General features: G+C 43.8%; 51 protein-coding genes and 2 pseudogenes. 25 read left to right on the top strand and 28 right to left on the bottom strand.

The annotated features are described in order from the left end of the window. Positions 1-405: 405 nt before the first annotated feature. Positions 406-831: a hypothetical protein gene (locus ACED28_RS15950; protein WP_012600813.1), complete on the top strand. Its 426-nt coding sequence runs from the start codon at positions 406-408 to the stop codon at positions 829-831. A gap of 167 nt (positions 832-998) precedes the next feature. On the opposite strand, the pseudogene ACED28_RS15945 reads toward ACED28_RS15950, so the two are convergent. Then, positions 999-1,148: pseudogene (locus ACED28_RS15945) on the bottom strand (IS110 family transposase); the annotation flags it as partial. A 93-nt stretch (positions 1,149-1,241) separates the two neighbouring features. On the opposite strand from ACED28_RS15945, the gene ACED28_RS15940 reads away from it, so the two are divergent. The 3 genes from ACED28_RS15940 (at position 1,242) to ACED28_RS15930 (ending at position 3,522) form a co-directional block, all read left to right on the top strand. Continuing rightward, positions 1,242-1,679, top strand: a complete 438-nt coding sequence (locus ACED28_RS15940) for a hypothetical protein (protein ID WP_102248955.1) — start codon at positions 1,242-1,244, stop codon at positions 1,677-1,679. Positions 1,680-2,106: 427 nt separating this feature from the next. Next, positions 2,107-2,484: a hypothetical protein gene (locus ACED28_RS15935; protein WP_135382010.1), complete on the top strand. Its 378-nt coding sequence runs from the start codon at positions 2,107-2,109 to the stop codon at positions 2,482-2,484. Positions 2,485-2,646: 162 nt separating this feature from the next. Then, positions 2,647-3,522: a prohibitin family protein gene (locus ACED28_RS15930; RefSeq protein WP_371710228.1), complete on the top strand. Its 876-nt coding sequence runs from the start codon at positions 2,647-2,649 to the stop codon at positions 3,520-3,522. A 79-nt stretch (positions 3,523-3,601) separates the two neighbouring features. On the opposite strand, the gene ACED28_RS15925 is transcribed toward ACED28_RS15930, so the two are convergent. Next, the gene (locus ACED28_RS15925; protein WP_371710229.1) at positions 3,602-5,167 is read right to left on the bottom strand and encodes a cyclic diguanylate phosphodiesterase; all 1,566 of its coding nucleotides are present in this window, start codon (positions 5,165-5,167) and stop codon (positions 3,602-3,604) included. 297 nt (positions 5,168-5,464) lie between these two features. On the opposite strand from ACED28_RS15925, the gene ACED28_RS15920 reads away from it, so the two are divergent. After that, positions 5,465-6,115, top strand: a complete 651-nt coding sequence (locus tag ACED28_RS15920) for a hypothetical protein (RefSeq protein WP_371706956.1) — start codon at positions 5,465-5,467, stop codon at positions 6,113-6,115. A gap of 161 nt (positions 6,116-6,276) precedes the next feature. Here ACED28_RS15920 and ACED28_RS15915 read toward each other — a convergent pair whose 3' ends face one another. From ACED28_RS15915 to ACED28_RS15885, 7 genes are all read right to left on the bottom strand, one after another. Further along, positions 6,277-7,278: a substrate-binding domain-containing protein gene (locus ACED28_RS15915; protein ID WP_371710227.1), complete on the bottom strand. Its 1,002-nt coding sequence runs from the start codon at positions 7,276-7,278 to the stop codon at positions 6,277-6,279. A 152-nt stretch (positions 7,279-7,430) separates the two neighbouring features. After that, positions 7,431-8,357 carry a ribokinase gene (rbsK, locus tag ACED28_RS15910; RefSeq protein WP_371710226.1) on the bottom strand — a complete coding sequence of 309 codons (927 nt, stop codon included), beginning with the start codon at positions 8,355-8,357 and terminating at the stop codon, positions 7,431-7,433. 217 nt (positions 8,358-8,574) lie between these two features. Further along, a complete protein-coding gene (gene rbsB, locus ACED28_RS15905; protein WP_371710225.1) occupies positions 8,575-9,453 on the bottom strand; it encodes a ribose ABC transporter substrate-binding protein RbsB in 879 nt (292 codons plus the stop codon). 173 nt (positions 9,454-9,626) lie between these two features. Further along, on the bottom strand, positions 9,627-10,619 hold the full coding sequence (gene rbsC, locus ACED28_RS15900) for a ribose ABC transporter permease (RefSeq protein ID WP_102363311.1): 993 nt from the start codon (positions 10,617-10,619) through the stop codon (positions 9,627-9,629). After that, positions 10,616-12,121, bottom strand: a complete 1,506-nt coding sequence (gene rbsA / locus ACED28_RS15895; protein ID WP_371710224.1) for a ribose ABC transporter ATP-binding protein RbsA — start codon at positions 12,119-12,121, stop codon at positions 10,616-10,618. Before rbsA ends, rbsC begins: the two co-directional genes overlap by 4 nt. Before the next feature lie 97 nt (positions 12,122-12,218). Next, complete coding sequence (gene rbsD, locus ACED28_RS15890; RefSeq protein WP_029222844.1) at positions 12,219-12,638, bottom strand: D-ribose pyranase; 420 nt, start codon at positions 12,636-12,638, stop codon at positions 12,219-12,221. Positions 12,639-12,917: 279 nt separating this feature from the next. Beyond that, positions 12,918-13,232 (bottom strand): winged helix-turn-helix domain-containing protein, encoded by a 315-nt coding sequence (locus tag ACED28_RS15885; RefSeq protein WP_009844908.1) that lies wholly within the window; start codon positions 13,230-13,232, stop codon positions 12,918-12,920. Positions 13,233-13,624: 392 nt separating this feature from the next. Between ACED28_RS15885 and ACED28_RS15880 the strand changes: the two genes are divergently transcribed. Next, a complete protein-coding gene (locus ACED28_RS15880) occupies positions 13,625-14,260 on the top strand; it encodes a porin family protein (protein ID WP_009844909.1) in 636 nt (211 codons plus the stop codon). Between the two features lie 150 nt (positions 14,261-14,410). On the opposite strand, the gene ACED28_RS15875 is transcribed toward ACED28_RS15880, so the two are convergent. Continuing rightward, entirely contained in the window at positions 14,411-15,454 is a 1,044-nt protein-coding gene (locus ACED28_RS15875) for an endonuclease/exonuclease/phosphatase family protein (RefSeq protein WP_371710223.1), read from the bottom strand. Positions 15,455-15,848: 394 nt separating this feature from the next. Here ACED28_RS15875 and ACED28_RS15870 point away from each other — a divergent pair, with 394 nt between their 5' ends. The 5 genes from ACED28_RS15870 to ACED28_RS15850 all read left to right on the top strand — a co-directional run bounded on the left by ACED28_RS15870 (position 15,849) and on the right by ACED28_RS15850 (position 22,226). Beyond that, positions 15,849-17,744: an extracellular solute-binding protein gene (locus ACED28_RS15870; RefSeq protein ID WP_371710222.1), complete on the top strand. Its 1,896-nt coding sequence runs from the start codon at positions 15,849-15,851 to the stop codon at positions 17,742-17,744. Positions 17,745-17,756: 12 nt separating this feature from the next. After that, positions 17,757-18,845, top strand: a complete 1,089-nt coding sequence (locus tag ACED28_RS15865) for a microcin C ABC transporter permease YejB (RefSeq protein ID WP_371710221.1) — start codon at positions 17,757-17,759, stop codon at positions 18,843-18,845. A 31-nt stretch (positions 18,846-18,876) separates the two neighbouring features. Beyond that, positions 18,877-19,899, top strand: a complete 1,023-nt coding sequence (locus tag ACED28_RS15860) for an ABC transporter permease (RefSeq protein WP_004730360.1) — start codon at positions 18,877-18,879, stop codon at positions 19,897-19,899. 9 nt (positions 19,900-19,908) lie between these two features. Further along, positions 19,909-21,561, top strand: coding sequence for a microcin C ABC transporter ATP-binding protein YejF (yejF, locus tag ACED28_RS15855; RefSeq protein ID WP_371710220.1), 1,653 nt, complete (start codon positions 19,909-19,911; stop codon positions 21,559-21,561). 116 nt (positions 21,562-21,677) lie between these two features. Further along, complete coding sequence (locus ACED28_RS15850) at positions 21,678-22,226, top strand: RNA-binding S4 domain-containing protein (protein WP_371693112.1); 549 nt, start codon at positions 21,678-21,680, stop codon at positions 22,224-22,226. Positions 22,227-22,410: 184 nt separating this feature from the next. On the opposite strand, the gene ACED28_RS15845 is transcribed toward ACED28_RS15850, so the two are convergent. The 10 genes from ACED28_RS15845 to ACED28_RS15800 all read right to left on the bottom strand — a co-directional run bounded on the left by ACED28_RS15845 (position 22,411) and on the right by ACED28_RS15800 (position 31,003). Then, positions 22,411-22,854, bottom strand: coding sequence for a F0F1 ATP synthase subunit epsilon (locus ACED28_RS15845; RefSeq protein ID WP_004730391.1), 444 nt, complete (start codon positions 22,852-22,854; stop codon positions 22,411-22,413). A gap of 14 nt (positions 22,855-22,868) precedes the next feature. Further along, positions 22,869-24,254, bottom strand: a complete 1,386-nt coding sequence (atpD, locus tag ACED28_RS15840) for a F0F1 ATP synthase subunit beta (RefSeq protein ID WP_371710219.1) — start codon at positions 24,252-24,254, stop codon at positions 22,869-22,871. 44 nt (positions 24,255-24,298) lie between these two features. Further along, positions 24,299-25,168, bottom strand: coding sequence for a F0F1 ATP synthase subunit gamma (gene atpG / locus ACED28_RS15835; protein WP_012600781.1), 870 nt, complete (start codon positions 25,166-25,168; stop codon positions 24,299-24,301). Positions 25,169-25,215: 47 nt separating this feature from the next. After that, entirely contained in the window at positions 25,216-26,757 is a 1,542-nt protein-coding gene (gene atpA, locus ACED28_RS15830; RefSeq protein WP_016794807.1) for a F0F1 ATP synthase subunit alpha, read from the bottom strand. 9 nt (positions 26,758-26,766) lie between these two features. Then, positions 26,767-27,318, bottom strand: a complete 552-nt coding sequence (locus tag ACED28_RS15825; RefSeq protein WP_371710218.1) for a F0F1 ATP synthase subunit delta — start codon at positions 27,316-27,318, stop codon at positions 26,767-26,769. Between the two features lie 11 nt (positions 27,319-27,329). Further along, on the bottom strand, positions 27,330-27,800 hold the full coding sequence (locus tag ACED28_RS15820; protein ID WP_004730401.1) for a F0F1 ATP synthase subunit B: 471 nt from the start codon (positions 27,798-27,800) through the stop codon (positions 27,330-27,332). Between the two features lie 54 nt (positions 27,801-27,854). Continuing rightward, a complete protein-coding gene (atpE, locus tag ACED28_RS15815; RefSeq protein ID WP_004730405.1) occupies positions 27,855-28,091 on the bottom strand; it encodes a F0F1 ATP synthase subunit C in 237 nt (78 codons plus the stop codon). 45 nt (positions 28,092-28,136) lie between these two features. Then, positions 28,137-28,907, bottom strand: coding sequence for a F0F1 ATP synthase subunit A (gene atpB / locus ACED28_RS15810; RefSeq protein ID WP_009844934.1), 771 nt, complete (start codon positions 28,905-28,907; stop codon positions 28,137-28,139). A gap of 1 nt (position 28,908) precedes the next feature. Next, on the bottom strand, positions 28,909-29,310 hold the full coding sequence (locus ACED28_RS15805) for an ATP synthase subunit I (protein WP_371710217.1): 402 nt from the start codon (positions 29,308-29,310) through the stop codon (positions 28,909-28,911). Between the two features lie 808 nt (positions 29,311-30,118). Beyond that, positions 30,119-31,003: a LysR substrate-binding domain-containing protein gene (locus tag ACED28_RS15800; RefSeq protein ID WP_371710216.1), complete on the bottom strand. Its 885-nt coding sequence runs from the start codon at positions 31,001-31,003 to the stop codon at positions 30,119-30,121. 157 nt (positions 31,004-31,160) lie between these two features. Here ACED28_RS15800 and ACED28_RS15795 point away from each other — a divergent pair, with 157 nt between their 5' ends. The 7 genes from ACED28_RS15795 to ACED28_RS15765 all read left to right on the top strand — a co-directional run bounded on the left by ACED28_RS15795 (position 31,161) and on the right by ACED28_RS15765 (position 40,741). Next, positions 31,161-31,559, top strand: a complete 399-nt coding sequence (locus ACED28_RS15795; RefSeq protein ID WP_029224053.1) for a RidA family protein — start codon at positions 31,161-31,163, stop codon at positions 31,557-31,559. Between the two features lie 189 nt (positions 31,560-31,748). Continuing rightward, complete coding sequence (locus ACED28_RS15790; protein ID WP_004730413.1) at positions 31,749-33,209, top strand: aldehyde dehydrogenase family protein; 1,461 nt, start codon at positions 31,749-31,751, stop codon at positions 33,207-33,209. A 210-nt stretch (positions 33,210-33,419) separates the two neighbouring features. Then, entirely contained in the window at positions 33,420-34,415 is a 996-nt protein-coding gene (locus tag ACED28_RS15785) for a membrane dipeptidase (protein ID WP_029222845.1), read from the top strand. A gap of 231 nt (positions 34,416-34,646) precedes the next feature. Further along, positions 34,647-36,254 (top strand): BCCT family transporter, encoded by a 1,608-nt coding sequence (locus ACED28_RS15780; RefSeq protein ID WP_017098973.1) that lies wholly within the window; start codon positions 34,647-34,649, stop codon positions 36,252-36,254. A 272-nt stretch (positions 36,255-36,526) separates the two neighbouring features. After that, on the top strand, positions 36,527-38,329 hold the full coding sequence (locus ACED28_RS15775; protein ID WP_371710215.1) for a hypothetical protein: 1,803 nt from the start codon (positions 36,527-36,529) through the stop codon (positions 38,327-38,329). After that, positions 38,326-39,063 (top strand): DUF3726 domain-containing protein, encoded by a 738-nt coding sequence (locus ACED28_RS15770; RefSeq protein WP_371694503.1) that lies wholly within the window; start codon positions 38,326-38,328, stop codon positions 39,061-39,063. The genes ACED28_RS15775 and ACED28_RS15770 overlap by 4 nt, the downstream gene beginning before the upstream one ends. A 385-nt stretch (positions 39,064-39,448) precedes the next feature. Further along, positions 39,449-40,741, top strand: a complete 1,293-nt coding sequence (locus tag ACED28_RS15765) for an alpha/beta fold hydrolase (protein ID WP_371710214.1) — start codon at positions 39,449-39,451, stop codon at positions 40,739-40,741. A gap of 210 nt (positions 40,742-40,951) precedes the next feature. On the opposite strand, the gene ACED28_RS15760 is transcribed toward ACED28_RS15765, so the two are convergent. The 6 genes from ACED28_RS15760 to ACED28_RS15735 form a co-directional block, all read right to left on the bottom strand. Continuing rightward, on the bottom strand, positions 40,952-41,134 hold the full coding sequence (locus tag ACED28_RS15760) for a hypothetical protein (RefSeq protein WP_017102586.1): 183 nt from the start codon (positions 41,132-41,134) through the stop codon (positions 40,952-40,954). 244 nt (positions 41,135-41,378) lie between these two features. Next, a complete protein-coding gene (locus ACED28_RS15755; protein WP_004730426.1) occupies positions 41,379-41,606 on the bottom strand; it encodes a PAS factor family protein in 228 nt (75 codons plus the stop codon). Positions 41,607-41,868: 262 nt separating this feature from the next. Beyond that, entirely contained in the window at positions 41,869-44,025 is a 2,157-nt protein-coding gene (locus ACED28_RS15750) for a c-type cytochrome (RefSeq protein WP_371710213.1), read from the bottom strand. Beyond that, on the bottom strand, positions 44,022-44,636 hold the full coding sequence (locus tag ACED28_RS15745) for a cbb3-type cytochrome c oxidase subunit II (RefSeq protein ID WP_065679411.1): 615 nt from the start codon (positions 44,634-44,636) through the stop codon (positions 44,022-44,024). Before ACED28_RS15745 ends, ACED28_RS15750 begins: the two co-directional genes overlap by 4 nt. After that, positions 44,637-46,061: a cytochrome-c oxidase, cbb3-type subunit I gene (gene ccoN, locus ACED28_RS15740; RefSeq protein WP_371710212.1), complete on the bottom strand. Its 1,425-nt coding sequence runs from the start codon at positions 46,059-46,061 to the stop codon at positions 44,637-44,639. It abuts the gene before it with no gap. 15 nt (positions 46,062-46,076) lie between these two features. Beyond that, positions 46,077-46,472, bottom strand: coding sequence for a cytochrome c (locus ACED28_RS15735; RefSeq protein ID WP_371710211.1), 396 nt, complete (start codon positions 46,470-46,472; stop codon positions 46,077-46,079). A 366-nt stretch (positions 46,473-46,838) separates the two neighbouring features. Between ACED28_RS15735 and ACED28_RS15730 the strand changes: the two genes are divergently transcribed. Further along, entirely contained in the window at positions 46,839-47,306 is a 468-nt protein-coding gene (locus ACED28_RS15730) for a hypothetical protein (RefSeq protein ID WP_012600765.1), read from the top strand. Positions 47,307-47,315: 9 nt separating this feature from the next. Further along, positions 47,316-48,341, top strand: a complete 1,026-nt coding sequence (locus ACED28_RS15725) for a diguanylate cyclase domain-containing protein (RefSeq protein ID WP_004730440.1) — start codon at positions 47,316-47,318, stop codon at positions 48,339-48,341. A gap of 53 nt (positions 48,342-48,394) precedes the next feature. Here the strand turns inward: ACED28_RS15725 and ACED28_RS15720 are convergent, their stop codons facing one another. Both ACED28_RS15720 and ACED28_RS15715 read right to left on the bottom strand, forming a co-directional pair. Further along, entirely contained in the window at positions 48,395-50,827 is a 2,433-nt protein-coding gene (locus ACED28_RS15720) for a putative bifunctional diguanylate cyclase/phosphodiesterase (protein ID WP_371710210.1), read from the bottom strand. Positions 50,828-50,830: 3 nt separating this feature from the next. Beyond that, positions 50,831-51,862: a PotD/PotF family extracellular solute-binding protein gene (locus ACED28_RS15715; RefSeq protein ID WP_135381852.1), complete on the bottom strand. Its 1,032-nt coding sequence runs from the start codon at positions 51,860-51,862 to the stop codon at positions 50,831-50,833. Positions 51,863-52,232: 370 nt separating this feature from the next. On the opposite strand from ACED28_RS15715, the gene ACED28_RS15710 reads away from it, so the two are divergent. From ACED28_RS15710 to ACED28_RS15690, 5 genes and pseudogenes are all read left to right on the top strand, one after another. Then, positions 52,233-52,883 (top strand): LysE family translocator, encoded by a 651-nt coding sequence (locus ACED28_RS15710; RefSeq protein WP_017098962.1) that lies wholly within the window; start codon positions 52,233-52,235, stop codon positions 52,881-52,883. Between the two features lie 285 nt (positions 52,884-53,168). Then, entirely contained in the window at positions 53,169-53,969 is an 801-nt protein-coding gene (locus tag ACED28_RS15705) for a PhzF family phenazine biosynthesis protein (protein ID WP_371710209.1), read from the top strand. A gap of 91 nt (positions 53,970-54,060) precedes the next feature. Continuing rightward, positions 54,061-54,564 (top strand): YgjV family protein, encoded by a 504-nt coding sequence (locus ACED28_RS15700; protein WP_009844950.1) that lies wholly within the window; start codon positions 54,061-54,063, stop codon positions 54,562-54,564. 114 nt (positions 54,565-54,678) lie between these two features. Then, entirely contained in the window at positions 54,679-54,993 is a 315-nt protein-coding gene (locus tag ACED28_RS15695; protein WP_371710208.1) for a cupin domain-containing protein, read from the top strand. A 53-nt stretch (positions 54,994-55,046) separates the two neighbouring features. Beyond that, positions 55,047-55,265, top strand: a pseudogene (locus ACED28_RS15690) (GNAT family N-acetyltransferase); the annotation flags it as partial. Positions 55,266-55,320 lie beyond the last annotated feature (55 nt).

Here is a 55,320-nt window from a genome sequence, read left to right as displayed (position 1 = left end):
ATCAAAGCATCGACTGGCTGGTGGAGTGCCTAACCCGAGAAGCCGATGAAGAGTTCGAAGCCGAGTTTTTGAGTGCTATGGCGAAGTAGGGGGATACAGAGTGACCTAGTTGCTTGATTATAATGCATAAAACTATCGCTGTGTTATGGCGAGAGAGAGGCATTGTTCGCTTTTAAAAAAATTATGCAACGGGTATAGTCTCTGTAGACAAATTGGTAGCTAGAAGTGGAAGGTGAACGGCTTGCAGTTTTCCTCTGCTAGCTATAAAAATCGAACGTAGGTACGCTTTAAAGCAAATTTCATAGATAGAAGCGGCCAAGTCCAACAGGTATTTATCTATTGTGCTACGACAGCGGATAAATACTTAAGCGTTATGCGTTACTCCAACTTGAGAAGGCGGTACAAGTGGAAATAAGAGTTAAAAAATCAGTTCGGTATCTTGCCTTGGGTATTCTTATATATCCGTTTCTTTACATGCTACTCAATTTTATTATTCCGATTCTAATGACGGTTTTGGGCGAAGGTGGTAGCTCGTTGATTGAAATTCTTGAGTATTTCACCTGGTTTATAATGCCTTTATTTTCGGTGCTCTATTTGTTAGCTTTCCACCATTTTTCTCCAGTGTTAGGTAAATGGCATCAACGCATTGGGTATACTTTGGTTTTAGCCGCTGTGCTAATCGAAATAGTGATGCCTTGGATGGAATCTGGTCTGGTGTTTAAGACAGCATCTTTTCTATGTCGGCTTTTCGAGATCGGTATTTTAGTTAGTTGTATGTTCGTTTTTAGCAGTAAGTTGGGTCAAAATTCTGAACTTGGAAGAAAGGCATAACAAATAAGGATTAAGGTGTTGCGCAGACAACACTAAATTCCGAGTGTTGAACAAGCCCGAAGCCTCTTTATTAAGTAAATTGTACAATTACATTTGAAGGGCACATCGCTTTGGGGTTTTATTAAGGCGAACGAGGCCAAGATAAGATTGTGTCATCATGTGGATCTACGCATCAGTGGCATATTTTCTATTTTAGTCAGTAGTTTAGAGCGAGTTGCCGACTTATGAAGTATGACCTTACCATTTTGGTCTACGGCATGAGGACTAAAGTGGTTTTTAGCTAGGTCGATTCCGCAGAAATAAGAATAATCAGACATGGTGCCTCCGGTGCAATTAAGTACCACATAAGTGTGGCAGATCCTAGGAAGGGGGAATCCATGTCATTCGTTAGGGAACTTTAGGGGTACCTTGTGAGTAATATAGTAATTAGACTATTGAAAGAGATAGATAAAAACGGTGAAGTATCACTGTTTGAATTATCGAAATTGATTACTAAAAAACATAATGATCATCGAGATTTTTATCCTATTGCATTTCTGGTAGCTAATGATTTATTAGATGATGAGTATTTTGAAAAAAGAGAGCAAGTTCAACTGAAAGAACAATTACTTGCTCGAGAATTTTATGCTTGCCATAGCGCCGAGAAGAAAGCCTCTGATGGCGACAGGGAGTTTACCGCAATGGGCAGTGGACAAAAGTTAAGCGAACAGAAGTTTGCTTTATCAGCAAAAGGTTGTATGTATTTAGCTAACTATCGAACTCGTAGAAATGACAGGTTGACTGCATTAGCTACTGGTATTGTTGTAGGTGTTGTTACCGCCATAATAACAACGTATTTAGCTGCGTAGACATGAAGTCAGTTCCCTAACAAATAATGATTAAGGTGTTGCTTAGCCAACACTAAATCCTGAGTGTTGAATAAGCCCGAAGCCTCTTTATTAAGTAAATTGTACGATTGCATTTGAAAGGCACATCGCTTTGACGTTCTCTCAAGGCGAGTGAGGCCTAAACAAGGTAGCGATAACAATCTTATTAATCATTTAGCCATTTTCCTGCTTCTTTCATCGTCACATCCCCTCTGATTTAGAAAGTGCCATTCTCTTTATTTTCGATGCCTTTCGGCTAGGTTAAAGTCACCATCAAATTATGAATCGACATTAATTATGATAATGAGAATTAATCGCGATAACTATTTACCTTGCAAATTTTGACTGGTAAGGTGTTGTTAAAGATAGGTTTATCGTATTTTAAGTTGGTTGGCTTTATGGAGGAGTAATGGGAAGTGGCAAAAAGAATATTTGGCTTGAGTCTGATTCGATTGTAACAAGGAAGAGCCCAAAGCCTCTTAAGCTTAATACGTTAGAAAATATCTACGTTAAAGAGCATGACATTAAAAGTAAAATCACAAGGTCGTTCTTTATTGCGGTTGTGTTTAGTTTACCTATTTTCCTTTATCGTCCACTTGCTGGTATTGGTGTGTTTTCCATAATTGGTATCGTTGGATACCTTTTAACCAAAAAATATGAGTTACGTGTCGGTGTTTTCAATAACGATGACGTTGGTGTTGTAGAGTCTGGGTTATATTCGTCAAACGAACGCGAGGAACTCGATGGAATAGTAAGACTCGTGATGGAATATAAAGCAGGCAAGTAATAAAAAATAAGGATTAATATGATGCGTTACGCTCGGCGGTTACGCTCGGTGGTTACAGTAAGAGTACCGTGTACTTGGTTAGTTCTGTGGGGCTCACCTTCTTACGGGCGTTAGGATTGATATTAATTATTGACACATATAATAAGTTGGTTGGTCAAAAACATGAAACAAGCTGTAGACATGAAGAAATTTAACTTACCTATTAAAAAGGTAGGTGCCGGAATTACTGTTGCTTTTGTTCTCTTTAGTTCAGTTTATACTGTTAATGAGGGGCACATTGGTATTGTTAAGCGCTTTAGTGAAGCTAAAACACAGGTAAGCCCAGGCTTACACTTCAAAGTCCCGTTTATCGACAGCGTTGAAGAAATTGAAGTTCGAACACGCAAGAATGAAGAGAAAATGGGCTCTAGTACAAAGGAGCAGATGCCAGTTACTGTCGTCGTATCCGTTAACTGGACGGTAGATAAATCTGCAGCGTTAGATCTTTTTAGACAGTATGGCGGTCTTCCGCAGTTTGAAGCTCGTATTCTTGACCCTAGATTTAGGTCGGCAACTAAGGATGTTATTCCTAAGTATGATGCAGAGCAGTTAATTCAAGATAGAGCGAGTGCTATTCAGGCGATTGAATCCAATTTAATTGAAGAAATGGCCGCGTTTCCAGTAAGCGTAGATAATATACAGATTGAAAATATAGCCCTACCAAAAAAATACCTTACCTCAATCGAAACAAAGCAGACTGAGAAAAACTTAGCAGCTGCCGAGAAACATAAACTGGCTAGGCAAAACTTAGAAGCTCAAAGAGCCGTAAATACGGCAAAAGCCGAAGCTGATGGTATTGAGCTTATCGCTATAGCTGAAGCAAAGGCGATTAAATTAAAAGGTTTTGCTGAAGCAGAAGCGATTAATGCAAAGGCCAAAGCTCTAGGAGATAACCCATTAATCATTAAACTGACCGAAGCTCAAAACTGGGACGGAAAGCTGCCAGCAACAATGTTGGGTGGTGAAAATATGCCTATTTTAGACATGAGAGCTAAGTAGGATTAAGGAAACTAAAAGTTGTTCCCAACACAGACTTCATGTCGGTGTTGGTTTGTGCTTTATACCAATCTATACCAAATCACACTTCAGCGTTGAGGTACAGTTCCTCAACGTTATCTGATTCAAAATCTTGCTGTTTGATCAAGCTAATGGCGAGGCTTATTGGCATAGGTTTATAGAAGTAGAAGCCTTGGATGTAGTCGACGCCTAGTTTCGACAAGATCTTCAGTTGTGACTCGTACTCAACGCCTTCAACTATGACTTGCATGCCTAAGGTGCGTGATAGCTGAAGCATGGATTCTAATAGTGGGATACCAAAACTGGATTCGTCGGATATGTTTTTCACGAACACGCGATCAATCTTGAGAATACTGAACGGAAATTGCCTTACAAAGTCTAATCCTGCGTAGCCAGTACCAAAGTCATCTATGGCAATTCTTACACCAAGATCAGATAGCTTTTGCAAGTTGTCCTTAATTTTGACCATATCGGCATCAGAACACTCACCATCCTCTGTCACCTCGAAAACCACTTGCTTGAGAATCTCAGGGTGTCTTTTAAAGATGCTAATCACTTTATTCGTGAAGTTACTGTTGGATACAACGTTTCGGCTGATGTTGACGCTGATGTACTTTGATGTAAACACCTCTTGATTACTTTTTAATGTCGTTAACACTTCATGCAGCACGAAATAGGTCAGCTTCTCAATCAAGCCTAAACTTTCAGCCAATGGAATGAAGATAGCAGGGGATACGTTACCTTCAATTGGATCGTTCCATCTCAATAATGACTCACAGCCTACGATTTTATTGGTGCTTTGATTAACGATAGGTTGCATGTGAACATGTAGGTGTTTGTTTTTCAGAGCACTGGATAGCGAATATTCTAAGCTACGTTGGCTCTGTTTTTTATGCTTGAGGGAAAGGCGAATAATGGTCGTAATTCCGGCCATGAGAAAGCCAAACCATAAGTGACTCAGCATGAAGTTAATATAATACTGATAACCAATGTATGAGGTGACGGTGAATGGGTAGATGTCTGACCGTATCCGTACTGTCGCGTTGTATGAGCCGAGGTCGGTAGGGTGAATGTCTCTTTTGATCACCTCAACTTTAGAGTTAATGCCCTGGCTATTCAAATTAGCTTCTACAAGCTCAAAGATGAAGTGCGGAGGAATCATCAGGCTCGCTCCTGAGCCTTCCTTAGTCGAGAATATCAGCATGATCGATCGAACTTGAGTGATGGCCGAGTTTGAATACGATAAGGTCGTTAAATTCGGGGCGTCATTGAGCCGCTGCCTGATGGTGTTGTATAGGCGAAATGAAACTTCACCATCGGTGGTTGAACAGTAAAATCGGTTCTCTTTGTCGAACACCGCGGCTTCTTTCACCCAATCAGCTTCAAAAACGTTTTGTCGAAGTTGTCTAACAATCGTGTCGCAAGGCTGATCTGGGGTAATTTCAGATAAAAAACGGTCGAACCTTGATTGAATCCCTTCTAACCTCGTTTCTACTAACCTTGATGTGTCTTCGGTTAACGTTTGGTAATGAGAAGGTGTCAAAGGAATGAGCAATGCCATGAAAAAAAAGAAAGAAATGGCAAAGAAGAACGAAGTTTTGGCAAAATGGTGGTACTTGATATCCATATTAAGAGAAGCGTGACCGATTGGTGTGTGCATGCAACTTAATTTATAAATTTAGCGATAATAACGCAAGCTTATGCATAAATAGTGTGAACAAAAGTCTGAGTTATTGATATAAATAGCGTAACGCATGGTCGCACTATAGAAATCAGGATGTTAGATATGCTTCCAAGGTTGAGAGTGTCGTTTTTTTGTTCAGTACTTTTGCGTTTTTTGATGAAGCGGATTGTTGCCGGTTTTTTATCATCAAATGGAAAACTGTAATTTTTGAAATAATGCGAGTGAGTGGATTTGAGCGTAATGATTAAAAATATGATTTGGATGTTGGTGCGTGTGTTTATCGCGTTTCTGATGATTGCTCCTACCTACGCGATCTTTATCTTGTCTAATTCCGCAACACCTCGTCTTTTTGAGACCAAACCAGAAGTGTTAGCTTGGCTTTCGTGCTTTCTTCTTGTGATTGGTTATGTATTGATTAGGTTTTCTAGAACGAGGTATGTGGGAAAATTATTATCGCTTGGTGTATTGGGGGCGGTAGTGTTAATCATGTATGTCGATGAGCGTTATCGGATTTTTGAAGTCAGTGTTCACGCATGGAGCTTATTTTTAGCCGCTCTGTATTTGATTATGCTTTTGTATTTCATTTTCCCGGTTAAGCAACTTAAGCCGCTACTGAGTTTAGTGCCTGTCGCAGGCGTGTCATGGTTTTTAGTTTGGGGCATAGTCAGCCCAATAAATGTAACGTATGAATTGATTAGCAGTAAAACAACAATTTCAATTGCGAACTATCAAAAGGTAATCGACTTGCTACCTGAGTTGTACCTAGATGGTTTCCAGTCAGGTTTGTTTTCAATGCTTCTTGTTATTTGGTTGTATGCTTTTGTGGTTTTTGGACATAATCCTAAACGCAGTTATCAGAAACTGGCCACCTATTTAGCAAAGAGCCGCTAAGAAGATGAGTGAAACGCAATAGAATCGAAAAGGGCAAGGTTAGATAACCTTGCCCTTTGTTATTTAGGTCTGTTGTGTAGGATGTTGCCTTGGCTAGTTGCTTTGCTGCACTGCTCGGCTCTGTTGTTTGGAGCAGTTATTTAGATTTGTAGAAAGGCGCCCTAAATCGCTTTGACGCTGCTTCGTTCAACTAACGTTGGCTCTAACTCAACAACTTGCGGATACGCATCTGGTGTTTTGAGTCGGTTCAAGAGAGTATCTACCGCCGCTTTACCTAAACGGTGTTTTGGCTGGTGGATAGTGCTCAATGCTGGGGTCATGTATTTTGACAAATGAATGTCATCGTAGCCAATGATAGAAAGATCGTTTGGAATCGATGTGCCATCTTGAGCCGCAGCGTGAATCACACCCATTGCCATCATGTCATTACTCACGAAGATTGCTGACGGCATTACGCCTCGGGTCTTTAGTGTTTGGTATGAGTCAAAGCCGCCATCGCATTCGAAGTTTGATTCAACAATCCACTTAGGATTGATCTCTAGATTCGCTTCTTCCATCGCTTGCTTGAAGCCTTGATAACGAGAAGAGGCTTGATTGCGGTGAAGTGGACCGGTGATACAACCAATCTGAGCATGGCCGTTATCGATCAAGTGCTTGGTTGCCATGTAACCACCTTGATGCGAGTTATCTTGGATCTTGTCGCTCGCGAACAGCATTGGGCCCCAATCCATTACAACAATAGGTAATTCTGGGTAGCGTTCAAATACATCAATGTGCTCGCCTTCAAGGGTTGAGCACATCAGCATTAGGCCATCGACACGCTTCTGCAGCAAGGTATCGATAGAGGATTTCATGCGTTCGCTATCGCCTTCTGTATTACACAAGATAAGGTTGTAACCTTTCTCGTAGCAACGACGCTCAACACCTTTTACTACTTCACCAAAGAATGGGTTAGTAGAGGTAGTTACTAGCATACCTAAGGTTTTGGTCTGCTTCATTTTCAAGCTACGAGCCAATGCAGAGGGTGCGTAGTTGAGTTCTTTAGCCGCACTGTTAACACGCTCAGCTATCTCTTCACTGACAAAACGTGACTTGTTGATCACATGGCTGACGGTTGAAGTTGAAACCTTTGCTAGCCGAGCGACGTCTTTCATTGTTGCCATAAAAAATCCTTGTGGGAGTAACTTGCCACGTTGCGCGATATTCTGCCTGAATACAGGGGCTTATGCTTGTTATTTGTTGTTACCGAAATTGAAGGCTAACACCCGTTAACTACGGTTTAGCTCAGGAGTTAAGCCTTCAAATAGGTGTCAAGCTAAGCAAACAGTTGCTCTGATAAAAACGCATCCGTTTCAGCTCTGCTTGGGATTGACGTCTGAGCGCCAAAGCGAGTCACTGAAATTGCAGCCGCAGCGTGAGCAAACTTAATTACGCGTTCTAATGGCATGTCTTCAAGCAAGCCCGTCACTAATGCGCCATTGAAGGTATCACCAGCAGCTGTGGTATCTGTCGCTTCAACGCGGAAGCCAGCAATTAACTCACCCTTGTCGTTCTTACTTACCCAAACGCCTTTTGCGCCAAGTGTGATCATCACAGTCTCGATGCCTTTCGCGTGCAAAGCCAAAGCTGCCTGATGAGCGGATGCGCTGTCAGTCACGGTAATACCAGTCAAAACTTCAGCTTCGGTTTCGTTAGGTGTAATCACATCCACACAAGCAAGCAATGAATCTGATAATGGACGAGCAGGAGCCGGGTTTAGAATCACTTGAGTGCCGCTCTCTTTTGCTACTTTGGCTGCGTATTCAATGCCTTTAATTGGCGTTTCAAGTTGAGTCAGCAGGTATTTAGCGCCACGAATCTTCTCTAGATGCGGTTCAATTTGGTCGCAAGTCAGCTTGTTGTTGGCTTCAGCAGAAAGACAAATGCTGTTTTCACCTGTTGCTGATACTTGGATCATCGCGATGCCTGTCGGCGTGTTGTCTGCAACGATCACGCCATCGATGTTGATGCCATCTTTAGCAAAATCTTGACGGATGTTGATGCCAAATGGGTCGTCACCGACACAGGCGATAAAGCCGATATCTGCGTTTAATCGCGCTGCGGCTACCGCTTGGTTTGCGCCTTTGCCGCCAGGGATGACCTGATAGTTACCGCCAATCAAGGTTTCACCCGGACGAGGGAACGAAGGAACTTGCAGTACGTGGTCAGCGTTAACGCTACCTAAAACAATCAGTTGAGTCATGATACGAGCCTTATGATATATCGTATTTGAAAATGCATGGGTCTTTCTCATTACGTTGATTGCTCGCCTTGTTAGCGGCTTATGAGAAACAGCGATGCACTGTCGGTTTTTCTGTTTTATGTCTTGAGTTAGTGAACTAATGAGCTAGTGAGTTAAGAAAGCAGGGGATAGGGGACCCCTGCTTAATTAGGTCCTAAGTTAGTTGGTAATAGATAAGTTACTTAGCGATGATTTTTAGAGGTACTGGTACGTACTCGTCTACTGTTTCGCCTTTCAGTACTTTGTCTGCCATTTCGATACCTAGAGAACCGATTAGGTCAGGCTGTTGTGCAACCGTTGCGCCTAGTAGGCCGCGGTTTACTGCAGCGATGCTGTCGTCTGTGCCATCAAAGCCAACGATCATTACGTCTTTACCTGAAGCTTGAACTGCACGAAGTGCACCCAGTGCCATTTCATCGTTTTGAGCGAATACAGCTTGTACGTCTGGGTTTGCAGCAAGCAAGTTTTCCATTACGTTTAGACCTTTAGTGCGGTCGAAATCAGCAGGTTGGCTTGCAAGAAGCTCAAGGTCGCTGCCGTTTACTGCGTTCATGAAGCCTTCGCCACGTTCACGAGCAGCCGATGTACCCGCGATACCTTCAAGTTGAATTACTTTCGCTTTCTCGCCCACTTTTTCCATGATGTAGTGACCCGCCATTTCACCACCAATTACGTTATCAGAAGCAATGTGGCTCACTACGTCACCACGGCTTGCACCACGGTCTAGTGTCAGTACTGGAATGTTTGAACGGTTAGCAATGCGAATTGCGTTAGACACTGCATCTGAATCTGTAGGGTTAATCAGGATTGCCTTAACACCACGAATGGTTAGATCTTCAATGTTCGAAAGCTCTTTGCTTGGATCGTTTTGAGAATCAAGAACGATAAGCTTGTAGCCTAGCTCTTCTGCTTTCGCTTCTGCGCCATCTTTCATGGTTACAAAGAATGGGTTATTCAGTGTAGACAGAACGATTGCCATTGTATCTTGCGCCTGTGCAGACACAGATACTGTTGTAGAAAGAAGGGCAGCAGAAATAAGAGTCGCTAATTTTTTCATGGTGTAAGTCCTTTATGTAGGGTGAGCTAGGTTGGATAACCCTAGCTCGTTGTTACATTATTTATAGATTTAATGTTTATAGGTTTGCTACTGATAGATATTTCAATTAAAGGTGCTTTTCTATGGGTTTTCTATAGATAAAGCAGGGTGTTGCATTGACTCAAACTAGAGTCTTATTTGTTTTTGTTGTCGACCAATACTGCCAGAAGAATAACCACTGCTTTTGCAATCATCTGGTAGTAAGAAGATACGTCTAATAGGTTTAGGGCGTTGTTTAGGAAGCCGATAATCAGTGCACCTATCAATGTACCCATAATGCGACCACGACCGCCCGCTAAGCTTGTGCCGCCAAGAACCACGGCTGCGATGGCGTCTAATTCATAACCCATACCTGCGGTAGGTTGAGCAGATGACAAACGCGATGCCACGATGATGCCAGCCACTGCAGCTAGCAGGCCACAGATTGCGTAAACGCCGATTTTCACTTTGTCTACGTCGATGCCTGATAGGCGAGTTGCTGATTCGTTGCCACCCAGTGCGTAAACGTAACGACCAAAGCGTGTGTGGTTTAATAGGTACCATACTGCTGCGAACACCACGACCATGATCCATACTGGAACTGGGATGCCCATTGCGTAGCCTGTACCGAACCAAGCGAATGCGTCTGCTGTGTCTGTGAAGCCTGTTGAGATAGGGCGACCGTCGGTGTAAACCATGGTTACGCCGCGAAGTAGTGTCATGGTTACAAGCGTTGCGATGAAGGCTTGGACTTTACCCTTAGCGATAATCACACCACTAATAGCACCTAATGCTGCACCAGCTACTAGAGCGGTTGGCACTGCGATCATCACAGGGATTTCCATGCCAATCATGCTGGCTGCGAATGCACCACAAAGCGCAAGTACAGAGCCGACACTCAAGTCGATACCCGCGGTTAAAATAACCAGTGTCATACCGACTGCGATAATCGCGTTAACTGAGGTTTGACGCAGGATATTCAGAATGTTGTCGACAGTAAAAAAGTTTGGGTTTAGGAAAGAAACGACAACAATCAGGAAGATCAAAGCAATCAATGACTTTTGATCAATCAGCCACTCTTTGCTGATTAATGGTTTTTTCTTTGGCGCTTCAGTTTTAGTTGTTTTGCTCATGGTTTTAGTACTCATGCTGCGTCCTCGTTGATCTTTTTACCGACCGCACACGCCAGTAATAATTCTTGGTTTGCTTCTTTAGCATCAAATTCACCGCTTACACGGCCTTCATGCATCACCATGATGCGGTCACTCATTCCTAACACTTCTGGCATTTCAGATGAGACCAAAATAATGCTCATGCCGTCGGCTTTAAATTTATTAATGAGTTGGTAAATCTCTTTCTTAGCACCGACATCGACACCACGCGTTGGCTCATCGAGAATCAATACTTTTGGTTTTGTCATCAAGCCTTTAGCGATAGCCACTTTCTGTTGGTTACCACCAGAAAGGTTGCCAATGATTTGCTCGCGAGTCGGGGTTTTGATGTTGAAGAGCTTGATGAAGTCATCCACGGCGATCACTTCGTCTTTATGTTGGATTTGACCGCTCTTTGTCAGTAGGTCAAGTGAACATAAAGACATATTCTCTTTCACTGAAAGCCCTAGAACTAAGCCATCGCCTTTACGGTCTTCAGAGATGTAAGCAATGCCATTCGCCAAGCCATCTTTCGGGCTTACCGGGTTGATGGTTTTGTTTTCTAGGTTGATGACGCCGCGTTCACTTGGAAGGGCACCGTAAATCACTTTCATCAGTTCGGTACGACCTGCACCCATTAGGCCAGATACACCAAGAATCTCGCCGCGCTTTAGAGTAAAGCTCACGTCATGAACACCAGAACCTGTCAGGCCAATCACTTCAAGGCAGGTTTCACCGTGGCTCTGTCCGATACGTGGATATTGCTCGTCCAGTTTACGGCCAACCATCATCTCGATTAGGCCATCTTCGTCGGTGTCTTTTACTTCACATTGTCCAATGAACTTACCGTCACGAAGCACGGTGATGTCATCACAAATCTCAAAGATCTCTTTCAAACGGTGAGAGATGTAAACAATGCCACAGCCTTCATCACGTAGTTCGTTAATTACTTTAAATAGAGACTCAGTTTCGGTATCGGTTAGTGCATCCGTTGGCTCATCCATGATGATGACCTTAGATTCAAACGATAGGGCTTTCGCTATCTCTACCATTTGCTGCTCACCAAGGCTTAGCTGACCTAAAGGAGTTTTTGAACTGTGTTTTACGTTAAGGCGTTTAAGTAGCTTGTCCGCTTCTTGGTACATTTCGTTCCACAAGATACGTCCCATGGTGCCTGTGATTTCACGACCTAAGAAGATGTTCTCGGCGATGGTTAGCTCAGGAATTAGGTTCAACTCTTGGTGAATGATGCTAATGCCGGCTTGTTGTGAATCACGTGGTCCTTGAAATGCTGCGGGTTTACCTTGGTATGCGATAGCACCGCCGTCCAAGTGGTAAATGCCGGTAAGCACTTTCATCAACGTTGATTTACCTGCACCGTTTTCCCCCATTAACGCCATTACGCGTCCTGGGTAAACGTTGAGGCTTGCCTTATCTAGTGCTTTAACACCTGGGAAGGCTTTCTCAATTGAGCTAAGTTCTAAAATGGCTTGAGTCATGTCGGTTCCTTTACTCGGGGCCAGTTGTATTTGATTGTTTTGGTTCAGTGATGACACTGAGCTGTCGTTGCGCTTAGGTTCAAACGCTGAGCTTGAGCTAAAACGTTACGCCAGCTTGGAAAATAACATTTGCGTATGGCGTGCATTCGCCTGTGCGGATAACCGCGCGGCTTTCATGTGTTCGCTCTTTGAATTCTTCATGAGTGATGTAAGTAATCGAAAGCGATTTGCCGCAACGCGCTTCTTCTGTCTTAACTAAATCAATCAGTGCAGCGTGGTGGTCTGGGCTTACTTTCGCAAACTCTTCTGCAATCACAACGCCTTCTATCTGAGATTCATCCAGCATGGTTTTTACTGTTTGCTGAAAGCTCGGAACACCATGAGTTAAGGCAAGATCAATACGAGTTACGTGATCTGGAATCGGCAAGCCCGCGTCACAAATCGTGATTTCATCTGTGTGGCCAAGAGTCGCCACTAAGTAAGAGAGTTCAGAATTAATTAGAGTACTTTTTTTCATATCACGACCTATCGAAAAATAACGTTTAATGGGTTGAGAACAACTCAAGAAAAACCATCGAAACGTTTCGATAGTGATAATAGTGTCTGATTTATCATTTGCACTCTTCACTTTGCTAGAGTGTGATAACGATCATCGAAACGTTTCGATGGGGCGTTTTTTAGTGATCTTAATCAACGCCATTGATTGCATAAATACGTTCACAATGGAGATACAAAGAGTGCGCTACGGCTTGTTGCTCATACAGTTTTGACACAATGTAGTGTCGCTTAAATTTAATTAAGTGGGGTCAACCGACAAAATGTAGCCAAACTTGGTGATTGTGGTTATCTGAATGTCCGGTGTTCTTAAGCGCGTAAAAACATTACGCAGATTATAGATGACGTTAGCAAGTATGTGAGGAGAGGTGAGTTCCCCTTCCCAGCACATATCAATAATATCTTCCCTAGAAACGGGATCCCCTAGATTTTCTGTTAGTAAACAGAGCACCGAAAGTAGGTGAGGGCGTAAAGTGATTTTATTCCCCTGTTCATTAGTAATCGTTCGAGAGTCAGTATCAATGATTAAGCCGTTGAGCTCTATTGTGTGGTTCATCGTGTTTCTATTCGTCTTATTCTGAATGGTTGAGATTGAGTTAAGTCGCAAGCTACTAAAGCGTGTGGATTATGCAAAATCACGCCACTCTTGAAAGTAAGCTTGCGTAAGTGCGAGGTGGAAAAACCTAAAAACCGGATGATTTGGAAGGGAATAGATTGTTCAAACAAACGTTAGGTGTTTTTTTATTTCTTTTTTATTCAGGCTCTTATGGTGTTTTAACTAATTCTGTTGTCTGGGGTTATAAAGTGATTACATTTTTATTTATTTTTTTGTTTTCTGTGAGCCTATCATGTTCGCGAATTCGACGGGGTGTCGGGTAACTCTAACAAGATTGTGCAGCACAGGAAGGCGTAACAATCTTGATTTGCATTAAGTAAGGTCAAGTAGTAATGGGCAATAAATTAATTCTAAGCATCGCAATGATGTCAGCATTTGCAGCAAACAATGTAATGGCAGCGGACAGTGGTTTGTATCTAGGTGGTGCCATTGGTACTTCTGGCGTCGATGATGGTGGACTATTTTCATCAATTAAAGAGCCAGTGACGTTTGAAGCAGAAGACAATGCTTACCGTATCATTGCTGGCTATAAGTTTAACCGTATTGTATCACTTGAGCTTCAGTACACGGATTATGGTGATGTGGTTGCTAAATATCCTTTAAGAAGCAACGCTGGCTTTACATGGACTCCTCAAGTCTTTTCGATTGCTGCAAACCTTGGTTATACGTTTGATAATGGCGTTCGCCCATTTGGTACAATTGGCTTATCTTCAATCGATCTCGATATGAAGTATGCAGACGGTTCACGTCCTTCAAGTTCTGATTTCGATGATTCAGGTGCAGGTGTACGAGTTGGTTTTGGCGTTGAGTACACCCCAGAAAAGCTTTCTGAGTTAAGCCTGAGACTTGGTTATGAAGCCGATGCATTTACAGTAGAAGTTGACGAGGGCAACTCTTGGAACCGAAAAAAGGTAGAGAAAGATATCGTATTGGCTTCATTCTATCTTGGCGCAATGTACACATTCTAAGTTTCACACTTTGCTAAACGGTAAATCGGTTTCTAAATGGGGCGTCGGTTGGCTCAACCCGTTTGGCTAAAGTGGAAGGCCGCAGTTTTTGACTGCGGTTTTTTTCATGTTCAACTCATGTAACTCTCGATTGAAGATGTAATCGAATAGCTAGGCTTCACGGATATGAGCGGTGACAGCAACGATGGCATGGTCAGTACTGAATTGGTCGTGTTCAAAGCTGGGATTGATGAGGTGATGGTCGAGCACTGTGTAGCAAGAGATTTCCATCATGCTTGATGAGTTCTGACAGTCAAATTCGTTCGACATTAAAATGTAATCCAGAACAGAACCAGAGGCACCGTAATAGTGGGTTGGTTTGCGTTGTTCAAGTAAGTCTTGTTCATGCAATTGATGATAAATATCCCAGCTGTCTTTTAACCGGAAGTGGGAAAGCCAATGCTTGCTGTTTTCGTCTCTGTTTATTGAATAACTTAATAGCCCTTTAAACTCGTCGTTGAATAGAGGCTTATTAAAGTCACCCATTAACACAACAGGCTGATCGGTCTGGTAGCGTTGATTGGTTATGTATTGATGCAGCATCTGAGCTTCTAGACCGCGTTGGACACTCGATAACCAAGAGCCAAGTTGCTCTTGGTGGAAGCGAGTGAGCGTGTCACTTTGTGATTTTTCACCTTGCTGAGCGTTATCCACATCGATAGATTCTGCTTTGGGTTCTGTCGGACGTTGTGATTTGAAGTGCACCACATAACAGTCGGTTGAACCTAAATGGGGTAACGTAATCGTGGCATGAACAGGCGTTCTGTTGAATGAGAAATTGTCTCCAAGGTTGAACGCTGTCAGTAACTTCGAATCTGGCGTAACAGGCTGTACATTTTCAATTGGGTAGCGGGATGCGATACCAACGACAGGGGAGGTGTATAGGTAATCATCTTCAACGTCTGCGCTATCGACGACTGCAAAGTATGGATAACCTAGCTTGTTCATCAATTGCTCTAAAGACTGTGGGCTAAATATCTCTTGAAAGCCAATCACATCACAATCTAATGAACGAATCGTTTCAGCCATCCAGTGCTGTTTCTTCTGCCATTCATCGAAGCTGTAGATGTTCTCAAAATCATAGTAAGCATTCGGCGGTTCGAGATAGTTCAGAAGGTTGAACGTTGCGAATGTTATGTGGTTTGGTTTGTTCAAAGTGTCATTCCATTTAGACCTAGGCTGCAAGGATACTCTAGTGAAAGTATAGTTTGTTGATTATTTAGAACCTAAATTTCACTTCAGAAGCGAATCAAAGCCATGGAGGCTAATGTCATTCCCGCTAGAGTAATCTCCGTGCCTCTGCCTTACCCCGTTCTTTCCAGCGCCACCAAGCTAATTAAAGGAATCAAAGCAATCAGCGCCAACTGCATCCAATAACTTCGAGCGGTGACGAGTTAATTGTAAATAAACCGTCAGAGATGAAGTGCTGATGGTTTTATTAGTTATTACATGATGTTAGATTTGAACCTATACTTGTTTTAACGGCATGCATTCAAAGCCGATTAATCAACTTGAATATCGAATTCATAACATTTGAAGGGAGAGTCAAATGGGAACAGTTTTTCGACGCAAAGCCTCGCAGCGCACTCAGTTTTTCAGGTCTAATTTAAAGTCCTGTGCAGTTATGCTGCCGCTTATTGTTTTACACCCCTCCGTTACTTACGCTTCTGATACCCAATCAACTCCTGCTGTCACCGTTATTGAAACCACACAATTGGTTGGTTTTGGTGAAGCAAAATATCCAGCCGATTTTACTCACTTTGATTACGTTAATCCTGATGCGCCAAAGCAGGGCAAAGTGACCTATGGCAGCATAGGTACCTACGATAGCTTTAATCGATTCGGTTCCCGCGGCGTTGCTGCAAGTTATACCGGAGAGATTTACGATACCTTGATGTTTTCTCCGAGCGACGAGATTGATGCGTACTATCCATTGATTGCTTCAAAGGTTCGCTACGCCAGTGATTTCACTTGGATGGAAATCGACATCAACCCAAATGCTAAATTCCAAGATGGCGAACCTATTACCGCGCACGATGTTGCCTTCACTTTTGACAAGTTTTCAAAAGAAGGTGTGCCTCAGTATCGTGTGTATTATAAAGAGATTAAGTCAGTAAAAGCGGTCTCTGATTTGGTTGTTCGTATTGAAATGAACAGTCCAAACCGCGAAAAACTGTTCAGCTTTGCGCAAAGCACTCGTGTATTACCGAAACATTTCTGGAAAGACAGAAAGCTCTCTGAGCCTCTAAGTGAGCCACCAGTCGGTAGTGGTCCTTATAAGATCATCAGCTACAAATCAGGCCAAAGTGTTACCTATGGTCTAGATGAAAACTACTGGGCAGCAGACCTACCAGTTAACGTTGGCCGTAATAACTTCAAGCAGGTGCAATACGATTACTACCGTGACGACACGGTAATGTTGGAAGCCTTCAAAGCAGGGGAGTTCGATCTTCGAACCGAGAACTCGGCTAAGTTCTGGGCCAACTCTTACACAGGCGCGAACTTCGATAAAGGCTACATCATTAAAGAAGAGATCAACCACGAGAAGCCTGAAACGACTCAAGGTTTTGTCTTCAATATTCAATCTCCTGTGTTCTCAGATCCTAAAGTTCGTGAAGCGTTAACGTACGCGATGGACTTTGAGTGGATGAACAAGAACATGTTTTATGGTCAGTACAAACGGACTCGTAGTTACTTCCAAAACACTGACTATGAAGCGAAAGGCTTACCAAGCGGAGCTGAAGTTGAGTTGTTGTCTCAATACAAAGAGCAAATTCCACCGAGAGTGTTTACTGAAGAATTCCAACCTTCAGTCACCGATGGCAGCGGCCGTATTCGTAGCCAAATGCGCACCGCGTTCAAATTGTTGAAAGAAGCGGGTTGGGTACTGAAAGACAAAGTGATGACCAACGAAAAGACCGGTAAGACGATGTCATTTGAGTTGTTGATTTACAGCCCAACCACGGAACGTATCGCAACGCCGGTTCAAAAAAACCTGAAACGCATGGGTATCGAGATGAAGATCCGTACCATTGATACCACTCAGTACATCAAGCGCTTGCGTGATCGTGATTTCGACATGGTGTCGTCTTCATTTTCCGCAAACCCTTATCCTAGCCCGAACTTAATGATTGTTTGGAACTCTAACTACATTGATTCTACTTACAATACTGCAGGTGTAATGGATCCGGTGGTTGACGCGTTAACAGAAGAAATTGCGCGTAACCAACAGCATCCTGAAAAGCTGCTTACGTTAGGTCGTTCACTTGACCGTGTATTGCAGTGGAATTTCTACAACATCCCTCAATGGCACGTTGGTGAATATCGCGTTGCAATGTGGGACAAGTTTGAGCGTCCAGATGTATTACCTAAATACGATTTAGGTATCGATACATGGTGGATTTCAGAAGAGAAGGCGGCATTGCTTCCTGAAAAACGTCGCTAGGAGTTAGTTAGCATGGCCGCGTATATATTTCGACGTTTATTGTTGGTGATCCCCACGCTGTGGGCGATCATCACCATCAACTTTTTCATCATCCAGATTGCCCCTGGTGGCCCGGTGGAACAAGCCGTTGCTCAATTAGAAGGGCATAACTCTGGCATCATGGAGCGCTTTTCTGGTGGTGGGCAAGAAGTTGATTTAAGCGAAAGTGACCAAGCGTCTGCCAGTGGCTATAAAGGCTCTCGCGGGCTTGATCCTGAAGTGGTTGAAGAGATCAAAAAGCAGTTTGGTTTTGATAAGCCGATTCACGTTCGCTACTTCGACATGTTGAAAAATTACGCGACCTTTAACTTCGGTGAAAGCCTGTTTAAGGGCGGCAACGTTATTGATTTGATCATCGAGCGACTGCCTGTTTCCATCTCCTTGGGGTTGTGGAGTACCTTAATCATCTATGTGATCTCGATACCCTTGGGCATCATGAAAGCGATACATCACGGCTCTCGCTTTGATATTTGGTCGAGTGCGGTGGTGATTGTTGGTTATGCCGTTCCGGGCTTCTTGTTTGCGATTATCCTGATTATTTTGTTCGCGAGTGGTAACTACTTCAGTTGGTTCCCATTGCGTGGGCTCGTGTCGAGTAACTTCGACCAGCTCAATTGGTATCAGCAAGTTGGCGACTATTTCTGGCACTTAGCTTTGCCTATTTTTGCCATGGTCATCGGTGGCTTTGCCACACTGAGCATGCTGACCAAAAACTCCTTCCTTGATGAAATCAACAAGCAATATGTGGTGACCGCGCGAGCGAAAGGTTTGGATGAGAGAAGCATTCTCTACAAGCACGTTTTCCGTAACGCGATGTTGATCATTATTGCCGGTTTCCCGAGTGCATTTATTAGTATTTTCTTCACGGGTTCTATGTTGATTGAAGTGATGTTTTCACTCGAAGGCATCGGTCTGCTTGGCTTTGAGTCGACCATTCAGCGAGATTACCCAGTTGTGTTCAGTTCTCTCTATATCATGACCTTGCTTGGCTTGGTGCTGAGCATTATCTCCGACCTGACGTATACCTGGGTTGATCCTCGAATTGATTTTGAAGCGCGTTAATGGCGAATGAATAAAAAGGTATTGATAATAAATGTTTAACAACCCTTTAGCTGAAGCTCGTTGGTTACGTTTTAAAGCAAACAAGCGTGGTTTTATCTCCCTTTGGATATTTACCATTTTGTTTGGATTGAGCCTGTTCGCTGAGATCATCGCCAACGACAAGCCACTCTTGGTTTCTTATGATAATCAGTGGTTTGTACCTGTCATTAATGAGTATGCCGAGACAGAGTTTGGTGGTGAGTTTGAAACCGAAGCCGACTACAAAGATCCTTATGTTATCGAACTCATTGAAGACAGCGGTTACATCGTGTGGCCCATCATTCCGTTTAGCTACGATACGATAAACTTCGATATTTCGGGCGCGGTGCCATCGGAGCCAGATTCAGTGAACTGGCTTGGAACCGATGATAAAGGGAGAGATGTATTGGCCCGCATCATTTATGGGTTCCGTATCTCTGTTCTGTTTGGTTTTATTCTGACGATTGTATCGAGCGTAGTCGGCGTAGTTGTCGGGGCAACGCAAGGTTACTACGGTGGTTGGGTCGACTTGTTTGGGCAGCGCTTCATTGAAGTCTGGTCTGGAATGCCGACCTTATTCTTGCTGATCATTCTGTCGAGCTTCATTGAACCGAATTTCTGGTGGTTGCTAGGGATTATGGTGCTGTTCAGTTGGATGAGTTTGGTTGGGATTGTGCGAGCTGAATTCCTACGTTGTCGAAACTTTGATTATGTAAGAGCCGCGCAAGCCATGGGCGTTGACGACAAACGCATTATGCTTCGCCACATGCTACCCAACGCGATGGTGGCTTCGTTAACCATGATGCCGTTTATCCTTTCAGGCTCGGTCACCACATTAACGTCGTTAGATTTCTTAGGCTTTGGTTTGCCTGCGGGTTCGCCTTCATTAGGTGAGCTATTGGCGCAAGGTAAAGCTAACTTGCAAGCGCCTTGGCTTGGCATTTCTGCTTTCGTCGTACTTTCATTGATGTTGACGTTACTTGTCTTCGTTGGTGAAGCGGTGCGTGATGCTTTCGACCCACATCAACAGAAGTAAGGATAGGTTATGACTTCAAATACAGTTCCTGCTTCAGGGTCAACAGCAGAGGCTTCGAATGCATCTCCAGTTCTGACCATAGATAAATTGTCTGTCGGGTTTGGGCGTAAAGACTCGATAGAACAAGTGACGCAAGACGTCTCGTTGGAGATATACAAAGGTGAGACACTCGCGCTGGTGGGCGAGAGTGGCTCCGGTAAATCGGTCACGGCTAACTCGATTTTAAAGCTGTTACCTAAAGGTTCATCGCACTACTTAAACGGTAAGATTAACTTCTCTGGCACCGATATTCTGAGTTGTTCTGAAAGGCAATTGCGAGGGATTCGTGGTGGCCGCATTGGCATGATCTTTCAAGAGCCTATGGTTTCGCTTAATCCACTTCATCGAGTCGGTAAGCAGCTGGTTGAAACCCTCGCGATTCACCGAGGTATGCGAACCAATAAAGCTCAAGCCTTGGCGATAGAGTGGCTTTCAAAGGTGGGTATTCGTTACCCAGAGCAGAAGATATCAGCGTACCCACACGAGCTATCAGGTGGAGAGCGTCAGCGTGTAATGATCGCAATGGCTCTGATTAACGAGCCAGAGCTGCTTATCGCTGACGAGCCGACGACTGCGTTGGATGTGTCGGTACAAGCGCAGATCCTAGATCTTTTGAAAGACTTGCAGCAAGAGCTCGGTATGGCGATGCTCTTTATCACACACGATTTGAGTATCGTTCGTAAAACTGCCGACAGAGTGGCGGTAATGAAAGATGGTCGCTTGGTTGAAAGCAATGACTGCCATACCCTGTTTAATGCTCCAGCTCACCCTTATACGCAAAAGCTTATCAACTCTGATCCGAAAGGCTTGCCCGTTCCTGTGTCACCCGAAAGCAAACCGCTACTCGATGTAAATCAACTTCGTGTTTGGTTCCCGATCACGGGCGGTTTATTCAAGCGAACCATTTCTCATGTCAAAGCCGTAACCGACATGGAGTTCACTTTGAAGAAAGGGCACTCAATCGGTTTAGTTGGCGAAAGTGGTTCTGGTAAATCGACGACTGGTATGGCGATACTTAAGCTGGTGGATAGTGAAGGGTCAATTACCTACTCGAGTGAACAGCTTCAAGGTTTAGATCGAAAACAGATGCTTCCGTTTAGAAGCCGTATGCAAGTGGTCTTCCAAGACCCGTTTTCTGCGCTAAACCCGAGAATGTCGGTCGCTCAGGTGATTGGCGAAGGTTTGTTAGTGCATCAACAATTGGATGAGCACGAACTCGACCAACGCATCTGTGACGTAATGAAAGAGGTTGACCTCGATCCTGAAACTCGTCACCGTTACCCAAATGAGTTTTCTGGCGGTCAAAGGCAGCGAATTGCGATTGCTCGTGCTTTGATCCTTAAGCCAGAGTTTATCTTGCTCGATGAACCAACATCGTCACTCGACAGAACCGTTCAAGCGCAAGTACTGGATTTGCTGAAGTCACTTCAAGAAAAGTACGGCCTGACCTATTTGTTTATCAGTCATGATCTGAATGTCGTGAAATCCTTGTGTCATTACACCATTGTGATGAAAGCAGGCGAGGTAATAGAGAAAGGTGACACTGAGACTTTGTTTGGTAATCCGCAGCATGAATACACCAAGCAGCTTGTCAGCCTTTCGAATGTTGGTGGTGCGCTATAAAGTGGGTGCGTAACGAGAACAAAAGAGTGCTCGGTGAATTCAACATGGTCATTTACTTGTTTTAAGATTACACTGCGCCCAATATTTCAGAAGTACATATTTAGGTAGAGGTCACCATGGACCAAGAACATTACGAAGACGCTGACTACGAAGGTCAAGAGCTGGGCGAAGAAGGCGAAGAGATTGAGATTGAAGCAATTGGTATTGATGTTTCATCACAGCCAATCGAGCTCTACAAAGTGTTTAAAATTGCTAACCTAGTGAGTGGTGGCGGTGAAGCTAAGCACATCATCTCTGAAGGCTACGTAGCGGTAAATGGTGAGCTGGAAACGCGTAAGCGTCGTAAAATGTACGATGGCGACTTCTTTGAATTCAACCAAGAATACTATGTAGTGGTGTGTGATCAGCCAGTACAAGAAGAATCAGAAAAGCCGAAAAAGAAAGAAGCGCCTAAAAAAGAGAACAAGGCGAAGAAAGGTCAGTCTAAAAAGGATTCTAAGAAGAAAGAATCTAAGAAAAGCAAAGCAGAAATGCTAAGCGCAACGGCTGAACCAAAGAAAGAGAAAAAAGAGAAGAAGAAAGAAAACAAACCGAAAAAGAAAGCGGATACGCCTAAGCCACAACGTGACGACAAAAGCGGCCGTAACTCGATTGAATTCTTCTAAACTACAGTTCTAAACGACGGCTCTAAACTGCTTTTCTAAAACGAATCTTTTAAAACTATTCGTTTGAACATCAAGCAACGTTAGACCTCGGTTTTACGTTAAGCAGATATCAAAAGGCTCACTATCTAGTGAGCCTTTTTTGTATTTGTTTGCTAGCACAGCTAACGGCCAATAACGCTTATTCTCAGTGTCGAGTGCGAGAAGACGTCAGTTCTGATGCGCGAAGCTGAGCAACGGCTTTTGCGAGTTCAAGCTGAGCTTGTGCAAAGTTGATGTCTACATTGCCCTTATTGATATTCTCTAGGGCTGCATATTTCGCTTCTTCTGCGCGAGCGCGGTCAATATCTTGGCCGTGCAAGGCAGTATCGGCTAACACCGTTACCACATCCGGCTGAACTTCTAGCATCCCGCCAGAAACATAAAGCACTTGTCCCTCTGACTTAGGGTCTGTGACAAACACTGTCACGCCAGGCTTTATTTTACTGAGAAGCGGGGAGTGACCCGGGCGGATCCCCAGCTCACCATCAGCGCCAGAAACGGCTAGGGCATACGCTGGACCTGAAAACAGCGTACCTTCCGCACTTACAATATTAAGTTGAAATGTATTATCTGTAATTCCGATAGCCATGGTGCACCTGCCTCTTAGAGTGATTTTGCTTTGTTAAGCACTTCGTCGATAGAACCACAGTACAAGAATGCCTGCTCTGGGATATCGTCATATTCGCCGCCTAACAGGCCTTTAAAGCCTCTTAGTGTTTCGCTTAACGGTACAAATACACCTTTCTGACCGGTAAACACTTCGGCCACGTGGTAAGGCTGAGTTAAGAAACGTTCAATCTTACGAGCGCGAGATACCGTTTGTTTGTCTTCAGTAGACAGCTCATCCATACCAAGAATCGCGATGATGTCTTTTAGCTCTTTGTAGCGTTGCAGCGTTGTTTGGACTTTTTGTGCAATGTCGTAGTGTTCTTGACCAACCACAAGCGGGTCCAATTGGCGAGATGTTGAATCCAATGGGTCGATTGCAGGGTAGAGGCCCAATGCCGCGATGTTACGAGACAGTACAACGGTCGCATCTAAGTGAGCAAAGGTTGTTGCTGGCGATGGGTCAGTCAAGTCATCGGCAGGTACGTATACCGCTTGGATAGACGTGATAGAGCCTTGTCTAGTCGAAGTGATACGCTCTTGCAGTACACCCATCTCTTCAGCGAGTGTTGGTTGGTAACCTACTGCTGAAGGCATACGACCTAACAGTGCTGATACTTCAGTCCCCGCAAGCGTGTAACGGTAAATGTTATCAATGAACAACAGTACGTCACGACCTTCATCACGGAAGCGCTCAGCCATAGTCAGGCCAGTCAATGCTACACGTAGACGGTTTCCCGGTGGCTCGTTCATTTGGCCGTAAACCATGGCTACTTTGTCTAGAACACCCGCTTCTTTCATCTCGTAGTAGAAGTCGTTACCTTCACGAGTGCGCTCACCAACACCGGTAAATACAGAGAGACCTGAGTGTGCTTTGGCGATGTTGTTGATAAGCTCCATCATGTTGACGGTTTTACCTACGCCAGCACCACCGAACAGACCGATTTTACCGCCCTTTGCGAACGGACAAATAAGGTCGATAACCTTAACGCCGGTCTCAAGAAGTTCAGTGCTGTTTGCTTGTTCTTCATAAGAGGGTGCTTCTCGGTGAATTTCGTAGCTTTCTTGTTGACCGATTTCACCGCATTCATCGATAGGCTGACCAAGAACGTTCATGATACGGCCTAAGGTTTCTTCGCCCACAGGAACGGTGATTGGAGAACCGGTGTTTTCAACAGTTAGGCCGCGGCGCAAGCCATCTGACGTACCCATTGCAATACAACGAACGATACTGCCACCCAGTTGTTGCTGAACTTCCAATACGAGAGAGCTTGCTTCCTCGCTAGTCACTTTCAATGCATCATAAACGCGTGGGCTGTTGCCGCCGCTGAACTCGACGTCTACCACCGCGCCGATAACTTTAACTATTTTTCCAACACTCATCTCTAAATCCTCAAATTCTATTCTTAACCCACTCTTGTCTGCACTTAGACAGCTTGAGCACCTGAGACTATTTCACTCAGTTCTTGGGTAATGGCAGCCTGTCGTGCTTTGTTGTATACCAACTGCAAATCATCGATGAGTTGGCCTGCGTTATCGGTCGCCGCTTTCATGGCCACCATTCGGGCTGCTTGCTCACAGGCAATGCTCTCTACGATGCCTTGATACACTTGTGATTCAATGTATCGATGTAACAGCTCAGAGAGGATGTCTCTTGGTGCTTGTTCGTAGATGTAGTCCCAACGACGTGCTTTTTTCGCGCCTCCATCGGCCTCAGAATCTGAAGGGTGGGGCAGCAACTGCAAGGTCGTTGGTTCTTGAACCATGGTGTTGATGAACTGGTTATACACGAGATACAAGCTGTCGATTTTTTCGTCGTCGTAATGCCCTAGCATCGCGTTAACCGTACCTAAAATGTCTTCTAATTTAGGCGCGTCACCAAGGCCTGACGTTTGCGCGATAACATTGCCGCTGCGTTGGAAAAATGAGATAGCTTTTGAACCAATTAGGGTCGTTTCTACCTCAACGCCTTTGGTACGCCACATCTCCATTTCTTCTAACACTTTCTTGAACAAATTCGAGTTCAAGCCACCACATAAGCCTCGATCGGACGAAATAATGATGTAAGCAACGCGTTTTGGTTCACGCTGTTGAAGGTAGGGGTGCTGGTATTCCAGCGACCCTGATGCGACATGAGAGATAACTTTGCGCATGTTCTCGGCATATGGACGTGTTAGCGTCATATTGTCTTGAACCTTACGCATCTTACTTGCCGCAACCATCTCCATTGCACTGGTGATTTTCTGAGTGTTACTAACACTGCCTATCTTGGTGCGAATTTCTTTAGTATTTGCCATCATCTGCTCCTAATTTGTTTTGATTTCCAGCCAACAAACCGGAGCGTTTACCAAGCTTTCAACGCTACAAAGTCACCGAGAAGCTTTGCAAGTGCACTGTCGATCTCGTCGTTGTAGTCACCGTTAGCGTTAATGGTGTCGAACAACTCTGGGTTTTGGCCCTTTGCGTAAGCAATTAATTCTTCTTCAAAACGCGCAACTTTGTGCAACTCTACGTCAGCCAAATAGCCTTTTTCTGCTGCGTAGATAACCGTTGCTTGCTCTGCGACAGACATCGGCGAGTATTGCTTTTGCTTCATCAGTTCGGTTACACGTTCACCATGATCAAGCTGTTTGCGCGTCATGTCGTCTAAGTCAGAAGAGAACTGAGCGAATGCCGCTAACTCACGGTATTGAGCTAACGATGTACGAATACCACCAGACAGTTTCTTGATGATCTTGCACTGTGCTGCACCACCCACACGAGATACCGAGATACCTGGGTCAACAGCAGGACGTAGACCTGAGTTGAATAGTTGGGTTTGTAGGAAAACCTGACCATCAGTAATCGAGATTACGTTGGTTGGTACAAACGCCGATACGTCACCCGCTTGAGTTTCAATGATAGGAAGCGCGGTTAATGAACCTGTTTGGCCTTTCACTTCACCGTTTGTGAACTTCTCAACGTATTCCGCATTTACTCTTGCCGCACGTTCTAGTAAGCGTGAGTGGAGGTAGAATACGTCGCCAGGGAAGGCTTCACGACCCGGTGGGCGTTTAAGTAGTAATGATATTTGACGGTAAGCGACGGCTTGTTTTGATAGGTCATCATAGATGATCAGTGCATCTTCACCGCGGTCACGGAAGTATTCACCCATGGTGCAACCAGCATAAGGTGCTAGGTATTGAAGCGCGGCTGATTCTGATGCTGATGCGACAACAACGATGGTATTTTTAAGCGCATCGTGGTCTTCCAGTTTACGAACAACGTTTGCGATAGTAGAGGCTTTCTGGCCAATAGCCACGTACACACATTTGATGCCAGAATCTTTTTGGTTGATGATCGCATCGATTGCTAACGCTGTTTTACCCGTCTGACGGTCACCGATGATAAGTTCACGTTGACCACGACCGATAGGCACCATGGTATCAACGGCTTTATAACCCGTTTGAATTGGCTGGTCGACGGACTTACGCTCGATTACGCCGGGTGCAATTACTTCTACAGGGTCGAGTCGGTCACAACTCACTGGGCCTTTACCATCGATTGGCTCACCTAGTGTGTTCACTACACGGCCAAGCAGTCCATTACCTACAGGTACTTCTAAGATACGACCTGTCCCTTTCACTTTCATACCTTCAGAAAGGTCAGTGTAGGGCCCCATAACCACGGCACCGACTGAGTGGGTATCAAGGTTAAGAGCAAGAGCGTATTTACCACCTGGAAGCTCGATCATCTCACCCTGCATGACATCCGCAAGGCCATTAATAGTAATGATGCCATCACGAACCGAGACTATGGTGCCTTCGTTGCGAGCTTCGGTGCTCACATTAAACTTCGAGATGCGATCTTTGATTAGATCGCTGATTTCATTTGAATTTAATTGCATAATTGTTACCTATCTCGCGTGAAGTTGATGGGCTAATCGGCTAATTGATGTGTTCAAAGAACCATCGATGACGGTTTCACCCGCCTTGATGACGATCCCGCCAACCAGCGAGTCATCAATAACCTGTTCCATTTCAACCTGACGCTCTAATTTCTTCTCAAGTGCAGCAGTGAGTGATGTAACTTGATCTTGTGTAAGCAATTCTGAACTGGTGACAGTGACAGGGATTACACGTTCATGTTCGTCCTTTAGGTCGCTGAACAAGTTAAACAAGTCTCTGATCACTACAAGACGGCCATTCTCAGCCAAGACTTTAATGAGATTAATGACGTGGTCATCAACAAGTCCTTGGCAAACGTGAATGATGAGATTGACCAGTTCTTCAGATTGCTGTGTGTGAACACCTTCTGCTGATGAAATCTGCTTAGCGATCGTTTCTTCTTCCGCTACCGTCACAAGAATGGACAGCATTGAGTGCCACTCTTGTAACTTGTTTTCACCTAAAGCAAAGTCGAACGATGCTTTAGCGTAGGGATGAGCAATATTGGTGTAATCTGACATATTGCCTCCGTTTAGAGTTCGCTTATCATTTGATCAACTAACGCTCGGTTCGTTTCAGAATCTAGGTTTTTGCTGATCAATTTCTGTGCACTTTGAATAACAGCGTCTGCCATATCCGCCTGAAGTTCACGGCGTAACTTTTGACGTTCGCCTTCTAGCTCAGCTCTACCTTGCTCTAAGATGCGCGCTTTTTCTTGCTCACCTTCTTGGTGAGCTAAGGTGATGATTTCGTTGCGGCGTTTTTTGCCTTGCTCAATCAGTTCGGTCACATTTTTTTTCGCATCTGCGACGAGTTGTGCGCCATTTGATTTTGCTAGTTCTAGCTCTTTCGCTGCATTCTCTGAGTGGCGTAAACCATCAGCGATTTCTTTTTGGCGCTCGTCTAACATCGCGGTGAGAGGGGGCCATACATATTTCATGCATAGCCAAACAAAAATCACGAATGAGATTGCTTGACCAAACATGCTGGCATTTAAATTCATACCTTCCTCACTAAATCTTGATTATTTACAAATCGATCTTTTCAAAGCTTTTAATTAAGCAACGGCAAAGATGATGTATAGACCGATACCAACACCGATCATCGGTACAGCATCCACAAGGCCCATCATGATGAAGAATTGAGTACGAAGCATTGGAGTAAGGTCTGGTTGACGAGCAACACCTTCAAGGTATTTACCTGCTAAGTTACCAATACCAGATGCTGCACCCGCTGCACCTAAACCGATCAGTAATGCACCTGCTACATATAAAACTGCGCTTACGATATCCATTTGTATCTCCGATAAATAATTTGTTAGTTAATTTTTAGTTATTAATTAATGGTGTTCTTCTGTTGCCATTGCTAAATAAACAACGGTCAGTACCATAAATATAAATGCTTGCAAGAATACGATTAATATGTGGAATAAGGCCCATGGAACACTGAGTGCCCATTGCATCCACCAAGGCATTAGTGCGATAAGGATGAATATCATCTCGCCTGCATACATATTTCCGAATAATCGTAAGCCTAGTGATATTGGCTTTGAAATTAATGTTATTAATTCAAGAACGAAGTTAACAGGATATAAAAGAGGGTTATCAAATGGCTGAGTAGTGAGCTCTTTGATAAAGCCTTTCAAACCTTTATTTTTTAACGTATAAGTTAACAGTAGAATAAACACACCGAGTGCCATCGATATTGGGATATTTACATCCGCTGTCGGTAGATCTCTAAAGTGTTCTAAACCCATTACACGAGTTAACCCTGGTATTAAATCAATTGGTAATAGGTCGACTGCATTCATTAACAACACCCAAACAAAAGTGGTTAATGCCAGTGGCCCTATTAATTTATCCTCCGCTTGAAAAATCTCTTTGACTAGGTTGTTAACGAAATCAAAGATAAGCTCGATAAAACATTGAAAACGACCTGGAACACCGCTAGTGCCCTTGGTCACTACATATCGAAAAGCTCCAATAAACAATAAACCCGTAATCCAAGATACCAACATTGAATCAATGTTGAACGCCCAGAAACCATCACCTGTAGTTAAGAAGGTTAAGTGATGCTCTATGTATTCGTGAGCGGTAGTGACTTGATCCATACTACACGTACTCCGATCTTGTAGAGGCAGTAATAAATGGTGTTAAGAAGTACCCAATCATTGTAAAAATGTACGCGTATAATATTACTGGGTTATCCAATTTAAAAAACTGGAATGCCAAGATAAACATTAAGAACGTATAGGTTATTTTCACGACACGACTCATTTGCATTAAGTCACGTAAACTATAATTGGGATTCTTGTGCACCTTTAGGCTTGCATATATAAAACCAAACAGCGGTGGTAACATCGCGATTACGACACCCAAAGCTGAAGACTCCATATCTACTTTATTACCAAAAAACACTTCATATAAAACTACACCGACGGCTAATACTATTTGGCAGAGAATAACTCTTTTAGCAGCAACAAGGATGTCACTACTTATCCCATTAAACCTCATAATAAAACCCTATATTTAACAGTGTAAGTTAATATAAAACACAGTTTGAATATGTTTTGTTACTAGCACTTACTTGTTAATAGCAATTTGACTTGTTAATAAACCTTTACTTGTTAACAAAGAAATAATCTTTCTGGCTTTATATCTCCTGACGAAATTAAACGATAAAAACTAATTCGCTATCGTTTCGACAAAATATAAACTACGCCTAAAATTATGTGATCAAAACGACAAAAAGCGACATCAATAATTCCATTTTTGAAATGAATGTTTTTCATTTATGAAAGTAATAGTTGAATAACTTTATTCATGAGAATTTTTAATGCTTTATTTTTAGCGAAAATGGGCGTTTTTGTGAAAGAGTTTTAGCTACCAATTGGGCAAGTTACGATCTTATCAATTACGTATATTCAAACACTTAGCGTCATTTATAAGTTGATTGTTGAGTGTGATTCTACAAGTGGATAAAGCAAGTTTAGTTAGCGATGAAAGCCGTCGTGCATTGAGTTATTTATTTGTACGGCGTTCTCTATCTAGAAGTGATTATTTTTCAAAATAGTTTGTCGTGACTTCATTCTTAACGCCTTTCAGGCGATCAGAAACGGATAAGTCGGCGCTTAAGATGAATATGATGGAAGAAATTCAGCTCCTCACATGGATGTAAGGAGCTGAAGATAGGGTAAAAATCTGAAGGTTAGGGCACTAAGCCCAAGATAGAAAGGTCAAAACTCTGGATATTAGAGCTGGAATTTCTTGATGTGTTGCTCTATCAACCGCTTTTTAAGAAAACAAACTCAATCATGTCCCTCTATTCGTCTTCATAACTTAGATATTGAATACATAAGTCATGAAAAGCCTGCGCTTGTGGCGAGATCGTACGATCAGACAATCTGAAAATACCGATCTGACGCTGTAAGGGCGGGTCAATCAATGGGATCCACACCAAACGGGTTTCATTGGTCGGGAAAGCCAACTTAGGTAGCGTGGTCACGCCTATCCCGAGTTCTAACACCGAAAACAACGAAGTGATGTTCTCTACTGAATACAGAGCCTGTTCGCTGAGCATTCGTGCAGGTGTTGGGTCAAGTAGGGTACAAGTACCGTTGCGAATGAAGGGTTGTTTTAACAAAGTTTGCCATTCGATTCCCTCTCGTTGAGAGGCGATGGGGTTATCTTTGAGGCAGACCACACCAATAGGGTCAGAGAGCAAAGGCGTGAAATCGATACTCTCTTCTTCTAAATGGGAGCTATTTCCGAGGGCTACATCCACCTCTCCAGAGAGTAATCTCGCTTCCACACCTGCCGCATTATCATCAATTAAGCTGACCTCAACATTGGGGTACTTTTCGCAAAAAGCCCCTAAAACACTAGGGATTAGTTTTGCGGCCACTGAAGGGACACTCGCTATTCGAACTCGCCCTTGTTGGCCAGCTGCTGCAGCACGGAGGTCGTTATCTAATGCCTTGTAAACATTTAAGAATTGAATGATTTTCGGTAAACATATTTCGCCAAAAGGTGTCAGCGTCGATTTGTTGCCCGTTTCAAACAGTGGTTGGCCGAGAATTTTTTCTAGCTCTTTTATCGATGTTGAAAGTGCCGCTTGCGAGCGATTTGCTCGGTGAGATGCCGCTCTAAATCCGCCTTCTTCGACCACTAAAACAAAATGTTTTAACTGTTGTAGCTTAATACTCATGACAGGAATCCTTCTCTAGGCCTTGCTATACCTTACTTTTTTAAAGGTGATAGATTTTATTTATCAAATGCACAAAATTTACCGTTAGATTTATCAGCCGTCAAGGTGCAGTATTTAACCATCTTGAAACATAGTTGTTACAAAGTTGGATGGAATCGTGAACGCACAAACTAAAAAATACCCAGTAAAAACCGAGCTTTTCGCTTCAAAAGCACCACTAGAGTGGGCAATCGTTAATAACGGCACTCTATACACAGCGCAGATTCCAATTGATGAAACTGGCGCAGTAGTAGAAGGCGGTATCGAAGCGCAAACGCGTCAGACTTTTAACAACCTTGTTCATACGTTGGAGTGTGCAGGCGAATCTATGGATTCAGTGCTGCAAGTTCTGATTTACGTGACAGACCGTGAATATCTAAAAACGGTCAACAGCGTATACGGAGAATACTTCAATGCACCTTATCCAAACCGTGCTGCGGTCGTCGTTGCAGGGTTAGCAAGAGAAGAAATGTTGGTTGAGTTCGTGGTTTACGCATCAGCCTCTCAACCTGAATAAAGATACTGTGAACTGAGGCAATTTGCGGATTAAAGCTGTTTTGAATTAAAGCGGTTTATTGATACAAGCGACTTGGTTCAGTTTTAGATACAAGATTTAAACGTAATTACTTATATAAATTAACGTTTTATTCATTAATCAGATGGTTGCCAGACTCAACCGCAACCTAACCGTTACAAGGACAGAATGATGACTCAATTACAGAATGTTCAAGCAGAAAACGCACTTTACATTGGCGGCGAATGGCAAGCGGGTGTAAGCACCGTTGCGAACATTAACCCATCAGATATTTCTGAAAACATCGGTAACTTCGCACAAGCAAGTGCTGACCAAGTTCAACAGGCGATTTCAGCGGCGAAGCACGCTCAACCAGAGTGGGAAAAAACGCCGATTGAACGTAAGCAAGCAGTACTTCAAGCAATCGGTGATGAGCTGATTGCACGTTGTGATGAGCTAGGTACGTTGCTTTCTCGTGAAGAAGGTAAGCCTTTTGCTGAAGGTCGTGGCGAAATTTACCGTGCAGGCCAGTTCTTCCAGTACTTTGCGGCTGAAGTACTTCGTCAAATTGGCGACAACGCAGAATCAGTACGCCCAGGCGTTTCTGTAGAAGTGACTCGTGAAGCGGTGGGCGTTATCGGCATCATCTCTCCTTGGAACTTCCCGACTGCAACAGCAGCTTGGAAAATCGCTCCAGCATTGGCTTTCGGTAACAGCGTTATCTGGAAACCAGCAAACCTAACACCAGCAAGTGCGGTTGCGTTAACTGAGATTATCCACCGCCAAGGCATGCCAGCAGGCACGTTTAACCTTGTTCTAGGTAGTGGTTCGAAAGTAGGTGATGCACTGATCAACTCTAAAGAAGTGAACGGTGTGAGCTTTACTGGTTCTGTTGATACAGGTCGTAAGGTTGCGGCTGCTACAGCGCCAAACTTCGTTCGTTGCCAACTAGAAATGGGCAGTAAGAACGCACTTGTGGTTGCTGATGATGCGGATATTCAAACAGCTGTTGATGCGACTATTGCAGGTTCGTTCTCTGGCGCAGGCCAAAAATGTACAGCATCTTCTCGTCTAGTGGTTATGGATGGCATTCACGACCAATACGTTGAAGCACTAATCAAACGTATGAGCGAGCTTAAAGTGGGTCACGCACTAGAAGACGGCGTGTTCATGGGCCCTGTTGTTGACGGCAACCAACTTGAAGCGAACCTAGGTTGGGTTGAGAAAGCACGTCAAAGCGGCGGTGAGCTAGCATTTGGTGGCGAACGCCTAAGCATGAAACACGAAGGCTTCTACATGTCTCCAACGCTGTTCTTAAACACTAAGAACGATTGGGAAGTGAACCAAGAAGAAGTGTTTGCACCAATGGCAAGCGTGATTCGTGTGGCTGATCTAGAAGAAGCTATCGCGACAACCAACGATACTCGCTTTGGTCTAACGGGCGGCATCATTACTCAAAGCCTACGTACTAGCGCAATGTTCAAGCAACAAGCGCAAACAGGTTGTGTGATGGTGAACCTACCAACAGCGGGCACTGATTATCACGTACCGTTTGGTGGTCGTAAAGAGTCTAGCTTCGGTCCTCGTGAGCAAGGTCAGTACGCGAAAGAGTTCTACACAGTCGTGAAGACGGCTTACCAGCGTCCTTACTAATCAACTTTCTATATAAGAATTGGATAGCTGAAGATATTAAGTCCCTAGCTATCCAGCTATCGAATTGGCCTGATTCACAGAGTCAGGCCAACATCCCAACCAAAGCTGCAAACGAGATTAGACAAGTGATTTAACCCATTTTTGAAAACATGTTATTTGAGCGTGTTTTCAAAACCGAGCTAGAACACTGAGCTTTCAATAGGAGTGGTTATGTACCAGCAACGGATTGTTATAGATGGATTGCAATACTGCAATTGGAACAGAGAATATTTCCAAACACTAAAGGCGAGCGGCATTACAGCAGTTCACGCTACCGCGGTTTACCACGAGACAGCTCGTGAAACCTTATCTCGCTTTGCAGAATGGAACTTAAGATTCGAGCAGAACGCAGACATTATCATGCCGATTCACTCAATGGCTGATGTTGAAACTGCAAAAGCGACAGGCAAAGTCGGCATTTTTCTAGGTGCTCAAAACTGTTCTCCAATCGATGATGAGATTGGTCTTATCGAAGTAATGCGTCAGCAAGGTCTTTTGATCATGCAATTGACGTACAACAACCAGAGCTTATTGGCGACGGGTTGCTACGAGAAGAACGACACAGGCATCACGCGCTTTGGTAAGCAAGCAATCGAAGAGATGAACCGAGTGGGCATGATCATCGATATGTCACACAGCGCTGAACGCTCAACACTTGAAGCGATTGACCTGTCTTCTCGTCCTATTTGTATCAGCCACGCGAACCCAACGTTTGCTCATGATGCACTACGAAACAAATCAAATGATGTGATTAAAGCCCTAACCGCACGCGGTGGCTTGATCGGGTTCAGCTTGTACCCATTCCACCTACCAAATGGCAGCCAATGTACGTTGGAAGATTTCTGCCAAATGGTTGCGACTACCGCTGACATGGTTGGCGTTGAACACCTAGGTATTGGTAGTGACCTATGCTTAAACCAGCCGCAAGCCGTTCTTGAGTGGATGAGAAATGGCCGTTGGTCTAAAGCAATGGACTACGGTGAAGGCTCTGCGAACAACTCAGGTTGGCCAGATGCGTTGCCTTGGTTCTGTGGTAGTGCGGGTATGGAAAATATTTATAACGGATTGATGCGTCATGGTTTCAGCGAGTCTGAAGCTGGGCAAGTCTTGGGAGAAAACTGGTTTAACTTCTTGAAAGATGGCCTAGAGCCTCAAAGCAAGGGTTAAGTGCTTTCTCACTAGTAATCATCGAATAAGCAGCCTTCTAATTAACCTTCATTTAGAAGTGCTGTTGTTACCAATTTCACTATTCAAAAGGAACAACGGTCTATTTCGCAACGCGGTAACCCAAACATGGATTAGCCTGCCCAACACAAAAAACAATAGGGCAGGTGTTAAATACACCTCTTGTAGTCATCATTAAAATGACAGCTGCAAAGAAACCTCTGGAGTCAGAGTATGTCTGATTTAACCAATAGCGTGAAATCTTCAAACGTAAATGCGGGTCAAGCACACACAGCAAGCAACAAAACGAGTAACACAAACCAGTCTGAATCGACTTCAGACAAATTAGGACTTACCAACCCAGCATTATGGTACAGCGGCGGTTTTATCGCTCTGTTCGTGGCGCTTGCTTTATTTGATGGCGAGCTGCTATCAAGCTTAGTAAATACAGGCTTTGCTTGGTCGGTAAAAGTGTTCGGCCCTTATTGGCAAATGCTTCTTCTTCTGACTTTTCTTATTGGTCTTGGCCTGGCGGCAGGGCGAACAGGCAAGGTTATCCTAGGCGGCATCGCGAAACCTGAAATGGATGGCTTCCGTTGGATGGCAATCATCTTCTGTACGCTACTTGCGGGCGGCGGTGTATTTTGGGCAGCAGCAGAGCCTATCGCACACTACGTTAACCCACCGCCGTTGTATGGCGCACAAGAAAACGCACAGCAAGGCGCAGTGAATGCGTTATCGCAATCATTCATGCACTGGGGCTTCCTCGCATGGGCAATTGTGGGCAGCTTAACGTCTATCGTGGTTATGCACCTTCACTACGACAAAGGCTTGCCTCTTAAACCCCGTATTTTGCTTTACCCAGTTTTGGGTGAAAGAGCACTGAAAGGCCATACCGGCGCACTGATTGATGCATGTTGTATTGTCGCTGTAGCGGCGGGTACTATCGGTCCGATCGGCTTCTTGGGTTTGCAAGTCAGCTACGCTCTGAATGAACTGTTTGGTATTCCAGATGGCTTCACAACTCAGCTAATCATTATCTTGTTCGCTATCGTGCTTTACACATTGTCGGCATTAAGTGGTCTCAACCGCGGAATGCAAATGCTAAGTCGTTACAACGTAATTTTAGCAATGGCATTGATGATTTACATCCTTATCTTCGGTCCAACGAACTTCATCTTCAATGGCTACATTCAAGGTGTAGGCAGCATGATAGATAACTTCATCCCAATGGCAACATACCGTGGTGATGAAGGTTGGTTAAGCTGGTGGACAGTGTTCTTCTGGGGTTGGTTCTTAGGTTACGGCCCAATGATGGCAATCTTCATCGCTCGTATTTCACGCGGTCGTAGTATTCGCCAATTGGTATCAACCATTAGCCTCATCGCACCGTTTGTAACTTGCTTCTGGTTCACGATTGTTGGTGGCTCTGGTCTTGCGTTCGAAATTGCAGATCCAGGCAGCGTAAGTAAAGCGTTCGAAGGCTTCAACTTACCAGGCGCGCTACTGGCGGTAACTCAGCAGCTACCTATGCCAATGCTTATCTCTATTCTGTTCTTGATCTTAACCACGATCTTCATCGTAACGACCGGTGACTCGATGACTTACACCATCAGTGTGGTAGTCAGTGGTGAGACTGAGCCTAACGCAATTATTCGTACTTTCTGGGGTGTGATGATGGGGGTAACTGCATTGATTCTGATTTCCCTAGGTTCAGGCGGAATCTCTGCGCTGCAATCGTTCATTGTAATCACAGCGGTACCGGTGTCCATAATCTTACTGCCATCGCTTTGGAATGCGCCTCAAATCGCAATCAAGATGGCAAAAGAACAGGGTTTGTAGAAGAGCCGAGTTTATAAAAGAGCAGGGTCTGTAAAGAAAAGAGCCTGTAGAGAAAACGCTCTCTAAAAATGAAAGAGAAAAAAAGGTGTCAGCCTTTGAAAGAAGGCTGACACAAGATTCCGAAAGGAAGAGGAAACCCGTACTGGTGAAGATACACCGGGCGGCACGTATTTAGGTCAATCGATCTAGTCAGGACAAATAATAAGGGGTGAGTTCACTTACCCCAAATAACGTGAAAGCTAACCAACACACTGTAAAAACGAATGCTTCAAATGATGGCAACGATCGGTTCTGAATGGCTAGCAAAATCCTATAACTATAAGGTGGTGAGCAAAATGGATGCACATCGTTCTACCTACACTGAATCAGCACTACGTGACGCGACTGTCGTCATGGCACCGGAAAGGCTAGGTGCAATGCACCAAACACGTATCAGCTTCGTTAGAACTCTGATTCGTAAAATGGCGCAGCAAGAATGGAAAGTGACGAAACATGAGTGGCAATTAGACGCTCAGGGTTTTGGTCATGTTATCTATAAGCTAGCGACGCCAAACCATGTTTATCATTTGGTTGTTTTCTGCGATGAAATTGCAGATGACGAACGAAATGACCGTGTAATTGCTGAAAAGTGGGACGTAACGTTTGCGCTTGTTCTTGGTGATGTTGATGTCACCCTACTTGAAAGACTTCGTGCGAATGTACCGCTTCAAGAAGCCGGCCGTAATCCTAACAATGTGCTTGTTTTAGCGCGTGCAAACAAAAGTGTACGTGTGTTTGAACATATCGTTAGTCACCTGGCTAAAGGTGTTCAACCAACGCCCAAAGAACTGGCTGAAGTAGGCTACATCCTGCGAACCACTGCCGTTTATGGTAATGGCAAATTTGGCATCGCTGATTTTAAAATCTTAGAGAAAAATGAAGATTTTAATCAGTCGTTTAGCGCGCAAATGTGTGCGGTGTATATGCTGCGTGAGTTCAGCTTAGACTGGGTTCATTACCTAGCCGAACAACAGGGCGGTGAACAAGCGATTACCTTGCATCGAGGATTACAACGTTACCTTGGTGTTGGTAATGCAACTGGTTTAGGCATGGCGCCATACCTTATTAACCACCCTAGTATTGTCGATCAGTGGATGACGACCCGTGAACATGCATTGGCGGACGTGTTGTCCAGTGAGACTGATACGGCGTTGATCGAGCCACTACGTACCTTAGTTAAAAAAGCGATTTGTCATTTAGAGCAAGTCGTTACCATCAATGAAACACAGCAAGAGCTGAACAAAGCTGCTGTTGATGATTTGAAGCACACAGAACAATCATTAGAAGCTTCTGTCAGCCTGTGCGATACATGGTCGCAGTTAGTCGAGCAATCTAAGCAAATGAGTATGGAAGCCCAAGAAATCCTTATCTCATGTTTGATGGAATTGTACCCAGAATTAGTGGACGCCCATCAAGAGCAAATGAATTGCAGCGAAACACTGTCGCTTCCTAGCGGCAAAAAGATTCAAGACCTTCTGGTTGTACTAGAAGAAAAGTACCGTTGGGCGATCACGACCGACTTTACTAAAGCAGAAAACAACTACTGGTTCTGGTATCGCTCTCAAGACAAAGAAGAGCCAAGACTCGGTGTTCGAGGCGAGGAACTCGGCGAAGAGCGTGAACTGCCGTTGGATATTGGCCGGCAAGCTTATCGTTTGTACCATGCTTTATTGCAATTTGCGCCTGAGCTTTCATTGGCCGAATTCCTTGTTAAACAGCCGCAACACCGTGCAATTGCGCGCCGTGTGTGGACGCTAGGTAACAAAGCGATGGGCGACATTCAAATGAATGTGCTGCATCAAGATTCGCCACCAATGCACTTGCTGCGTTGCAAGCTAGCGATGTTTGGTGCGACTAAGTTTGATCCTCGCTCAGACCGTTGGGTACGAGTGACGTTTTTCCAAGGTGCACCACTGCTTGATGAAATTCATCAGGACGAATGGGTGTTCCCAGTGTTACCGAGTGAAGCGGAGATGGCTGACTCAAATAAAGTTCCTACACATATCAACGCTCAACATGGAGGTAAATCGTTATGATCGTTTCTCACAATGAACTGGTAGCGGCCGTCAATAAAGCATTTCTGGGGATGCGTCGTACATGTGGTGAAGCCGATGTGATAGCGAACATGGTGGCAGATTTGCAAATGGTGGGCTTGGATGGTGTTCGTCACTTTAACAATGCGAGCAACTTCATTGGGCTAGAAGACGATTGCCCAGTTGACATTCAAGTGCTTAGTGACAATACGGTTGAAGTTGACCTGCACAAAGCGAGTTTGGCGTGTCACCTTCCTGTGGTTATCGATTACGCCATTGAAAAAATGGTCGGCAAAAAGACGCTGAAAATTGAGTTAAATAACTGCCACAACCGTTGGTTGGCGTACAGCGAGCTTGTAAAGTTAGCTGCGAAAGGTATTGCGTGCATGGCACGTTGGGATAACGGCTCTAACCCTAAGAGCACTCTGTATGTGCTTAATCGTGGTTGCGTTGCTCCAGAACTGTTTTTATCAGATTTGCCACTGGCATCGTACGAACATATCCACAATATGACCATCGAACTTTCCGTCCAGGATTTCGATATCGAACGTTTGTCAGATGGCTACCAAACACACATTGAATCAGAAGCGCTTTTTAAAACTCAAGAGAAAGCGTGGAACGATGGCATTGAAGTTGATGATGGGGAGTGGGCGGCACTGAAAGAGACCGCTACCGCAATTTTAGTTCAGAGCAGCGAACGCTCGACTCAAGGTGCAGGTGAACTGACAGCTTCGTAGCCGCTAGATTTAATAGGTTCATTAGAACTAACAGGTTCGATAGATTAACAGCGAGTAAGCCAGTTAGTTTATCAACACAGATAAAACCAAAGAGCTTAACGTATCCTCACCTCGTTAAGCTCTTTTTATTTGCCTCACGCTTTGGGTTTGCTTTACCTCATTCTTTTGATCTCTCGCTGGATTTACCTATTCTAAATTGACTGTTTTGACACACGTTGTTACCCGTTGAGAGGCAATTGAACAATTAAACGAAGCACCTTCACATTCATGTTAAACAAACGGTTTCATTTACAAGCCACTATGCGTATCTTGCTAAGGAAGGTGCCAAAGGGCGCCGTTTTTATTCGTACCGATGACTTTAGAATCAGATAAAAAGGAATGAAGCGTGCAAGCTAACTTTATTGATGGAACCACCCTGTATCGTCAGCACTCTTTTGAGTTGCCACTCGATTACCAAGCCAAAGATGGACAACAGATCCAAGCCTTCGCACGTGAGCTGGTTGATCTCGCTAAAGATGCGCAAGAGCTGCCGTGGCTTATCTACTTTCAGGGCGGCCCAGGCTTTCCATCTCCACGAGTGAGCGGTCAATCAGGTTGGCTAAAGCGTGCATTACAAAACTATCGTGTTCTGCTTCTTGACCAACGTGGTACTGGTAACAGCACCGTGATCAGCCATGAAACATTGGCCCATCTGTCTCCAGAACAACAAGTCGAATATTTAACGCATTTCAGAGCGGATAACATCGTTCGTGACGCTGAAGCGATTCGTGAACAGTTTGGTATTAAGCAATGGTCGACGATTGGTCAAAGCTTTGGTGGCTTCTGTACACTGAGCTATTTGTCACTGTTCCCACAGAGCTTGCAGCGTTGTTATGTGACGGGCGGCATTCCTTCTATTGAACGAGAAGCTGACGATGTTTATCGTGCGACTTACAAGCGTGTAGAAGACAAAAACAGAGCCTTCTTTGCTCAGTTCCCACATGCGCAAGTTATGTGTCGTGAGATCTCTGATTACCTGCTTAACAATGATGTGAGACTGCCAAACGGTCAGGTGTTTACCGTTGAACAGTTCCAGTTGATCGGTATTAATCTTGGTGGCGGCGAAGCAAACCTTCCAATGTATTTCACACTGGAGAGTGCGTTTGTTGAAGTGAACGGATGCAAGCAGCTGAGCTATAGCTTCTTAAATCAAATGCAGCAAGAGCAGGGCTACCTAACGAACCCAATCTACGCTATTTTGCATGAATCGATTTACTGCCAAGGTGCAGCGTCTAACTGGTCTGCACACCGAGTACGCGAGCAGTACCCACACTTTAACTATCAATCGGGTAGCGAGTTCTGGTTTACCGGAGAAATGGTGTACCCATGGATGTTCGACCAACTAGAAACGCTGAAGCCATTACGTGAAGCGGCAAATATGTTGGCCGAGAAGTCGGACTGGGGCTCTTTGTACAACGCAGAGCAGCTGAGTAAGAATACGGTTCCAATGGCATGCGCAGTTTACGCGGATGACATGTATGTAGAGCTGGATTACAGCCGTGAAACGCTAGCGAACATTCCAAACTCAAAAGCGTGGATTACCAACGAGTATGAGCACAATGGTTTGAGAATGGATGGTGAACGAATTGTCGATAAGTTAATGACGATGGTTGATGCGTTAGAGAACCTGCCAAAATAATCAAACTCTCTGCGTAGGTTATCTACGTTAGAAGCTATCTATGTTAGAAGCTCTCTACGTTAGAGACAAGATACGCTAGAAACAAGAAAACGCTGCATCCGTGCAGCGTTTTTTTATGTCATCAAACTCTGTTTTACTCAGTATCGTATTGATTACTAAAGCGAGTAAAACAGAGAGTTTAAGAACCGGGAGGGATAGTTCCTAAACTCATTATGGTTGGATGACGATATCTTGATTTTCAGTAGTCGATAAGCTGGCGCGGTTCTGTTCGATAAGTTGAGCCGCATAAGAGGGAGTCACAGCTTGAACTTCGCCCTTGGAACGAATAGTTAGTGCTTCCCACGCATGATCACGGTATTTGCCTGTTTGTGTATATTCAATAAGTACTCTCATGATTCTTCAATCCGATGTGTGGTTAACGTGCTACTAACATTAGCGCCATTGTTGAGGTTGCACACCTGTTAAAAATGGAACATAAGATTAACCAAATGAGAATGCGTGTAACTTGAAAAACAGACCTTATTGAACTTATCTTAACTAACTGTATTTATCGTAACCAACGGTACTTATCGTAAATGGCATCCATAAAAAACGCTGCACAGTGGCAGCGTTAAAGTTGAGAGCGGTTGAAGATTGCTTAGCTGTTTTCTAAGCCAACAATCTTGCGTGCAGACATCACTGCGCTATCCAAATCGGTCAATCTACCAGCACTTGCTGGACCAAGAACTGATGAATACAAAGCCAACTGCTTCTCAAATGATAAATCTAATTGGTTATATAGATTTTGGCGGATTTGAGCGTGTTGCTGTGGCTTTGCGCTCGACAGACCTTCCAATGTATCGTAGATGAGTGTAGTTGTATCCATATCTGTCCTCTGCTGCACCTTTATAAAATTTTGCGTATTATGCACCTGGTACTGTATTTGTTCTGCGAGATTGATCGCATTGTGTGCAGCTCTGCTTAATTGTGTAATCAGTTAGTTATAATTGTGTTGTGGTCTCAATCGTTGAGAGTGTCAGTTTGATAACAAAGACAAGGAGACACGCTGGTCTCCTTTTAATTGATTAAGCCGTGATAGAAGTAACGTATTGTGGCTGCTTACCGAGTAAATTGAATACGTACAGAACCTAGCGAATGTTAATGTTCTTATCTCGACTTTCGTACATTTCAGGTGTGGTGTGTAACCCTCCAGCGTAACCTGCAGCTTCAAGAGTTTCTCTTACCTCTCGAACGTGTTCTGCCGTTACTGGTTCCTCTCTATCTCCAAGGTGCAATCGCACGAAGGTGATCAACTCAGCTAACCTTTGATCCGACAGCACATCTTCAAAGCTTGCCATTGGCATGAAGTTTCTGTCTTTGTCGAGATAGGTGGGTTGTAGTCCACGGACGGTTACCGCGATGGTGTTGAATGGATCGCTGTGCATGATTATGCCGTTATTCAACAGAGTAGGGGCGATAGGGTCACGTCCCTTACCATCGTCACCATGACAGGCTCCACATGTCTGGCGATACGTGGTGTAAATGTCAGTCGCGTAAGAGTCTTCATCAAACCCTTTGGGCTGCAACGGAACGGCGTCACTGCTGATGGTGTTGTTGATGTCACCACTGAGTAGGTAATAGGACATCGACTCGATATCTTCACGCGTCATCAAGCTGAGACTGTTTTTTACTACGTCTGCCATGCCCGCAAAAGCAGTCCCTTTGTCTGAGTGACCCGTGTGTAAGAAATCGGTCAGTGTCGCTTCATCCCAACCATCGACATACAGCTCGTTGGCCGTGATATCGGGCGCATTCCAACCGTCAATCAAGTTACCTTGGAAAATACGTTCGGGTATCAGAGCTTGAGCAATGTTTCGCGGGGTATGGCACTCAGAGCAGTGTCCAAGGCCAGCCACCCAATATTTCCCTTGCTGCCATTTCTCAACGTTTTCGACTTCCGTTTTAAGCTCTTCGGGCACTTGATAGTCAATCGGGTCGGTATCCATGAACACAATGTTCCACCCGAGCAGACCTAGACGTATATTCGATGGGAACATCATGCTGTTGTCGTCATTGCGGCGCGGCACCGCGGTGATTGACTGCATGTATTCCCACAAGTCGACCATGTCTTGGTCGGTGAGGTATTGATAAGAGGTGTACGGCATAGCAGGGTATAGATAACCGTTCTTACCCTTGCCGGCGACTAATGCAGCTCGGAAGTCCTCAAAGTCGTAAGTCCCAATACCTTCCGTTGTGTGTGGCGTAATATTGGTTGAATAAACGGTACCAAAAGGGGTCACAAAAGGCAGCCCACCAGCAAAAGGTTCGCCACCTTCGGCACTATGACACGCAACGCAGTCACCGGCATAAGCGAGATATTCACCACGTTCAACAGACTGAGCTTCTAGATTCGCGAGTCTTTGCTGTTGCTCTGAGCCCGCATGTCGAATGTAAGCACCCAGTGCGAGTATCTCGTTTTCCGTAAACTGTTTATCAAACGCAGGCATCAGGTTGTTCAAGCCTTTGTTGATAGTGTGTTGTATCTCTTCAATACTGCCGCCATGCAGCCAAATATCGTCGGAAAGATCAGGGACGCCGATCGCCGGATTCGCGATAGAACCATCGGCGTGACAAGATGAACAATATTTTGCAAACAGCTCTTTGCCGACTTTAACTTTTACTTCTGGAACATCGGTATGGCGCTGATTGAGCGAAGCTAAGTAGTAAGAAACCTTAGCCACTTCATCGGGGCGCATTATCTCGCTCCAACCCGGCATCGCGCCATTTCGCCCTTTGGCGATCGAATGAATGATCGCTTCATCACTACCGCCATATAGCCATTCTTGGTCAATAAGGTTAGGGAAGTGTTTCTGACCTTGAGCGTTGTCGCGGTGACAAGCCGCGCAGTGAGTTTGGAACAAGATTTGTCCGCTGTTTACTATTTCGGGTATGCCAGACAATCCTTCGAGGGAGGTTTCCGTTGTTTGAGAGAATTGCTCGTTTAACGTTGTGCTGGGTGAGCTGAGTTTGTCGTCACTTTGCTTCCAATCGACTAACCCTTCCCATTCACCAAGCCCGGGGTAGAGCACCAAATAGCCAGCAGACAATAGAAAGGCAATAGCATAGCTGACAAAGAGTAGTTTTGGCGGTGGCGCATCTTTTTCTTCAATGCCATCAAAAGTGCCAAGGGTGTGGTCGTGATCGGCTTGGTGATTGCTACGCCAATATTTAACAACAACAGACACCATAAGAACGAAAAAGATTAAGGTTAAAATTACCGCCCATAGATTCCAAAATGCACTCATTGTGATACCTCCTGTGACGTATCTTTACCAAGGCTTTGTAGATAGCGGATCAGAGCTTCACCTTTGGTTTTTCCTCTTACTTGTAATCGGGCGTCACCTATTTCTTGGTCAGTATAAGGAACGCCAAGTATGCGGAGGGTTTCCATTTTTTCGCTTATGTCGTCGCCTGACAGAGTCTGTTCAAATAACCAAGGGTAGGCGGGCATGATCGATGTCGGTACGACTTTTCGAGGATCAATTAAGTGAATAGCATGCCACTGGTCAGAATACTTTCTACCTAGGTTAGTGAGGTCCGGCCCCGTGCGCTTAGAACCCCACAAGTTAGGAAATTCGTAGATGTCGTCTGCTTCTTTGTTGGGACGACCATTACGTTTCACTTCAGGCTCTAGAGGGCGAACCATTTGAGTGTGACACACATGACAGCCTTCACTGATGTAGATGTCTCGTCCTGCTAACTCAAGAGGTGTGAGCGGCATCGCTAAGCTGCCTTTGGCAATATCGTCTCCACGGACAATGCTAGGCACTACCCAAACCAACAGAGAAAAGGAAGCGACGACAACAGTGGTCAAAATTAAAATGACGATTGAATGTGTAAAGTCTTTACTCATCATTTAAGCCCCCTCATTAACGGCGTGTTTAGCGTTATGTACTACTGGCATACGAACGGTTTTAAATAAGTTAAATGCCATTAGGAATAAACCGAGAACAAACAGCGCACCACCAAAGAATCGTAAGAACAACCAAGGTGCTTTAAAGTCCATAGCCTCTACAAAGCTGTATATCAGTTCGCCATTTTCATTTTGAGCGAGCCACATATATCCCTCGCCGATGCCTGCGATCCAAAGTGCTATCGCATAGATGGCGACGCCAGCATGAGCGAGCCAAAAGTGCCATTTAATCAGTCGTCGTGACCATAGTTCGGTTTGGCCCCATAAGCGTGGAATGAAATAGTAAAAAACCGCTATCCCTGACATTCCAACCCATCCGAGAGCCGCGGAATGTACGTGCCCGATGATCCATTCGGTGTTGTGTGCCACCATGTTGAACCAGCGAATAGCGAGTAGCGGACCTTCGAATGTTGCCAAGCAGTAGTAAAGAATCGCTGAGAAAAAGAATAAAAGAATGTAGTCGGACTTCAGCTTTTCTTTGTTTTGTAGGAGGGTCATTGCGCTATTAAACGCACCGGCCCAAGAAGGGAGCCACAGGATCAATGACATCACGATTCCGATGTTCTGAATCCAGATGGGAACGGAAGAGTAGACTAAGTGGTGCGTTCCGGCCCAGGTGTAAAAGCCGACCAACCCCCAGAAATGGATCACAGACAAGCGGTACGAGTAGATAGGTCGGTCCGCCGCTTTAGGTATGAAATAGTAGTTCATACCAATCACACCAGCGGTCAGTAAGAAACCAACGGCATTATGTCCCCACCACCATTGAACAATCGCATCTTGAGCGCCTGCAAACACAGAGTAGGACTTCATCGCCGATACTGGCATCGCTAGATTATTCACAATGAAAATCATGGCAACAACGATAATGAATGCTGCGAAGAACCAGTTAGCGACGAAGATATGGCTGACTTTACGCTTAGCAAGGGTGCCAAAGAACAACACTGCATAGAGCACCCACACCAGTACAATCATTAAGTCGATTGGCCATTCAAGTTCCGCATACTCTTTTGAGCTAGTGTGGCCACCAGGCAAGGAGATGACCGCGAGCAGTAGAATAAGTTGCCATCCCCAAAAGACCATCCACGACAGGCTTTTATTGAACAGCTCACAATGGCCAGTTCGTTGGGCAATATAGAGTGAAGTTCCCATTAGAATATTCACCACAAACCCATAAATAACGCCTGAGGTATGCAGAGGGCGAAGACGACCAAATTGGAAATATTGAGAATCGAAATTGAGCACAGGCCAATACAATTGAGCGGCGAGGATCACGCCGATGATCATCCCCACAATCGCCCAGATTAAAGAGGCGATGATAAAGTATCTCACGACCTTGATGCTGTATTGCGTTGTCACTTGTTCCATAACAAGGCTCCTTGCCTACAGTTTTGATTTGCTGTCTGTTTTTGAGTCGCTAACTGAACTTGATTCCTTGCCGAGCATTGAATAGAAGTAGGAGATATCTCGGATGTCTTGGTCTGAAAGTGTGTCGGCTTGTTGCTGCATGAGAATTGCCAAACCACTGGTTCTTTCCCTTGTCTGATAATCTTTCAGTGAGGAAATGAGATACCCTATTTTTTGGCCACGAAGGTTCGGGTAGGGATCTTGAGTTGAGATACCATCAACGCCATGACAAGTCATACACACCTTGGCTTTTTGTTTTCCTAACTCGAACTGCTCGTCGTTAGATTCTGCGTAAACTGGATTCATGACAGCCGTCATTAGCAGAATGGAAAGTGCGGTTATGGGGTTAAACTTTTGCTTATTTAATCTCATTACGTATTCCCTTATTGAAGAAAAGAGCGAGTGCTTGATGAACCTCAGAAAACACTCAGCTTGGTGTAAAGGTTATGCATGCATAAGCGTTCTCGCTACTTACTGACTCATATTTATTGTCAATTTTGTTAGTCAGTACGTATTCAGTGGCAGGATTGGATTACTCATTGTCTTTAAAAAACAGGGATTACTTGTATGAACGCTAATTAAAGTCTTATTGAGATAAGGGGAGGTGTTGTTCGCAACTGGTTACAGGAATGAAACATTATTTGAGAAAGATTCGAACAGCATCATTGAGAAAATAGACAATGTCTAAGCAAGTCAAATGACCAATATGAACTAGACTCAAATTAGTGACCTTTTAAAATGGAGTTTAAAATGAGAGCTGCACTTCTGTTTATCCTTTCACTGTGTTCATTTTCTATTTTTGCAGCATCGGAACTGACAATATTCGATCACTTAGGGCAAAAGCATCAATTCAGTCGAGAACAACTGTTATTGCTTCCTCAAAAAGAAATCACCACGTCATTACCTTGGCTGGATGGAGAATTGGTTTATAGTGGTGTGGCCTTACAAACGGTGCTTGAAACTATGGATTTACCCATGGCCTCGCAGGTAACTTTTGTTGCACTAAACGATTATAAAATAGCGGTGCCCAAAGAAGACTTTGACGACTACCAGCCGATCATTGCGATTAAACAAAATGGCCAATTTATGTCAGTCAGAGAAAAAGGTCCGTACTGGTTGATATATCCACTTTCTTCGACTCCAGACATTGATAACACTGACTTCCATGCCAAGATGATCTGGCAGATACGCGATATTCATTTGTAAGGACTTAGTATGAAAAAGCTGTTGTCATTGACTGCAATTAAAGTCGTCGTGTTATCTTTAGCGGCAGTGGTACTCACCATTAATATCTACAGTGTGACCCGCATTAACGATATCAATAAGAGTTTTTCCACCCGACAAAATGAGGCAACGTGGTTCGTTTTTCAATTGGTGAAAGAATACGCCAATTTCTTGATGGTAAGCCGTTCTGAAACTATTGATTATGATGAGTTATGGTTAGCGTACGATATTACGTGGAGCCGTTTTGACATATTAATTAACAGTACTGAGTCCTCCAATTTCATCAAGTCAGCAAACTTTAAACCTTATTTTAGTGCGGAATTTGATAAATTTAAGAGCTTGGAATCCTCAATTAAACTGGTCAGTCAAGGGTTGTTGCCCAAGGAATCTCTGCAGAAAAAAGTCGATATTTGCTACCACACACTCGTCGATTTTATTAATGACAAGTTTCGATTACAAAGCCCTGTGATTGAAGAAAACACCTCAATGGTTGATAACTTGGTTACCGTTCATCGGATCAGTAGCGTTTTTCTTGTTGGCATCTTGTTATTGACTGGGATTATTTTTTATATGGATTTTTCTATTAAAAGAAAGCTCTACTCTACGGATTTTATTACAGGATTTCGCAATCGAATTTCGTTGATGAAATTTGTTAAGAATAGCTACTCGAAGGACAAAAACTTTGATCTCTATTTTGTCCGAATCAGAAATCTTACCGAGATTAATCAAAAATATGGCCTTGAATATGGGGACCTTGTGGTGAGCTCGGCTGCTAAGTCTTTGACCACCAAGATCCCTGAAAGCACCATTTCATTCCGAAGCAGTGGAAGCCAGTTCTTATTCTTCATTCCTGATCATTTGTACGCGAGTGACGAAATTCAGGACAAGTTTAACGATGTGCTTAGTGATTACATCTCTGCAGGTAACTTAGAATTGATGATTGACGCCGTAGTGAGGCACAAGAAGAACATAAGCTCTAAAGACATGATGGAGCTGTTGACCTCGATGCAAGGCTAAGCTTCTACAAGGTTTGGTCGTGGTTATTAAGTAGTCATGCTTTCGGAATACGACTACTGTTTCTGATTGAGTGCCACAATCCTTTCGTTAGAGCTTGGTTCTAAAAGGGCTTGCTGATCCAGAATAGTCTGCGGATTGTGTTCACGAACAAATTCAATGAACTCAATGTAAGTGAGTGGTTGGCTGAAAAAATAACCCTGTATTAGGTCGCAGTTGGCTTTTTTAAGGTGATGATATTGTTCGAGAGACTCGACACCTTCACCAACAACGAAGGTGTCACAAGAGTGCCCTAAGTTAACCATGGATTCGACCATCTTTCGGTCAGCTTTGTCGTCGACGATATTATCGATAAAGCTTTTATCAATTTTAAGCTCATCGACAGGGTAGTGAAGAAGTTGGTTAAAAGCTGTATAGCCTGTACCGAAATCGTCAAGAGACACTTTTAAACCTAAGCTCCTGATACTTTCGATAGTCTGCACTGTAAGTTTACTGCTTTTAACGTAACTGGTTTCGGTAATTTCTATAATGATGTTGGCTGGTGGTACTTGATAACGCTCGATTACCTTTCGAATATTGTCGGCAAAGTTACGATTGTAAAGTTCCATCGCTGAGATATTTATTGATAAGCTACCTGTGTACTTGTGAATTTCAGAGAGCTCTTTATAGCTTTTTATTGCGGTACTAATGACCCACATGTCGAGTTTGGATATTAGATTGCTCCTCTCCGCGACTGGAATGAACTCATCTGGACCCGCTTGAATGTCAAACAGTGCAGGGCAGCGAATGAGACATTCTGCTCCGTCAATCTGAAGTGTCTTAGCATTGAAAATAGGCATAAAGCGAAGTTCAAAGTTGTCGCTTTCACAACACTCCAATAGCCTTTTTTCGATAACGTCATGTCTTTCTAGTGAATGAAGTAGTTCTTCGCCGTAAACGATTCGGCTTTCTCCATCACTGTGCGCTTTGGCATTAATCAGCATCTCATCGATGCATCGGTGCCATATCTCCTCGAACTTAGGGGTATCGACGGGTAGTACACCTGTTGCAATTGAAAGCCTGAAACCATAGTAATCGAGGAAAGTCGTGCCTGTTAGGGTGTTGTTAATGTTCTCAATTTCTTCGTTTATTGATTGGTGCTCACCCATTTCCAATATGGCAATGAATTGGTTTCCTCCTAGCCTTGCAACTGAATAGTCGCTGCAACTGAAACCGAAAGAGGATTGTTGATTCTGCAGGGTTTCTCTTAGTGTTTTGGCCAGACTAACGAGTACATTGTCACCTACTTTCGCACCATATAAGTCATTGATTTTACGGAAGTCGATAATGTCCCAGCAAACCAGATAGCAATGAGGACTTATCGAGCTTTTTAGACGCACATCGAGGTGTCGGATGAACGAGCGTCGGTTGGCTAATTTGGTTAATTGATCAAATTCAGCTTCGAATTTCAATTCTGTTAATGAATCAATGTAGGCGTTTTTTAGACCATCAATTTCACTGTGCCCGGATGAACGTTTGAAATACCTCAGTTTAAGTCCGCCAATGGATATCTCGTGTAGTAGATCTTTGAGTGGACGTACTAATTGGTAGCGCACCACCATGTGTACGATGAGCATAATAATGAATAGTGTCGTCAAACCGCCAAGTAAGGTCTGCTGAGCTATGATAGATTTTTCCTGATTGAATTTTTTTTCGCGAATATTAACCTGAGCGAGGAAGTGACGGCTGTTCATCTCAACTTTGATTCTGTCTTTGGTTTGTTCAAACGATTTGATAACAAACTGCGTATTCTCTATGTGTGCAGTATTCGATGATGGCTCAATCAGAAGCTGCATATTGTCATCATCGTTGTATTTTATTAGTAAGTTGGATAGTTGTTTTAATGGACCATCTGCAATTAGTATGTATCGATTTAAGCTGTCGTTTGCACGTTTGTCTTGTGGGAGCAAGTAAGGGTCGATTGCAATAACGTAAGCGTATCTAAGTTCACCACTCACAGAGATATATGAGAAGCCTTTATGAGACAGCTCGTTTTTATTGATTAACGAGGTATAGATATCGAAGATTTTTTCATAGATGTTATCGGGGATCTTTAACCCTTCGAAAGGGTCTGCTCGTAACGTAGATAGCGTTAACTGAAACTTAGGATCAACGATATAGATGTTACGTTGACCAAATTGATTAACGTGACTTTGGTTTAAGACACGAAGCACTCTTTTTTCCAGCAGGGACAAGGTTGTGTAGTCACTAGGGTTTTGAATATATCGCAAGAACTGTAGCGATGAACCTATATCTTTTACAAGCAAAGATAGACCAAGTTGCTCGTATTCAGCCGCCACGAGCGCGGTGTTCACATCAGATTGTACTTCGTCTAAGTACATGTGTTTCGCGTGGTTAGAGGCTAAGTGGTAAGTAACCATTCCGCCTATTGCAAATACGAACAATAAAGTAGGAATGAGCACAAAGTAGAGCTTCTTTAATACTGGCATTAATTATCTCAAACTGTCGACAATGCGGTTACGAATTTGAATGCTATTGGGTTCGAGTTGCTGATACAGATAGCTGCGTTCTAAAACCTCTTTGCTAGGGAAAAGCTCCGGATCATTTTGGTATTCTTGCGTTGTTAAGGCTTTTGCTTTTGAGCTTGGAGTTGCAAACCATGAATCCATTGCGTTTTGAGCGGCGATCTCGGGTTGCGACAAGAATGATAGAATCGTTGTTGCTTGTGCAGACAACTCTCCGTTATTAATCGCAGCAATGCACTCTAACCATAACGTTGTGCCTTCTTGAGGTACGATGTAAACCCAAGAGGCATCAGGCTCCAAATCATTGAGTACATAACTGTCACCAGAATAACCGTAGGCAAGGTCGATGTTAGCAAGACGTTCGGGTTGGCGAATATAGTCGATGACGTATTCGTTGCTTTCTAGGTGTGGCTTTTGAGCTTGCAGGGTTTTATAGGCAACGCGAAGTTCCTGCTCATTATTGGTGAATGGATCAAATTGATTTGCTAACAGTGCAGTACTCACCAAATCCGTAGGTTCGTAATACATACTTATGCGGCCACTGCTGTTCGTGTCTGGTTCGAGAATAGCATTCCAAGAGGTGGGAGCGTTTAGTTTGTCACTGCGATATAAGATTCCCGCAGTCCCCCAAGCGTAGGGAATGCCATACTCGCCACATCCTTCAACCCACCGTGAATCTATGTTACCAGCAATGGATTGTTGTAACTCACTGAGATTATGAAACAGGTTCTGCTTGGCTAACGCATTGAGCTTTACACTTTCTATAATGACTAGCTCAAATGCGCCACGACGTTCGCTTAATAGCACTTCATCTCTGATCGACTCATCAGAAAAAAACTGCTGTTTCAAAGAAATGCCGTACGTGTCACTTAGTTGGGTCACGACACTATTGGATAGAAATTCATCCCAATTGTAGAGATAAATATCATTTTGTTGGCTAAACGCTGTGCCAGTTAAAAAGGATGATGACGCAAGAACTGAAACATAAAATGCTTTCACTGACGGATTCCTTTCCTACTTTGCTTAACTAAATCGTAGCCCAAATTTTGCGACATAGCTCAAATTTAGGTCTCTAATTTCAGTTCAACCTAACGCAATGCATTTAGGTGTGAAAATCCTATGACCTAATTGGAACTAAAAGTAAGCTTAGAACACAAAATCATTATGTTAAATCAAGGGGATATCAACCTTTGACCGACGAACGCCTGAAGAAGTGCACGAATGACTCATCTACTTCTGATTTGGCACGACGAAAACACGGGATTTGTTTGATTATTAGGTTGCTAGTAAATATATATTCATCTACTTGAGCATTTTTTCGTTAGTTATGCAATAGTGGGGCATTAATTGAACGATAGGAGGTTGGTTTATGGATGCAGGTTTAGTTGGGATTTTTGTTACCGTGGCGATTGCTCACTTTTTGGCGCTATTGAGTCCCGGACCAGATTTTGTGATTGTGGTAAAGAGCGCTGTTAAAAATAAGGGAAGAAAAGCACTCGGCGTTGCATTCGGTATTGCCAGCGCCAATGCGGTTTATATTGCTTTATGTTTGGTTGGTGTCGGCTCGATCCTAGCGGCATCTGTTTCCGTTATGATTGCACTTAAGATAATTGGTGGTGTATTTCTTGTTTATCTTGCCGTTCAAGCGATAAGAGCGAAGAAATGTAACTACAGTAATATGGATGTTTCCGAAGGAGATAGCTTCAACCAAACGACTTTTCTTAAAGAATTCGTCACGGGTTTTCTATCTGGAATCCTTAATCCCAAAAACCTATTGTTCTATTTGAGCTTATTTACGGTTGTGTTGAACAATGACATTGGCTTCATGTTTAAGTTAGGCTTAGGTATTTGGATGACGGTGGTTGTCTTTATTTGGGATGCGGCGATCATCTTCCTGTTATCGACGCCTAAAGTGCGTCAAGAGTTTACGCGCGCTGCTTACTATATTGATAAAGTGACAGGAGTTATGTTGGGTCTGCTTGGCTTGACCATTGTGAAATCTGCTCTGGTACGTCAGTAGATTCAATAAAGTTACCATTGCTGAGTAACCCGTTTGTGGCACGATACAATGCCTATGTGCCGCGAATGTGTGCTTGTTTCCTACCAGGGCTGATACGTTTTATCTCTTATCTGCCCGATATTAAACCCTCAGCTTAATCCACCAATTCTTTTCATAACTGTTTGTTTATCATTCCTTAGTTCTTAAATAAGTATTAATAATGTTGCTGTTGAACACTTGTAGCACGGGGTGTTTGTGCTTATTGTAGGCTGCAATGTCTATTCAATATCAGCGCTAGGAGCCATTGTGAATTTAGAGATATATCAAGTGGATTCGTTCACAACTCAAGCTTTTAAAGGAAACCCTGCAGGGGTTTGTATTTCACAAGAACCTTTAGAAGAGTCGTTGATGTATTCGATTGCTGAAGAGATGGCAGTATCAGAAACGGCATTCTTAGCCCTCAATACGATGACGTTGAAATGGTTCACACCAGAAGTTGAAGTCAAATTATGCGGTCACGGTACGTTGGCAACAGCGCATGTGATGAAGGAAAGAGGGTTAGTCAATGTGGGTGAGGTTGTGACGTTTGATACGCTTTCAGGGGAGCTATCTGCCATAGTTTGTGACTCCACAATCGAGCTTGACTTCCCAAGTACTGTGCTTGATCTTGGATTGGATGCTAATAAAGATTTGCTTGAATATTTAGGGCTGTGTGAAGCCCAAGTCATGTCATACAGTGAGTTCGATACCAAGCAGTTTATTGAGGTTGTCAGCGAACAAGTTTTATTAGATTTATCACCAAACTTTGATGCTCTAAAGCGTATTAAAGGTCGAGGCGTTGTTGTGACAGCATTGTCGTCGAACTCTGAGCTTGATTTTGTTTCGCGCTATTTTGCGCCGTGGGTGGGTGTTAACGAAGATCCCGTTACGGGTTCAGCGCATTGCGCTCTCACACAATACTGGTCCGAGAAACTAAACAAAGCGCATTTCAATGCTTACCAAGCGTCGCGCCGCGGTGGGTATGTATCGACAGAGCTATTACCGAACGGTCGTATAAAACTGATAGGGTCTGCAACCACCGTAATCAGTGGTACTTTAAAAGTCTAAACTTCAATATCATTCATAAAATAGCAATGTCGTTATTTAGAATGGAAATGTCATAATTTAAATCTGCTAGGTCACTACTTAAGGAATAATCGTGTCAGCTTTTTATCTTTCTCAGGTATTAGTCGCAATTGCTATTTGTTTCGATCTTCTGTCTTTTCAATTTAAAGAGAGAAAGAAAATCGTTACCTGTCTGTTCTTTGCTGGCGTGCTTATTTCTAGCCACTTTATTCTTCTTGAACAATGGACAGCGGCAAGTTTGATGATCATCGCGACCATTCGATATTTGACGAGCGTGTTTTCTACGTCACCAAAATTTAAATATTTGTTCAGTTCCATGTCAGTAGTCGCAACGGTTGTGACTTACTCGGGGCTCACTAGCATATTGAGTTGCTTTGCTTCCGTATTTCAAACCTTTGCAGCCTTCAATAAAGATGACCGTCGATTAAGAGAGTTGATGATTATCGGAACTAGCTTTTGGTTGGTTCACAATTACTTAGTTGGTTCTCCAACTGCTGTACTGATGGAAGCGCTATTTATCTGCAGTAACTTGGTTGGCTATTATCGTTTCTATTTCAGAAAAAGTGCTGTGGCTTAGGGCTTAGGGCTTATAGCTCAGGAGCTCAGGAAGCTAGGCTTTAGATAAAACGATAAAACGATAAAACGATAAAGCACTGCACCATATTCATCTAACAAGGATTAGGAGAGAGCGATGTCAAATATCTACTCGGATGTGCCTTCGTCAATACCCGACGAAATCTTCAACGACATCATTACTACTGAGAATGTGCGGATTGAAAGAATAATATCTCATAGGCACAGTTCTCCAGAACAAGGTTGGTATGACCAAGATGAAAACGAATGGATTATGGTGCTAGAGGGGCAAGGTGTTATTGAGTTCGAAGACGGACGTGTCGTTACCTTGTCTAAAGGGGATTACATCAATATTGCCGCGAGAGAGAAGCACAAGGTTATTGGTACGGATAGAGACGTTGTGACTATTTGGCTAGCTGTGTTTTATCGTTAGTATTGCTATCAAGTAGTGAATAGGCAATCAGCAATACATGAAAGGACTGTGTCGTGGTTAGAATTCGAAATTACCAAGTTAGTGATGCCAAAGCATTATGGGAGATCTATTTTCATACCGTCCGAAATATTAATGTTCGTGACTATTCTCAAGAACAAGTTGAGGCTTGGGCTCCAAGTGACTTTGACTCCGAGGTGTGGGAAAAGTGTCTGCATCGTATCCAACCTTTTGTTGCGGAGTTGGATGGCCACATTGTTGGCTATACTGACCTGTGATCTGCTCCAGTCAGACTGGACACTTAGCTAAGCGACATTTCGCTTTTCAAAG

Source organism: Vibrio sp. 1F253, from assembly GCF_041439295.1.
GTDB lineage: Bacteria > Pseudomonadota > Gammaproteobacteria > Enterobacterales > Vibrionaceae > Vibrio > Vibrio tasmaniensis_A.
The sequence above is the reverse complement of the archived record's forward strand: the minus strand, read 5'-3'. Positions and strand labels throughout refer to the sequence as shown.

Bases quoted from the DNA above. Each gene is read 5' to 3' on its own strand.
- ACED28_RS15915 (WP_371710227.1), bottom strand. From the start codon at position 7,278: ATGGCAACAATGAAAGACGTCGCTCGGCTAGCAAAGGTTTCAACTTCA.
- yejF (WP_371710220.1), top strand. From the start codon at position 19,909: ATGACTTCAAATACAGTTCCTGCTTCAGGGTCAACAGCAGAGGCTTCG.
- rbsC (WP_102363311.1), bottom strand. From the start codon at position 10,619: ATGAGTACTAAAACCATGAGCAAAACAACTAAAACTGAAGCGCCAAAG.
- ccoN (WP_371710212.1), bottom strand. From the start codon at position 46,061: ATGGAACAAGTGACAACGCAATACAGCATCAAGGTCGTGAGATACTTT.
- atpG (WP_012600781.1), bottom strand. From the start codon at position 25,168: ATGGCAAATACTAAAGAAATTCGCACCAAGATAGGCAGTGTTAGTAAC.
- ACED28_RS15750 (WP_371710213.1), bottom strand. From the start codon at position 44,025: ATGAGTGCATTTTGGAATCTATGGGCGGTAATTTTAACCTTAATCTTT.
- atpE (WP_004730405.1), bottom strand. From the start codon at position 28,091: ATGGATATCGTAAGCGCAGTTTTATATGTAGCAGGTGCATTACTGATC.
- ACED28_RS15825 (WP_371710218.1), bottom strand. From the start codon at position 27,318: ATGTCAGATTACACCAATATTGCTCATCCCTACGCTAAAGCATCGTTC.
- ACED28_RS15775 (WP_371710215.1), top strand. From the start codon at position 36,527: ATGATGGCAACGATCGGTTCTGAATGGCTAGCAAAATCCTATAACTAT.
- atpA (WP_016794807.1), bottom strand. From the start codon at position 26,757: ATGCAATTAAATTCAAATGAAATCAGCGATCTAATCAAAGATCGCATC.
- ACED28_RS15790 (WP_004730413.1), top strand. From the start codon at position 31,749: ATGACTCAATTACAGAATGTTCAAGCAGAAAACGCACTTTACATTGGC.
- ACED28_RS15935 (WP_135382010.1), top strand. From the start codon at position 2,107: ATGGGAAGTGGCAAAAAGAATATTTGGCTTGAGTCTGATTCGATTGTA.
- rbsD (WP_029222844.1), bottom strand. From the start codon at position 12,638: ATGAAAAAAAGTACTCTAATTAATTCTGAACTCTCTTACTTAGTGGCG.
- ACED28_RS15760 (WP_017102586.1), bottom strand. From the start codon at position 41,134: ATGAGAGTACTTATTGAATATACACAAACAGGCAAATACCGTGATCAT.
- ACED28_RS15735 (WP_371710211.1), bottom strand. From the start codon at position 46,472: ATGAGATTAAATAAGCAAAAGTTTAACCCCATAACCGCACTTTCCATT.
- ACED28_RS15710 (WP_017098962.1), top strand. From the start codon at position 52,233: ATGGATGCAGGTTTAGTTGGGATTTTTGTTACCGTGGCGATTGCTCAC.
- atpB (WP_009844934.1), bottom strand. From the start codon at position 28,907: ATGGATCAAGTCACTACCGCTCACGAATACATAGAGCATCACTTAACC.
- ACED28_RS15695 (WP_371710208.1), top strand. From the start codon at position 54,679: ATGTCAAATATCTACTCGGATGTGCCTTCGTCAATACCCGACGAAATC.
- ACED28_RS15820 (WP_004730401.1), bottom strand. From the start codon at position 27,800: ATGAATTTAAATGCCAGCATGTTTGGTCAAGCAATCTCATTCGTGATT.
- ACED28_RS15730 (WP_012600765.1), top strand. From the start codon at position 46,839: ATGGAGTTTAAAATGAGAGCTGCACTTCTGTTTATCCTTTCACTGTGT.
- ACED28_RS15845 (WP_004730391.1), bottom strand. From the start codon at position 22,854: ATGGCTATCGGAATTACAGATAATACATTTCAACTTAATATTGTAAGT.
- ACED28_RS15780 (WP_017098973.1), top strand. From the start codon at position 34,647: ATGTCTGATTTAACCAATAGCGTGAAATCTTCAAACGTAAATGCGGGT.
- rbsK (WP_371710226.1), bottom strand. From the start codon at position 8,357: ATGACTCAACTGATTGTTTTAGGTAGCGTTAACGCTGACCACGTACTG.
- ACED28_RS15800 (WP_371710216.1), bottom strand. From the start codon at position 31,003: ATGAGTATTAAGCTACAACAGTTAAAACATTTTGTTTTAGTGGTCGAA.
- ACED28_RS15865 (WP_371710221.1), top strand. From the start codon at position 17,757: ATGGCCGCGTATATATTTCGACGTTTATTGTTGGTGATCCCCACGCTG.
- atpD (WP_371710219.1), bottom strand. From the start codon at position 24,254: ATGAGTGTTGGAAAAATAGTTAAAGTTATCGGCGCGGTGGTAGACGTC.
- ACED28_RS15885 (WP_009844908.1), bottom strand. From the start codon at position 13,232: ATGAACCACACAATAGAGCTCAACGGCTTAATCATTGATACTGACTCT.
- ACED28_RS15925 (WP_371710229.1), bottom strand. From the start codon at position 5,167: ATGGATATCAAGTACCACCATTTTGCCAAAACTTCGTTCTTCTTTGCC.
- rbsB (WP_371710225.1), bottom strand. From the start codon at position 9,453: ATGAAAAAATTAGCGACTCTTATTTCTGCTGCCCTTCTTTCTACAACA.
- ACED28_RS15745 (WP_065679411.1), bottom strand. From the start codon at position 44,636: ATGATGAGTAAAGACTTTACACATTCAATCGTCATTTTAATTTTGACC.
- ACED28_RS15720 (WP_371710210.1), bottom strand. From the start codon at position 50,827: ATGCCAGTATTAAAGAAGCTCTACTTTGTGCTCATTCCTACTTTATTG.
- ACED28_RS15850 (WP_371693112.1), top strand. From the start codon at position 21,678: ATGGACCAAGAACATTACGAAGACGCTGACTACGAAGGTCAAGAGCTG.
- ACED28_RS15920 (WP_371706956.1), top strand. From the start codon at position 5,465: ATGATTAAAAATATGATTTGGATGTTGGTGCGTGTGTTTATCGCGTTT.
- ACED28_RS15930 (WP_371710228.1), top strand. From the start codon at position 2,647: ATGAAACAAGCTGTAGACATGAAGAAATTTAACTTACCTATTAAAAAG.
- ACED28_RS15880 (WP_009844909.1), top strand. From the start codon at position 13,625: ATGGGCAATAAATTAATTCTAAGCATCGCAATGATGTCAGCATTTGCA.
- ACED28_RS15770 (WP_371694503.1), top strand. From the start codon at position 38,326: ATGATCGTTTCTCACAATGAACTGGTAGCGGCCGTCAATAAAGCATTT.
- ACED28_RS15755 (WP_004730426.1), bottom strand. From the start codon at position 41,606: ATGGATACAACTACACTCATCTACGATACATTGGAAGGTCTGTCGAGC.
- ACED28_RS15860 (WP_004730360.1), top strand. From the start codon at position 18,877: ATGTTTAACAACCCTTTAGCTGAAGCTCGTTGGTTACGTTTTAAAGCA.
- ACED28_RS15785 (WP_029222845.1), top strand. From the start codon at position 33,420: ATGTACCAGCAACGGATTGTTATAGATGGATTGCAATACTGCAATTGG.
- rbsA (WP_371710224.1), bottom strand. From the start codon at position 12,121: ATGACTCAAGCCATTTTAGAACTTAGCTCAATTGAGAAAGCCTTCCCA.
- ACED28_RS15870 (WP_371710222.1), top strand. From the start codon at position 15,849: ATGGGAACAGTTTTTCGACGCAAAGCCTCGCAGCGCACTCAGTTTTTC.
- ACED28_RS15725 (WP_004730440.1), top strand. From the start codon at position 47,316: ATGAAAAAGCTGTTGTCATTGACTGCAATTAAAGTCGTCGTGTTATCT.
- ACED28_RS15805 (WP_371710217.1), bottom strand. From the start codon at position 29,310: ATGAGGTTTAATGGGATAAGTAGTGACATCCTTGTTGCTGCTAAAAGA.